This window comes from Oikeobacillus pervagus (genome assembly GCF_030813365.1).
In the GTDB taxonomy this organism is placed as follows: Bacteria; Bacillota; Bacilli; order Bacillales; family DSM-23947; genus Oikeobacillus; species Oikeobacillus pervagus.
The window spans coordinates 1-44,348 of sequence record NZ_JAUSUC010000027.1 but is presented as its reverse complement, the minus strand read 5'-3'; the positions used below and the strand labels follow the sequence as shown (position 1 = coordinate 44,348).

The 44,348-nt window shown below is 37.2% G+C and carries 40 protein-coding genes and 7 pseudogenes; 20 read left to right on the top strand and 27 right to left on the bottom strand.

Translation table 11 applies throughout. The features are described from left to right. Window positions 1-907: 907 nt before the first annotated feature. Complete coding sequence (locus J2S13_RS11085; protein WP_307257824.1) at window positions 908-1,858, bottom strand: DMT family transporter; 951 nt, start codon at window positions 1,856-1,858, stop codon at window positions 908-910. A gap of 491 nt (window positions 1,859-2,349) precedes the next feature. On the opposite strand from J2S13_RS11085, the gene J2S13_RS11080 reads away from it, so the two are divergent. Further along, the gene (locus J2S13_RS11080) at window positions 2,350-2,790 is read left to right on the top strand and encodes an NUDIX domain-containing protein (RefSeq protein WP_307257823.1); all 441 of its coding nucleotides are present in this window, start codon (window positions 2,350-2,352) and stop codon (window positions 2,788-2,790) included. Window positions 2,791-3,090: 300 nt separating this feature from the next. On the opposite strand, the gene J2S13_RS11075 is transcribed toward J2S13_RS11080, so the two are convergent. The 4 genes and pseudogenes from J2S13_RS11075 to J2S13_RS16905 all read right to left on the bottom strand — a co-directional run bounded on the left by J2S13_RS11075 (window position 3,091) and on the right by J2S13_RS16905 (window position 4,909). Then, window positions 3,091-3,612 carry a dihydrofolate reductase family protein gene (locus J2S13_RS11075; protein ID WP_307257822.1) on the bottom strand — a complete coding sequence of 174 codons (522 nt, stop codon included), beginning with the start codon at window positions 3,610-3,612 and terminating at the stop codon, window positions 3,091-3,093. A gap of 502 nt (window positions 3,613-4,114) precedes the next feature. After that, a complete protein-coding gene (locus J2S13_RS11070) occupies window positions 4,115-4,429 on the bottom strand; it encodes a hypothetical protein (RefSeq protein ID WP_307257821.1) in 315 nt (104 codons plus the stop codon). Between the two features lie 29 nt (window positions 4,430-4,458). Further along, window positions 4,459-4,704: pseudogene (locus tag J2S13_RS16910) on the bottom strand (AarF/UbiB family protein); the annotation flags it as partial. Further along, window positions 4,679-4,909, bottom strand: coding sequence for an AarF/UbiB family protein (locus J2S13_RS16905; protein ID WP_370874026.1), 231 nt, complete (start codon window positions 4,907-4,909; stop codon window positions 4,679-4,681). The gene J2S13_RS16905 and the pseudogene J2S13_RS16910, both read right to left, overlap by 26 nt. 265 nt (window positions 4,910-5,174) lie before the next feature. Here J2S13_RS16905 and J2S13_RS11065 point away from each other — a divergent pair, with 265 nt between their 5' ends. Further along, a complete protein-coding gene (locus J2S13_RS11065; RefSeq protein WP_307257820.1) occupies window positions 5,175-6,275 on the top strand; it encodes a GerAB/ArcD/ProY family transporter in 1,101 nt (366 codons plus the stop codon). A 1-nt stretch (window position 6,276) separates the two neighbouring features. On the opposite strand, the gene J2S13_RS11060 is transcribed toward J2S13_RS11065, so the two are convergent. The 3 genes from J2S13_RS11060 to J2S13_RS11050 all read right to left on the bottom strand — a co-directional run bounded on the left by J2S13_RS11060 (window position 6,277) and on the right by J2S13_RS11050 (window position 10,869). After that, on the bottom strand, window positions 6,277-7,383 hold the full coding sequence (locus J2S13_RS11060) for a GerAB/ArcD/ProY family transporter (RefSeq protein ID WP_307257819.1): 1,107 nt from the start codon (window positions 7,381-7,383) through the stop codon (window positions 6,277-6,279). 73 nt (window positions 7,384-7,456) lie between these two features. After that, window positions 7,457-8,662 carry a Ger(x)C family spore germination protein gene (locus J2S13_RS11055; protein WP_307257818.1) on the bottom strand — a complete coding sequence of 402 codons (1,206 nt, stop codon included), beginning with the start codon at window positions 8,660-8,662 and terminating at the stop codon, window positions 7,457-7,459. A gap of 608 nt (window positions 8,663-9,270) precedes the next feature. Beyond that, entirely contained in the window at window positions 9,271-10,869 is a 1,599-nt protein-coding gene (locus J2S13_RS11050) for a spore germination protein (RefSeq protein WP_307257817.1), read from the bottom strand. A 355-nt stretch (window positions 10,870-11,224) separates the two neighbouring features. On the opposite strand from J2S13_RS11050, the pseudogene J2S13_RS11045 reads away from it, so the two are divergent. The 5 genes and pseudogenes from J2S13_RS11045 to J2S13_RS11025 all read left to right on the top strand — a co-directional run. Next, window positions 11,225-11,704: pseudogene (locus tag J2S13_RS11045) on the top strand (adenine deaminase C-terminal domain-containing protein); the annotation flags it as partial. A 110-nt stretch (window positions 11,705-11,814) separates the two neighbouring features. Then, a pseudogene (locus J2S13_RS11040) lies at window positions 11,815-12,168 on the top strand (4-hydroxyphenylacetate 3-hydroxylase C-terminal domain-containing protein); the annotation flags it as partial. 677 nt (window positions 12,169-12,845) lie between these two features. Further along, complete coding sequence (locus tag J2S13_RS11035; RefSeq protein WP_307257816.1) at window positions 12,846-13,733, top strand: TetR/AcrR family transcriptional regulator; 888 nt, start codon at window positions 12,846-12,848, stop codon at window positions 13,731-13,733. Window positions 13,734-13,739: 6 nt separating this feature from the next. Beyond that, window positions 13,740-14,327 (top strand): hypothetical protein, encoded by a 588-nt coding sequence (locus J2S13_RS11030; RefSeq protein WP_307257815.1) that lies wholly within the window; start codon window positions 13,740-13,742, stop codon window positions 14,325-14,327. 131 nt (window positions 14,328-14,458) lie between these two features. Then, window positions 14,459-14,965: pseudogene (locus tag J2S13_RS11025) on the top strand (lantibiotic dehydratase); the annotation flags it as partial. A gap of 617 nt (window positions 14,966-15,582) precedes the next feature. Here J2S13_RS11025 and J2S13_RS11020 read toward each other — a convergent pair. The 4 genes from J2S13_RS11020 to J2S13_RS11005 form a co-directional block, all read right to left on the bottom strand. Next, window positions 15,583-16,545 carry a tRNA dihydrouridine synthase gene (locus J2S13_RS11020; RefSeq protein WP_307257814.1) on the bottom strand — a complete coding sequence of 321 codons (963 nt, stop codon included), beginning with the start codon at window positions 16,543-16,545 and terminating at the stop codon, window positions 15,583-15,585. Between the two features lie 278 nt (window positions 16,546-16,823). Next, entirely contained in the window at window positions 16,824-17,438 is a 615-nt protein-coding gene (gene fic / locus J2S13_RS11015; RefSeq protein ID WP_442417884.1) for a protein adenylyltransferase Fic, read from the bottom strand. Between the two features lie 782 nt (window positions 17,439-18,220). Beyond that, window positions 18,221-18,565: a hypothetical protein gene (locus tag J2S13_RS11010; protein WP_307257812.1), complete on the bottom strand. Its 345-nt coding sequence runs from the start codon at window positions 18,563-18,565 to the stop codon at window positions 18,221-18,223. Window positions 18,566-18,681: 116 nt separating this feature from the next. Beyond that, a complete protein-coding gene (locus tag J2S13_RS11005; RefSeq protein ID WP_307257811.1) occupies window positions 18,682-19,644 on the bottom strand; it encodes a helix-turn-helix transcriptional regulator in 963 nt (320 codons plus the stop codon). A 106-nt stretch (window positions 19,645-19,750) separates the two neighbouring features. Here J2S13_RS11005 and J2S13_RS11000 point away from each other — a divergent pair, with 106 nt between their 5' ends. The 6 genes and pseudogenes from J2S13_RS11000 to J2S13_RS10975 all read left to right on the top strand — a co-directional run bounded on the left by J2S13_RS11000 (window position 19,751) and on the right by J2S13_RS10975 (window position 22,396). After that, on the top strand, window positions 19,751-20,230 hold the full coding sequence (locus J2S13_RS11000; RefSeq protein ID WP_307257810.1) for a GyrI-like domain-containing protein: 480 nt from the start codon (window positions 19,751-19,753) through the stop codon (window positions 20,228-20,230). 202 nt (window positions 20,231-20,432) lie between these two features. Further along, the gene (locus J2S13_RS10995) at window positions 20,433-20,588 is read left to right on the top strand and encodes a hypothetical protein (RefSeq protein ID WP_307257809.1); all 156 of its coding nucleotides are present in this window, start codon (window positions 20,433-20,435) and stop codon (window positions 20,586-20,588) included. 129 nt (window positions 20,589-20,717) lie between these two features. Further along, the gene (locus tag J2S13_RS10990; protein WP_307257808.1) at window positions 20,718-20,879 is read left to right on the top strand and encodes a tyrosine-type recombinase/integrase; all 162 of its coding nucleotides are present in this window, start codon (window positions 20,718-20,720) and stop codon (window positions 20,877-20,879) included. A 150-nt stretch (window positions 20,880-21,029) separates the two neighbouring features. Next, window positions 21,030-21,340: pseudogene (locus J2S13_RS10985) on the top strand (lipid II flippase family protein); the annotation flags it as partial. A 430-nt stretch (window positions 21,341-21,770) separates the two neighbouring features. After that, window positions 21,771-22,016, top strand: coding sequence for a hypothetical protein (locus tag J2S13_RS10980; RefSeq protein WP_307257807.1), 246 nt, complete (start codon window positions 21,771-21,773; stop codon window positions 22,014-22,016). After that, the gene (locus tag J2S13_RS10975) at window positions 22,016-22,396 is read left to right on the top strand and encodes a retropepsin-like aspartic protease (RefSeq protein ID WP_307257806.1); all 381 of its coding nucleotides are present in this window, start codon (window positions 22,016-22,018) and stop codon (window positions 22,394-22,396) included. Before J2S13_RS10980 ends, J2S13_RS10975 begins: the two co-directional genes overlap by 1 nt. 30 nt (window positions 22,397-22,426) lie before the next feature. On the opposite strand, the pseudogene J2S13_RS10970 reads toward J2S13_RS10975, so the two are convergent. The 3 genes and pseudogenes from J2S13_RS10970 to J2S13_RS10960 all read right to left on the bottom strand — a co-directional run. Continuing rightward, window positions 22,427-22,597: pseudogene (locus J2S13_RS10970) on the bottom strand (transposase); the annotation flags it as partial. A gap of 196 nt (window positions 22,598-22,793) precedes the next feature. Beyond that, window positions 22,794-23,072 (bottom strand): antA/AntB antirepressor family protein, encoded by a 279-nt coding sequence (locus tag J2S13_RS10965; protein ID WP_307257805.1) that lies wholly within the window; start codon window positions 23,070-23,072, stop codon window positions 22,794-22,796. Then, window positions 23,069-23,227: an antA/AntB antirepressor family protein gene (locus tag J2S13_RS10960; RefSeq protein WP_307257804.1), complete on the bottom strand. Its 159-nt coding sequence runs from the start codon at window positions 23,225-23,227 to the stop codon at window positions 23,069-23,071. The genes J2S13_RS10965 and J2S13_RS10960 overlap by 4 nt, the downstream gene beginning before the upstream one ends. A 218-nt stretch (window positions 23,228-23,445) precedes the next feature. On the opposite strand from J2S13_RS10960, the gene J2S13_RS10955 reads away from it, so the two are divergent. Next, window positions 23,446-24,120: a VanZ family protein gene (locus J2S13_RS10955; protein WP_307257803.1), complete on the top strand. Its 675-nt coding sequence runs from the start codon at window positions 23,446-23,448 to the stop codon at window positions 24,118-24,120. A gap of 166 nt (window positions 24,121-24,286) precedes the next feature. Here J2S13_RS10955 and J2S13_RS10950 read toward each other — a convergent pair whose 3' ends face one another. The 5 genes and pseudogenes from J2S13_RS10950 to J2S13_RS10930 all read right to left on the bottom strand — a co-directional run bounded on the left by J2S13_RS10950 (window position 24,287) and on the right by J2S13_RS10930 (window position 30,230). Next, on the bottom strand, window positions 24,287-26,221 hold the full coding sequence (locus J2S13_RS10950; RefSeq protein ID WP_307257802.1) for a DNA polymerase: 1,935 nt from the start codon (window positions 26,219-26,221) through the stop codon (window positions 24,287-24,289). A gap of 72 nt (window positions 26,222-26,293) precedes the next feature. After that, window positions 26,294-26,550: pseudogene (locus J2S13_RS10945) on the bottom strand (DUF2815 family protein); the annotation flags it as partial. A 203-nt stretch (window positions 26,551-26,753) separates the two neighbouring features. Beyond that, window positions 26,754-28,124 (bottom strand): 23S rRNA (uracil(1939)-C(5))-methyltransferase RlmD, encoded by a 1,371-nt coding sequence (rlmD, locus tag J2S13_RS10940; protein WP_307257825.1) that lies wholly within the window; start codon window positions 28,122-28,124, stop codon window positions 26,754-26,756. 269 nt (window positions 28,125-28,393) lie between these two features. Then, the gene (locus J2S13_RS10935) at window positions 28,394-29,308 is read right to left on the bottom strand and encodes a diacylglycerol kinase (protein ID WP_307257801.1); all 915 of its coding nucleotides are present in this window, start codon (window positions 29,306-29,308) and stop codon (window positions 28,394-28,396) included. 118 nt (window positions 29,309-29,426) lie between these two features. Further along, a complete protein-coding gene (locus J2S13_RS10930; protein WP_307257800.1) occupies window positions 29,427-30,230 on the bottom strand; it encodes an arylamine N-acetyltransferase in 804 nt (267 codons plus the stop codon). Between the two features lie 328 nt (window positions 30,231-30,558). Here J2S13_RS10930 and J2S13_RS10925 point away from each other — a divergent pair, with 328 nt between their 5' ends. Continuing rightward, a complete protein-coding gene (locus J2S13_RS10925) occupies window positions 30,559-31,041 on the top strand; it encodes a hypothetical protein (RefSeq protein ID WP_307257799.1) in 483 nt (160 codons plus the stop codon). Window positions 31,042-31,146: 105 nt separating this feature from the next. On the opposite strand, the gene J2S13_RS10920 is transcribed toward J2S13_RS10925, so the two are convergent. After that, window positions 31,147-31,716 carry a thioredoxin family protein gene (locus J2S13_RS10920; RefSeq protein WP_307257798.1) on the bottom strand — a complete coding sequence of 190 codons (570 nt, stop codon included), beginning with the start codon at window positions 31,714-31,716 and terminating at the stop codon, window positions 31,147-31,149. A 219-nt stretch (window positions 31,717-31,935) separates the two neighbouring features. On the opposite strand from J2S13_RS10920, the gene argC reads away from it, so the two are divergent. From argC to argD, 4 genes are read left to right on the top strand one after another with little or no spacing between them, the layout of a single operon-like run. Then, on the top strand, window positions 31,936-32,973 hold the full coding sequence (gene argC / locus J2S13_RS10915) for an N-acetyl-gamma-glutamyl-phosphate reductase (RefSeq protein WP_307257797.1): 1,038 nt from the start codon (window positions 31,936-31,938) through the stop codon (window positions 32,971-32,973). Window positions 32,974-32,990: 17 nt separating this feature from the next. Beyond that, window positions 32,991-34,226 carry a bifunctional glutamate N-acetyltransferase/amino-acid acetyltransferase ArgJ gene (argJ, locus tag J2S13_RS10910; RefSeq protein ID WP_307257796.1) on the top strand — a complete coding sequence of 412 codons (1,236 nt, stop codon included), beginning with the start codon at window positions 32,991-32,993 and terminating at the stop codon, window positions 34,224-34,226. 10 nt (window positions 34,227-34,236) lie between these two features. Further along, a complete protein-coding gene (gene argB, locus J2S13_RS10905) occupies window positions 34,237-35,007 on the top strand; it encodes an acetylglutamate kinase (protein ID WP_307257795.1) in 771 nt (256 codons plus the stop codon). Next, the gene (argD, locus tag J2S13_RS10900; RefSeq protein WP_307257794.1) at window positions 35,004-36,158 is read left to right on the top strand and encodes an acetylornithine transaminase; all 1,155 of its coding nucleotides are present in this window, start codon (window positions 35,004-35,006) and stop codon (window positions 36,156-36,158) included. The genes argB and argD overlap by 4 nt, the downstream gene beginning before the upstream one ends. 40 nt (window positions 36,159-36,198) lie before the next feature. On the opposite strand, the gene J2S13_RS10895 is transcribed toward argD, so the two are convergent. The 6 genes from J2S13_RS10895 to gatC all read right to left on the bottom strand — a co-directional run bounded on the left by J2S13_RS10895 (window position 36,199) and on the right by gatC (window position 42,057). Beyond that, on the bottom strand, window positions 36,199-36,990 hold the full coding sequence (locus J2S13_RS10895) for a TPM domain-containing protein (RefSeq protein ID WP_307257793.1): 792 nt from the start codon (window positions 36,988-36,990) through the stop codon (window positions 36,199-36,201). Window positions 36,991-36,993: 3 nt separating this feature from the next. Then, entirely contained in the window at window positions 36,994-37,566 is a 573-nt protein-coding gene (locus J2S13_RS10890; protein ID WP_307257792.1) for a LemA family protein, read from the bottom strand. Between the two features lie 393 nt (window positions 37,567-37,959). Continuing rightward, the gene (locus J2S13_RS10885; RefSeq protein ID WP_370874025.1) at window positions 37,960-38,550 is read right to left on the bottom strand and encodes a hypothetical protein; all 591 of its coding nucleotides are present in this window, start codon (window positions 38,548-38,550) and stop codon (window positions 37,960-37,962) included. A gap of 298 nt (window positions 38,551-38,848) precedes the next feature. Then, a complete protein-coding gene (gene gatB, locus J2S13_RS10880) occupies window positions 38,849-40,279 on the bottom strand; it encodes an Asp-tRNA(Asn)/Glu-tRNA(Gln) amidotransferase subunit GatB (RefSeq protein ID WP_307257790.1) in 1,431 nt (476 codons plus the stop codon). Between the two features lie 14 nt (window positions 40,280-40,293). Continuing rightward, a complete protein-coding gene (gene gatA, locus J2S13_RS10875) occupies window positions 40,294-41,751 on the bottom strand; it encodes an Asp-tRNA(Asn)/Glu-tRNA(Gln) amidotransferase subunit GatA (protein ID WP_307257789.1) in 1,458 nt (485 codons plus the stop codon). A 15-nt stretch (window positions 41,752-41,766) separates the two neighbouring features. Beyond that, on the bottom strand, window positions 41,767-42,057 hold the full coding sequence (gatC, locus tag J2S13_RS10870; protein ID WP_307257788.1) for an Asp-tRNA(Asn)/Glu-tRNA(Gln) amidotransferase subunit GatC: 291 nt from the start codon (window positions 42,055-42,057) through the stop codon (window positions 41,767-41,769). A gap of 492 nt (window positions 42,058-42,549) precedes the next feature. Between gatC and putP the strand changes: the two genes are divergently transcribed. Further along, a complete protein-coding gene (putP, locus tag J2S13_RS10865) occupies window positions 42,550-44,031 on the top strand; it encodes a sodium/proline symporter PutP (protein WP_307257787.1) in 1,482 nt (493 codons plus the stop codon). Window positions 44,032-44,348: the final 317 nt, after the last annotated feature.

The window sequence follows — 44,348 nt, the reverse complement described above, 5'->3', positions numbered from 1 at the left end:
GGGACAATGAATGAAGAATAGTGGAATATTCCATTTCCTTACACCTCTATCATTCTACCAATTGTGGGCTTTGTACCCCTACTTCCTAAATTTACCTCTACCTTATAGTATAAAATTAACAACCTAATTGATTAATAGGTAAAAAACACCTTTTCTACCTTATTCAGGGCAGTATTTTAGACTTAAAATGTCAGTGAAATCACAGTACCTTTCGTAGGAGTTCTACTGCAAATTAATGAAGGGAGAAAATGTATAAGAAGTACCTTCAAATTTATTAGAACGTGAAAATCCCAATTCCTGTATAATGAAGAAAATAGTCAGTCCCCTACATATTGGCTTTCAACTAAATATTAATTGTGCTTCACAGGAAGGTCTTGGGCTAAAAAGCATAAGTACATCTCAAATGTCACGTGAACTTAGAGATGTCCTCAAAAACTTTTGGTAATAAATCAAAGTGATCCGGAACATATTAGTTACCGGATCACTTTCAAACTTTTTTATTGATAATGTTAATGATTTAATCCCGAATAATTAGACCCTATTATGACCTATTTTCCATTTTAGGATTGCGGACGGGAATCCTCTACCTCTTTAGAGTAGAGATGAGAGTACGCTTTTGTCGAAATCCCCTTGTGGGATGGCAAGACAAAACATGATATACTACTTACAAGAACGAGTGTTCTTTGAAAACTGCATTATATGGGGTTGTGGTGAAGAAAGAACAGTCACCACGTAAAATAATGCCTGTCATGTGGGAAAGACCCACTCATTTGAAACCATTGCAAGGTTCGGAATGAACCTTCGTGGAGGGCAGGTCGATAGACCGCCCGATGAAGCGAGAAGCTCAGTCAATACATTGACGGGTAGTTCACTATCGCTTTCGTTCAGTTTAAGGGCACTGATTGCTTCAAAGGACTCCTTTTTTTCTGTTTGAAACGTAACTATGCAAAATCATTCCAAGAATGACAATCAATATACCGCACCAGGAGAAAGGAGAAGGAATCGGGATCGACAAAAGGATGATTTCTCCAATTATTGCAAATAACACTTCCATTGACTGTGTTGCTTCAACAGAAGCTAATTTTTGCATATTTCCTCTTACCATATCTGTTGCTTTGAAAAATAGGACAGTGGCTATAACGCCAGAAAAAAGTGCCACTAATAAGGATTGGAAACCCTGTCCCATACTTGGAAATCCTGTGGTATACAAACCATATATAGAAAGCAAAAACCAGAACGGAAGACTTGCCAATGTCATTCCTAATACTCGTTGATACGCATCTAAACGCCCTTCGCATACTTCCATCATTTTACGATTTCCTAATGGATAGGCAAATGATGCAATTAGAACAGGGATTACTCCTAGTAATAGACTTGCTAAAGAAAGGTGTTTAGCATGTTCAATTTGCATAAAAACAATTCCTAAAAGGATGAGAAGGGACATGTTAAGACCTTTAAAGGGAATTTTCCTCCTTATCTGTAAAGGCCCATCCTTTGTGTCAATCGTTTCAAAAAATAACGGTGTGAGTAAAGTACCGGAAATAATAGTAATTTGCCAAGTTCCAGCGATAAGCCAACCTGGTGAATAAGCAGCTGCAAAACATAAGGGAGCATAGAATAACCCAAATCCCACAGTTCCCCATAAAATCCATGTCCATGGTTGTTTTCTCATTTCATTTAGGAGGGTGCGTAAATTTTGACGAATAAGTACAATACACAAAAGAAATGGGACCATAAAGATAAATCGAAGTGAAGCACTCCAAACCCAACTACCACCAGATAACTCCATAGATGCATTGAGTATAAAAGTAAAAGCAAAAAAGAAGGCAGCGCAAATTCCTATTAAAATGGGTTTCAACTATTCTCACCTCGGTTCCGTTTGTCCTAGTTATTTTCCAAGTCTTAGCCAGTTTTCTTCTACAATACGGCTATATTTTCGCAATCCCGATCTTTACAAACTGAAATAATTTGATTATGTTCTTCCACTTGTGATAAACGTTTAATTGGATTTATAATGTTCTTTTTCATAAAACCAATATATCACATATCAATTTTATGGATAACTATGAAATTTCAGTTAATAGGGAACTTCATTATGGAAAGACAAAGATGAACTTCCCGCTAAATTTAAGTACAAAAAACGGGAAACCATGAAGGTGATGATTCAAGAGAAAACCAATCAGTAGAAATAAAAAAGTCGTTAGTTGACCATATGCTCAAATTAATAATTATAAAGTACAGACCATTTCTTGATAGTACGGTCTTCTTTGTTTATCATTAATGGGAGATCATTATTTTTAAGTAGCAATCGGGTCAGATTGTTGGAAAAGGAAGGTTTGGTTTTATTGTATGAAGAGGATCGATGCTTTAAAAGCTGGTATTGCTGTAATTATTTTGAATGAGGAAAACCAAGTTTTATTACAGAAAAGAGCAGATGTAGGGTTATGGGGGATTCCTTCAGGACATATAGAAATAGGGGAAACCGTTTCAGAAGCAGCTGTCAGGGAAGTGAAAGAGGAAACCAATTTAGACATAAAAATTAAAAAGCTGATTGGAGTCTACTCTGACCCCGATTCACAAGTATTCGCCTATCCAAATGGTTCAGTAGTTCATTTTATAACAACTTGTTTCCTTGCTGAAATTACAGGTGGAGAACTTAGATGCAATTCAGATGAATCACTTGAAATTAAGTTTTTTGGACTACAAAATCTACCTCAAGACTTATTAAAAATGCATCCACGATGGTTAAAGGATGCCCTTGCAAATAAAGAAATGGCATTCATTCGTTAAAGTGAAATTTTTATTGTTTGGTGATCTGGCTAAATTTTTCTACATTTATGGTATTCCTTAAGAGATACTGTTTGTGCACCGCTTTACATGGAGGGCCGGCAGGAAAAGCTTGCCTAGCGATGCCGGATGTTGTAACAGCATGCTTCGGCAAGAAAATCATGACCGCGTAGGCTAGATGTCAAGCACATGGCCTCCCTTGGCTCTCAACAATCAGCACCAGTGGTGGACGCAAATAAAGAAAAATTAGGATTTTTAAAGTTAAATGGCACTGCCAGATATCGAGCAGAAAATCCCATAACCTTAGAACTTTTGTAATTGAGCATAAATTAATTCTGCAAATTGTCCGTGTTTTTTTACTTCTTTCAAATAAAATCGCTTTAATGCTTCCTTCTGTGAAAACAATGGTATACCACTACCTAATAACACGGGAGCAATCTGTATGATCATATTATCTATCATATCGTTTTCTAATAAAGGAGCTACTATTGTGTTCCCCCCAACAATCCAAATGTTTTTATCCTTTTCTATTTGTTTAACAAATTCTACAATATCACAATGAATTGGAATAAATCCTTTAACTGATAAGCGTTCATCATGTGTAAACACATAATTCTTAGTAGTCGGATAAAAACTACCTATATTCTCTATTTTTTCAATTTCATTAAATGTCCTTTTACCCATGATCGTAATATCCATACTTTTATAGAAACTTTCATAATCAGTCTCTTCTATGTCGCCAGTTTGATAAAGCCAGTCCAAGTTATGGTTTTTATCAGCAAGATAGCCATCCATAGTTATACAGCCATAAAAAAATACACTCATTTTTATCCCCCTTTCTAATACGTACACATATTAATCATAATTAACACGGTTTAACACAAACAAACCTCCGTGATTCATATAAATCATAGAGGTTTGTTTTGATATATTGTACCATACGATATTGACTAGCGTTACATAGTCTTTTAAATATCCATTATGTGTATGTTTTATACCTTGAGCTTTAGCTGTTTAATCACTGACATGACAAAGATCATCACACCAACTCCAAAGCCTGACATTGATAAAGGAGCAAGTAAAAACCGCATTACTTCACCTTGCACAAAAAAGCTCGTAAGCATTGCTACCATACATATCATTGTAAATAAACCGACTGTTACAGTCCCGATAAAACATTTAAATGGTGATTCTCCTTATGGGCAATGGTGATTTTATTGTCTTTCAGAATAGGTAACTCTAGTAATTTCAGGATGTAGTCCTCTAACTGTCCCTTGACATTACTTAGATGTTCCTTGACCAATTGCCCTTTATCCAAATGGCTTACCTATGATTTACTCGCTAATGATAAAGAGTAGAATTCATCTATAGATGACAATGTCCCATCAAGAGTAACGATTGCTCTAAATGCACCTGCAACGGTCGGTTTTAATGATAATCCCATCTCGGTAATCATCGACATCAGTCGATTCATCATGATATTCGTAGGGTCATGTGAAAAAGAGGCTTCTGATAAAAGTCTATTTAGCCGTTGTTCTATCATGTCTTCATCAAGTAAATCTCCTTCTTCACAAACCCTTATCAAGCCATTCACCATCACTTTCGTATCATTATGGCTGTAACCAATCAAGAAACGTACCATACCGCTACGTTCTTCATCTGATAAATAACCTACTGAACAAAAAAGTCAATTAGCGCAACTTCTCCATCCGTTGTCAACAAAATGTTTCCCGGATGGGGGTCAGCATGGAAAATACCAATCATCATTATTTGATCTAAAAATGCATGTGTGATCATTTCTGAAACGTCAGTTGACACTTTTTTTGTAAAACGCTTCCCTTCAATATACTCCATAGTTAGTATTTGCTTGGTCGAATACTCAGAGTAGATTTTAGGAACTCTTATATGAATATTGTTCTTTAAATGCTCTTCTTAACATGTTTGTATTCAGCGCTTCAATATCAAAGTCAGTTTCTTCAATAAGATTCTTTTTAAACCCTATTGCGAGTTGTATTAGACCGAGTCTTTCGATTTTAGAAGATCGTTCCGATAGCCATGATACAAATTGAAATAATAAATCCAAATCCACTGTCATCTTTTTCTTAACATCAGGTCTTAAAATCTTAACTCTGAGCGGCTTGGTATAAGTAGTTCATTTTCTCGAAGTGGCACGGTATGTATGAAGGAACGCCTTCTATGTAAAATCTGAATAAGTCGCACATCTGGGAAAGTCATAGAAACTCTGGCTATTATAAGTCATAAAGAAACAAGCGACCTATTAGAGTTCAGTAGGTATACATGGCATCCCTATTTGCAGTTTATATTTATTTTCAAACGGGAATAATAGAATAAATCCAACTATCGAAAAAAGCAAATAGGAGAATCATATGCATAGTCATTTTAATATTTCTGCACATCAATTTTTTATCTTAATCATTTTATATTCAGTCGGTACGGTCATACTACATACCCCTTCACCTTTAGCAGATATAGCGAATCAAGATGCATGGCTTGCGGCAATACTTGGTACATGCATAGGACTAGTTCTTGTGTCGTTGTATATTAAAGTGGGAAGTATATTTCCTAATCTTACATTAGACCGTGTAAATGAGAAGCTATTAGGAAAGTGGGGGGGAAAAATCATCAATTTTACTTTCTTTTTCTGGGCATTACTTTCTGCTGGGGAGACTACTTTTTTTGTTGGTGATTTTTTCAATACTTTCTGGATGCCTGACACTCCACTTGTAGCACTAAATATTTTATATGGGGTGATTGTTATTTTGGCTGTAAGAGTTGGTGTCGAATCATTTGCTCGCTCTGTAGAAATACTATTCATTCCTTTTGTACTATTGCTTATTATTCTAATTATTTCTATTCTTCCTCAAACTAATATACAAAATATACAACCCGTTTTAGGGGAAGGAATGAAGCCAGTTTTACATGCAACATTTTTTTATGTGGGGATGTTTTCGATGTCTCCTGTCATGTTTTTAATGATTTTTCCTTCATTTATCAATCATCGTGAAGCCGCAATTAAGGCGTTTTACAAAGGGACATGGATTGGAGGAATAATCTTGATTATTATTATTATTTTAAATATCCTAGTTCTCGGGCCAGAATCAACAGCAAGACATTTTGCACCAAGCTACACATTGGCGAAAAAGATTAATGTCGCGAACTTCCTAACACGCATCGAAGCAATCATTGCTTTAGTATGGGTGATTACATCATATATCCGAACTGTCATGTATTTTTACGTAGCGGTTGCTGTTTTGGCAAATATATTTGAAATAAAAGATCATCGACCTTTAACTATGCCGCTAGGAATAATCTTTATTTTTCTTTCATTAATTGTTTATCCAGACGTTCAAGCAGTTGGTCAATATAATAAAGAGATTTGGTTTTTCTATGCATCCACCTATGGTTTAATCATGCCTATATTATTGCTCAGTATCGCAAAAATCCAAAAAACAGGTAAAATAAGTTGATTTACTTAATCTTTTGTCTACTCGATTTTTTTTTAAAAACACCGACTACTAGCATGATTAGCGGCAAAAAAAATCCTAAAGTCAATGAATAAGGAATTGTAAAATTAATGTAAAAATCTTGTTGTTTTCCGACGTTCACATACATAATAATTGAAAGGACAGTTATAATTAGCCCAAAAGGTAAAATTAATGGTCGATACTGCTTCATGTTTAAAATTTGTGCCGTCCCAAGAACGGAAGCATAGAAATAAAGAACCGTTTTAAAATAAATGGAAATAAACCACATGATGGCTATTGTCCCCTCTATTCGTTGAATAATATGACCTATGTTTATTTTTCTTGCTAGCATAAAGCTTGGATATGTTTGACGTTCGGTAGTATCGGCCCCCAAAACAAGAATACTCAAAACGGTGATAATAATGATGACGAGGCCTCCAAGGATATTCCCGATGTAAAAGGATTTGCTTGCTTCTTCCGGTTGATTAACCAAGGCAGGAAAAATCATTAATAATACAACAGAACTGAGAGAAGACGTTACGACCAAGCTTATAGATGCATGGAGGACCGTTTTCATATCTGTCTCAAATACAGGCTGAATGTTTTCCAACTTGATTTGCGGGGAAATAAATACGACTAAAATAATAAACAGGATAAAGAAAAAAAGGACAAAAATTTCCGCAGCACGTCCAATTGTTTCAATTCCAAGCCGCACCCCCATTACCACGATTATGACCATCAATATATTGACGGCAAGAATAGGTGTATTAGGCATCATATGTATAAGTAGGAAATTACCATTATAAATTAATACAATAGAAGTATAAAGGAATGGCATAGTAACAAATATAAGAGAAATGATTTTCCCTAACCATATGCCGAAAATTTCTATATTCATTTTAATAAAGGTCATATTGGGAAACATAAGACCGAGCTTATTATATATCCATATTACGAATAATCCGAGGACTGTACCTACTATAGCTACAATCCAAGCATCTTGCCTCGCATCCTCAGCTAAGCCGGAGGGAACAGTTAAGATGGAAGTGCCAATCGTAAAAAAAATTACAATAACTAGGAATTGATATGCATTTATTTTTTCGTTTTTCACACTCGAAACCTTCCTCGTCATTCTCTATTTAAAAATTAGTAGCTTATTTGCTGCTGAAACATGATTGTAGCGATTACTTGATTTTCTCAAGGAACGAATTTCCAACTGTCCCTACTCGCTTAATTTCTGCTTGAACCTTTATATTTACTGGCAAGTCCTCAAACTTTTGATCCCAATCATTCTTAAGTGTTTTCCATGCTTTAGGATCAGCTCGGTGAAGCACTTCACCAAAACCAAAAATATCTACTTTCTTATTTTCCTGTATTTGCTGCACTGCCTTGGTAAACATAGCATCCGATTGTTTTTCAATCATTTTCTCTAATTTGGCAATTGATTCTGACTTTGTCAACTCAACATTACATTCTATTTCACCAACATTGCCCTCAGCTCGAATTTTTATATCGATCTTAGGTTCTCCATTCTTTATCTTCCCCTTCACTTCCGCATGTGATTTTATTATTTGATAAACGAAGTTTCCTCCTTTAGGGCATTTTACATTCACAACTGTGCTTTTGACCTTGTTTGTAATTGCGTTATACGTTCTGCTTTGTTTTTCATCTAACCATCCAATTAGGTGTTCTCCATCAAACACTGCTAAATCTTGATAATACAATCGACCATGGGGATCAATCATTTCTACATTTTGTTTAGCTAAAGAGGTTTTATCTCCTTTTAGTTCAGCACGGACTCCTGTTAACACTGGTTGTTTTCCATCACTAATCATATCCTTAATTAGTTCATCCAATGTATAGCCGCTCGAAGCTGCCCATGCCTTTTCGGATACCTCAAGAGCATCAAACAGTTTATTCGCCGGTATTTTTTCTAATGAGGTAGGTATTTTCAAGATATCCTCAGCATTTCTTCCCTTAGCCACGACGATAAAGAAATCGGATCGCAGCTCCCAATCTCTTGAGAGGAGATCCAATGGTTTTCCAATCCCTTCTTTTGCTAGTGACTCCCCAATGACAAGCATTCTAAGATGTGAAGGATAAATACTCCTTGGTGAGCTATTTGTCATTTTTCGGATTGCCTCGAATATGGTCTTTCCTGTTTCCTGAAAAATGATGACAGGTGAACTTCCTGTAGCTCCGCTGCTTTTACCTGCTACTTCCCCAGGATTAACAACTTGGGCTGTTACAACATATTTACCATCTTTTGTAAGATCAATCCCCAAGGCCATCGTAATTGCAAGTTCATTTAGCTCGCGACGATTCCAGCAGCCAGTGGTGATTAGAAGTATAACAATGAGCAAGATTAGCATAGTACATTTCCGTTTCATACACCCGCTCCCTTTCGATTATTTCCCTTTAATTCTTCTATCCATTCCATGTTCACTTAAATACTTTCTCAACCATGTCAGAAAGAGGCTGAAAAATAGCCGTGATCCAATCTAGTGGATTTGGAATCTTTACATTCAAGGCTTTAGCAATACTTAATGACACTCCGATTAATAGAAGAATGGAAAAAATCCATAGTTCCTTTTTTAATTTTTTTTCAACAGAGGAGGAACATCTATTGCAATGATCACAGCGGTAATAACTAGAATTCCTGCTATCGCCATCTTCCTTATCTTCCCCTTCTCTCAATTTCTATATTATGTAGATTGCGATACGACAATAGACATCTATTTTTTCTAAGGTTTTGTAATAACTGTTACGTTTACTACACTTAGGAATAAAAAGGGGGTTCCTGCATAAATTGGGAAATACCCATATTTTCTTAAAAATAAAGGGGTTTTTTACGGTTATCGTATTCAAATATTTGGATTTTGTCTTATTTTGAGCAATAATACGGAATATCTGCGCTTCTTAAACTTCTTCTCTATAAATAGCCGTAATACTCCGCTTATAAATTCTCATACATACATGAAAATCAACAATAAAAAGATTATTTGTCATTCCGCCCTGGGTTTTGGGATGAATGTTGCTCACGTCGATTGTTTTTCTGGCTGATTAATCGCGGGCGAGAAAACATCTTCCCCCAAGGCACCCGAATAAACGTATCTTTATTGTCATCAAGGATAAAAGGACCTATTGGACTCATATAAGGAACTCCAAAAGAGCGCAAACTGCATAAGTGAAGAATAAGTGCAATGAACCCAACAAGGATGCCGAATAAGCCAAAAGAAGCAGCAAGCGCCATCATAGGAAATCGGATCATCCTCACTGACATAGATGCCGCAGAGGAAGGAAGAATAAAGCTTGAAATAGCCGTTATGGCGACAACGATGACCATTGCAGCCGACACAATACCAGCATCTACTGCTGCTGTACCGATGACCAATGTACCAACAATCGATATGGCTTGCCCAACAGCCTTTGGCATTCGTAAACTGGCTTCCCTTAAGATTTCAAACGCCATTTCCATCATGAGTGCTTCAATGAATGCCGGAAATGGCACTCCTTCCCGTTGAGCGGCTAAACTAATCAGTAGTGAAGTCGGGATCATTTCTTGGTGAAATGTCGTAATAGCAATATATAGAGACGGCCCAAGAAGAGCGATAAGAATACTGAAGAAACGAAGCAAACGAATGAGGGTACTTATATCTGAACGTTGATAATAATCTTCGGCTGCTTGTATGAAGGAGATGAACAGTGCTGGAACAACAAGAACAATTGGCGTCCCGTCTACCAGTATGGCGACCTTCCCTTCCAAAAGCTCAGCAGCAATCACATCAGGCCGCTCTGAATAATAAATAGTCGGAAAAGGACTGTACGTTTTATCCTGGATCAATTCTTCAATATAACCACTTTCTAAAATCCCATCAATATCAATTCTATCCAAACGTCGCCGCACTTCTTCAACCACTTTTCCATTTACAATTCCATCAATATACATGATCGCAACATCGGTTTTGGTTACTCTTCCAATTTGCTTCGGCTCGACCCAAAGCTTGGGAGATTTAATTCTTCTGCGGATTAAAGCCGTATTAGATCGTAAGTTTTCTGTAAATCCTTCTTTAGGTCCCCGAATGACGGTCTCGGTGGTGGATTCCATAACACCACGGGTTTCTCCCCCACGCATACTGATTGTCAAACCTTGGTCATATCCATCCAATAAGAGAATGACATCCCCTGATAATAGAGAAGTAAAAAGGGAGCTGAGTTCTGTTACATCCTTTATGTCTCCAACAGCAAGAATATAATCCTTTAATAATTGAATGACATTCTGATGTGACGATTGCAAATGATTCTGATAAGTATGGATATTTAACATGAGTGATTCCAAAATAAAGTTCTGCACCGATTGAGTATCTACCAAGCCATCTATATAGAATATGCCTGCTTTGAATTGTCCCTCATCCCCAATGCGTATTTCTCTTATCACCATGTCACTGCTATTTCCAAGCATTTGCTTTATATATTGAATATTGTCTTCAAGGCTTGCTTTTAAAAGGGCTTCACTATTTAATATACTTTGATTAATTTGCTCTACTTTGGAGCGTTGTTTGCTTGGTCTCTTTCTCATCTTCTTAAAAAAATCCATAAATATGTCCCCTATATACAAAATCAAGTATTTTTACTTTCTACTTCCGTCAAATATTTTTATAATCCTCGTATAATTAATCTGCACCAATTAAGGACAATTTAAACATAAATGGATTTGGTCTATTTGAATGTTGCTCACTTATTTGAATTCATATTTGCATACATGGGAAGTCCCAAATATTTAGATTTATGAAGATCGCATCGTTTATGTAGGAGATAGCTTACCTGAGAATTTATCAGAAACAGAGTTCATTGATTGTGAAGGGCAATATATTGTGCCAGGCTATATTGAGCCGCATGTACACCCATGCCAAGAATACAATCCGTTAACATTTGCAAAATATGCTGCATAGTTCGGTACAACAACGCTCATTAGCGATAATGTTATTGCGAAACCTTATGAAAGTACGCTGGATCTTAATTTTGCTGAATTATCAGCAGAGCATGATGAATGCTTTTTAATGTTGATCGCAAGGGACGGCTCTTGGCGTATTAATACGGTAGTAAAGGGATTCGTGCAAAATGTAAGTGGCTTTGCAAGTTCTTATTCCGGCCCAGGAGATATATTACTCATAGGGAAAAATAAAAAAGATATGCAGCTTGCTTTCGAACGAATGAAAGAGATTGGTGGTGGCATCATCTTAGTAGAAGATCAACAAATTCTACATGAAATACCGCTACCTTTAATCGGTAGAATGTCCAATTTAGAGATGAACGAATTAATTCATCTTGAGAAAAAGATGATTGCGCTATTAAAAGAACGAGGCTATAAGTATGATGACCCAGCATTCACATTATATTTTTTCTCTGCCACACATTTACCATTTATCGGATAGACTCCAAGTGGGTTATATGATGTGAAAAATCGGGAAGTGTTAGTTCCCCCGTTATTAAGATAAAAAAGAAGTTTTCTCTTATTCAACTAAAATTAGTGGTTTGATCCCAGGTGGCCCACAACGTTTTCCCGAAAGTATACCCCCGCTTCAGCGAAATCATCCAATTAATCGGCGCAAGCGGGATGGTTTCGCTGCCGACGAAAAAAGCTTTCCAGTCTGTTATCCGAACGGACCTTGACCAATATCTTCAGGGAGCAAACAAAACAGCAGAGGACCGGATTAAAATATTCCGCTTAGCCTGGGATCTTACAATGAGCTCATTCGGCACAAGACAAACTCAATATGAACGGTATTTTTTTGGCGATCCCGTCCGGCTCGCCAACGGCTTATACCAAACCTACCCGAAAAATAAATATGTTCAGGCAATCAGCCAGTTCTTAAATTTGAAGAAGGAAAAATAACAGATTTCTTCCCCGCCAGAAACGGACTGCTAACAACGCGGTAAAAGTATAACTGTGCTATTTTAAAATCTAAAACGCTGTGCATCTGAGCAGTAAAACATTCTGCAAACAAGGCTTTTCCACAAGGAAAAGCCCATCTGTTAAGTAGCAATAACATGGTTTACTTATCATACAGTCGTTTAAAAAACAATAAAGTTGTTTGAAAATCCTTATGCCAGTAACGTGAGGGAATCCAAATGAATAAAAAGTTGGGGCTATTAAGGGCAGTGTCAGGAAAATGGGGTTAACATTGTAAATTCGCATTTTCCTGACGCTGCCCCGCTTATAATTGAATAAACTTTTATTAAGAAGTCTGCCATTCAGCCAACCCCGCAACCTAAAACAAGGGAAGGAACTAAAATTCGACAGTTGGTATTTTTAGAGCATTGTCCTTCCAAAAACAAGATTTGACTGCTTGTAAAGCCGGAATAAATGATGGTAGAGCATGCGGAGTCGTCGCTGTGGAGGCATTAAAGTAAAGGGGACCTCCCTTTTTGTCAAGACTCTAAAGACAGGTTATTTAAAATTTTGCAAAAATACATATTGATTATTTATCCATTTAAAAATAAAATTTACATTGACTAGACTGTTCAGTTCAATTATTAGAGAAAAATATATAGATTATTGGAGTGTTGACAATGAGGGAGAGAATTATCCGGGCAGCCTTAAAGCTATTTTCTGAAAAAGGCTACCACTTGACTAATGTTCAAGAAATAGCAAATTGTACAGGAATCGCACGAGGAACTCTTTATACCTACTTTTCCTCAAAGAAGAGCATTCTTGTAGCTATCTATGAACATTATCTGGATTGCCTTTATAAAAGTTTGGATACGGAACCCCCTCATGAGGAAGCATCATTTGATCAGAGAATAGATTATTTGCACGGCGTTTTAAAGAGCTATTTGTCGGTGGCTTTAGAACATGAAGATTTCCTGATCATGCAAATGAAGGAACAGAATATAAATGACGAATCAGTAATCGGGTTTATTCAAGATAAGCGGAATAAAATCTATCAAAGATTTCAAGAGCTAATGAAATATGTTGGTGGAAAAGAATTGAATCACTGTGTATTAGATATGGCTATTATTCTAAATAGTTTGATTGAGGAATACTCTACAGTGGTCATCCTCGATGGCGCCGATATTTCTATTGATGATTTAGCTGGTTTTATATCCGACACGATTGTTTGTATATTTAATGGATTCAAAAACAAAGAGATCGAACCAATTTTAAGCGAAAACTATTTGCAGAGAGTAGAAGCAAATGATAAAAACATTTACATCAGTGAAATCTACGAAAAGCTCAGCTCTATTAATAAAATTATTCAAAGCATTTATCTGTCCCCTGACACCAAACGCGAAGTAGAACCATCGCTTGTTTTAATCAATAGTGAAATGAAGAAAAAAAAACCGGATCTCATCATTGTAAAAGGAATGTTACGAAATATCGCCCAGGTAAATGAAGTGAAATTCATGGCGGAGAATTTAATTGAAATTTTCGACAAACTTGAAACTAATAAGAGGTGAATTTAAATGTTGGGTGAACTAATCGAGGTTGTGAAGTTTTTAATAGAGATTTTTAAAGGAAATATACCTGGAACCCAAATATATGCTATGTCAGGAATTATAATCATTGTGGTTGCTGCGGAAATTCTATACGAAACTAGAAAAAAACAGCATAAAATATTTACTCTGATTGTAGAACGTTTCTTTTTAAATACAATAGGGCTAATTTTTTATTTGAGCTTTTATATGTTTGGCTTAAAGTTGATCATGAAGGTATTCCCCTCCCTGATTCCTGATTACTCCACAGAATTAGGGAGTTGGCTCGCTATTATATCTTATGCAAGTATGATCATATTAGCTCCCCTTGCTATATATGCAACCAAGCATAAAAATCTGCTTGTTAAGGCTATGGGGGCAGCCATTCACACAATTCTAATAGGTCTCTTAATTAATTTGATGAATGTCTATTGGGAACCGAATATCGAATTTCCAGTTCTTCTGTTAATTCTTAACATGCTCGTTAACACTGTATTAAGCTTTGTGATTGTCATATATGGGACGGCAAGCGACAATAAGGAGAAAAATGAACCACAATTCAAAACGACTTTCCCTTAAGGGAGTCGTTTTCTTTTATATGTCACCGAATAGGAAAGTCGAGAAAAAAGTAATAATGAAGGAAACGGCAAAATAAAGTTGCTTTTAAGTCATAATCCTTATGCAGCAGGTGCCGGTATACATTTGGGAGATTTACGCCTTACTTAGAGAGTAAAGAAAAAGCTACTTGGATAGAAATTGCTAAAAAAGAACAGGATCATTTTGCTGATAGCATTTTGGCGGAAGTAATTCCTGCACCAATTAGCGAGAGAAACCTTAATATATGCCAAACCGATGAAAGAAGAGAGTATGCAATTAACATTACTAACAAAATACATACCCAAAACAATATCGATTTAGAAGATATTGCGGTAGGAGCTACTCATGACGGGCTTTATTTAAAATCAATTTCTATGGGGAAGGAACTCATACCTTTAGTAAGTCATATGCTAAACCCCTCCTTGTGTCCAAACATTTATCGATTTCTTTTCGAAATGGGGGAACAAAGAACAGGAAGTAGTTTCCCATATTTTTTTAATAATATCGCCAATTTAGGTCTCCCATTTATCCCGAGGATTGTATACAAAAACTTTATTTTATCACCTACGAAGTGGAATATAAGATCAAATACCTTTCATGGTTGCGACTCAGAAAATTAATTAAAAAGATGCGCTTTGAGAGTCTGCCGGTATCTACTGACATGATTGCATTTATGAATATTCACCACTATATGAAATGTTTTGGCTTTGAACCTTTAGACCAACTGGAATGGTTAAACCAGCGAGTTAATTTCAAAGAGTGGTTGGCTGAATATCGAACAAATAAAGAGGTATATGGTGATTTCTTTGATAGGTTTGTGGCTCGAAATTCAGAGCCATTCTCTTTGGATAATAGCCTGGAAGAATTACTGTCGTTACGTGAGGTGCCGCTACAATTTTATTCAAATTCCATTACAAATTCCTATGCCCCTAACTTCTACTATTTAAAATAAAAGTCCTGCACACTTCCTGCATTTCCCCTATGTTCCTCCCCTTGTTTATTCCATATCTTTATTTTTATGCCAATAGATTTCTGCTATTTCCTCGCTTTTCTTCCCACTTTATTCAGATATTAGAGAAAAGAAAAAGGATAGGATTTTGTTCCCACCCTCTTTGTTCTTTCTTTTGTTCCTGCCTTTGCCGTCTACACAAGAACTAAAATAAATACACAGGAGTTGAGGTGATTCATTTTCCCTCTAACTTTTTGAGAGTTGCATTCTTTCCCTTTCCCTGTTCCATCAACATTCTTTTCCAAAGTTATCAAGCAATGCACGCACTTCATCTGTTGATTTCGTGTTCATCAATTGATTTCTTAATTCACCAGCTCCCCGGAATCCTTTAACATAAATTTTGAAAAAGCGGTGAAGCCCTGTGATTGAACGCGGCAGTACTTCCGCATATTGATCTTGAAGATCAAGCTGCAGTCTTAAAAGATCGAGATATTCTTTACTGCTATGCTCTTTTGGTTCTTTTTCAAAAGCAAAAGGATTTTTAAAAATACCCCGCCCGATCATCACGCCGTCAATACCATATTGTTCAGCGAGCTGCAGCCCGGTTTGACGGTCAGGAATGTCTCCATTAATTGTTAACAGCGTATTTGGTGCGATACGGTCACGTAATGCTTTGATTTCTGGAATTAGCTCCCAATGCGCATCGACCTGGCTCATTTCCTTTCTTGTACGTAAATGAATAGAAAGGTTCGCAATATCCTGTTTTAAAACATGCGTTAGCCACTCCTCCCACTCATTTACCTCATTATAGCCAAGCCGTGTTTTCACGCTGACAGGAAGTCCGCCCGCTTTTGCTGCTTGAACAAGTTCTGCCGCAACGTCTGGACGTAGAATAAGGCCGCTTCCTTTCCCTCTCGATGCCACATTCGGTACAGGGCAGCCCATATTAATATCGATTCCTTTAAACCCCAGCTCCGCCATGCCAACACTCATTTGACGGAAATATTCGGGATGATCCCCCCAAATATGTGCCACCATTGGCTGTTCATCTTCTGTAAAAATCAAACGGCCACGCACACTTTTCATGCCCTCTGGATGACAATAACTATCCGAATTTGTAAACTCTGTGAAAAACACATCCGGCCGACCGGCTTCACTTACTACGTGACGAAAAACAACATCTGTCACATCCTCCATTGGGGCAAGTACAAAAAATGGCCGTGGTAAATCAAGCCAAAAATTATCTATCATTTCATGTTCAAATCCTCTCACTCTGGATACAACTTCAAACTTTCAATTAAAAAATATAAACCCCTTGAATGACACTGACATTAGGACAAAAAGGATCATTTAAATGATTTTAATCGCTCATCTTCTTTTGAAACTTTTAAAGCATCTAAATCATACAATAATATTTCTTCTACTTCTTTTATTTCATAGGCAAAAATATGTCAGCTAAACTTTGTTTTTCTTTCATTTTACCTCCCCATCATTTAAATCAACTACACAATTTGTCAAGTTTAAATAATTTACGATTCATCCTTCAAGTCTTCAATCCTATAAACATAATACCCTTCATAATGATAACTTGCGTCGATTCCTTTCATATAAACATCTCGATCATTGACGTTATCCGTCAAAGCTGTTTTCAAAAGAACTTTGATTTCAACATCTTTTATTGGACTTCTCTCCATCGCTAAAAGATAATCTTCCTTGTCAACCTTACTCCAATCAACAACTTGTTTTAATTCTTTTTTCAATATATTGTCTAGCCATATTCTCATACTTCTACCGTTTCCTTCTCTAAAAGGATGAGCAATATTCATCTCAATATATTTTTCAATAATTTCATCAAAAGTCGCTTGCGGCATCTTCTCAATGTTTTGAAGGGCATCTTCTAGATATATCACAGGCGCGAAACGAAAATTGCCTTTTGCAATATTTACATCACGTATTTTCCCAGCGAATTCAAAAATCTCTCCGAATAGATAATGATGAATTTTCGATAAGGCTTTATAAGTTCCAACTTCCAAAGTATCTAAAAAGTGAGTTTCAAACATTTCCAAAGCATTTTTCTTACTAATCTTTTCCTCCACACGTGCTAGTTCCGTAGCATTCGTAATAGCTAATTTATTTTCAAGCACCATTACTCCACCCTCCTTTTAACATAATTTTTCATTTTATAAGATATCGTTCATGAATATACAACAAAACTATCATAGTATCTTTATTATAACGTAATGATGCAGATTAACGTATTAATTTAAAAGGTCAGCCGTTAAATGGAAGTCAATATCTATTCTATCCACTCTCCTGCTAGTTACTAGGTGATTACTTCTGTCTACTCAATCTAGTTATTTTCCAGGCGCCCTTGATCTGTTTCCACAAACAAAAAACATCTATTTCGTCGTATTGACAAAATAGATGTTTCTTCTTAAAAACGTTGTTATATCAACATTTATACCCGTGATAACAAGGCAACACACTCCACATGGCTCGAGAGGATAGAATGAATGTCATTTTTAGTATGTCCGTTCTCGAAAACATATCTACTGCGTTTTTGTGGCTATCATTAGACGGGAACATTTCCACGACATTCATATAAAATTATAATGAACGATATAAACCTATAACATTCCCCAAAATAAATTGATTTGAGCAGTAAGGAGGTAAAGAAACAATCCTATAGAAATCATCCTAATTGTTTGTTTTGGCGACTGATATAAAACGAAAATCATAGCGATCCAGATTAACAATTCTAATATGTTTCTAATATCAAAATACCAAAACCCAAAAATAAAAGCCTGTCTTGAAATAAACATAAATATTATAGATGAAATAGAAATAGCAAGGATGCCTTTCCCTTTTGCATACCAACATATAAAAGCCAAAAGGGGTGAAATGATCGTCAGTATTATCCAAATCATCATATAGGATTTAGGAAAAAACCTGCTATCATAATCGTATAAAGATAATAACTACCTACCATACCTACAAAAAACAAAAAAACATTTATGGCAGACCTAACAGGTGATTTGTTATATACAGATATTAGCACCCCAAAGAAAAGCCAAACCCCCATACGAGAAAGAAAATTTCTTAGATCCAGCACTTCAAGAAAATACGGTAATAAATTACTGGCAGTACTATCAAGCTTTTTGGAAATCACACCCAAAATAACCCCTATGACAAATAGTAAAGTGGAATATAAGATTTTTCTTGATAGCGATATATTTTTTGGTCTTCGAATTTCATTTAAAAACTCCCCCATTTATTTCCTCCCAAATATTAATACGTATTGTCAAAACTTTTATAATAAATAGTTAACCTATTTATTAACTTTTATAAAATACCTAGAACAAATGATTCGAACATTGCTTACCTTACTTATTGGTAGTAAAAGCGTAACCTCTCTTGCAAACATTCTAAAACTTCTTCTGGCACTTCCTTAAACTTGATATCGTCACCCAAGAAAAGTAGCCAATTTGTTATATCTGTCAATTCATCGGGCATATTAACATTGATAAAAGCCTTTAGAATCGCAGTGGCTTGGTAAGGATTTGTATAGGAAATTGAAAATCCAAAAGGATGGTATTTTTTAAACTGGGCAATTGCCTTTGGACCAAGTTCGATGACAAGGTTGATTACTTTTTCCTGCTTACTTAGTTTTTCTAAAACCTTTTTTTTATTTACTCTTTTTTTCGTGGGGTATGGTTTTACATTGGTGAGGTGGTCGACGGAGAAAATCCTCCTCTTATCTTCCTTTAAGTCAAATCCCTCAATTTGCCATAGGCTTTTTTCACGATAAAGGTGCAAGAGATAAATTGGATAAGACTTTATAATCTCCCCTTCTTTGATGGTAATCAATAAATGACTATCCAATAGAATGAGTTGGATGAGCTTTTCTAACATAGGATGTGGGAGGTCTGACAGATCAAGTAAATCTGGATTATTGGGATTAGTACCTTCGAAAAGCAAGATTTGATTTAATAAAACTAGAGTCTCTTGCTGGTTTTCTGGGATGAGGCCTAGTAATTTTTCAGCTAAAGACTGTCGACTTTTTAAATAGGGAAGTTGTTGATTTCTTGAGGCCATAAAGGCAATAAAAAGTGCTTTAACTTCATTATCGGTAAAGTTAATAGAAGGCAGGACAGAGTTGCTCATGACAGAATACCCCCCATCTCTTCCAACTTCAGCTTCAAGAGGCATCCCCATGGCTTCAATTTCTCTAATATCCCTAATAGCAGTCGAACGAGAGACGTTAAATTCCCGCATAATTTCAGAAATTGTAAAATAGGAGCGATTATTGATATACCGCATGATGGTGTTAATCCGTTCAACTTTTTTCATGAAACCTCTCCTAAACAGTATCATTTTTTGACATGATTCAATGCTATTATAAATCCAGCAAGTAAAAAAACAAATATTTTATTTAATTTGATAGGAGGAATTTGAAGTGGCAAATTATTCTTTAGAAGAAAAGGACAGCTTTACTGTTTTAGGTATTGGAATAGAGCTTAAAAGTGATTACACAGACTATGTTGGTATTAATAAGGAAAAGGCAGACTTTTGGCAAGCTGTCAATCAAGATGGAAGGCTTGATAAACTAAAAACTGTCGCAACAAATGACTACATTTTTGTCGTAAACGAAGCAGTAAATAACAAGATGATGCATTACGCTGGTGTTATGACGGAGGAATCCTTGCCAGAAGCATCTAGACTCATCCAATTTCCTAAAGGGGAATACATCGTTGTTAAAGGGGAAGCGAATACAGACGAAGAGTTGAGTAACAAGCTTACAGGTATTGCTTTTGGTGAAGTCCTGATGGAAGTAACGGATGTATCCTATGTTGGTGGTCCAAATGCAGCGGTTGTGATGGGACAGAAAGACGGCTTAGTATATGGTGAAATGTGGATCCCTGTTGTTAGAAAATAAAAAGAGAAAAGACGGGATAGAAATCATCCTCCTACCTGCTAAATGGATGGTTTAAAAAAGACATTATGAAACAGATCACAAATGGCCACTGTTGCTTAGTAAGTGATCTGTTTTGTCCTTTCGAAATTTATAGAGGACGAAGGAACAGCTCAACTGTCCGTTTATCACAGTTTTCAGAAACCCGGACGAGGTGCCTATCCCTTTGTCCTATCGGTATTGGTTCATTACTCCACATGTAGAATGTGCCATCCACTCATTATCCGAACACATTGTAATTGAGAAAGGAACGATTGAATTCGAGCAAAATGAAATGATTGTTACTGTAGGGAATGAACGATTTTCCTATAATTACGAATGAAAATGAAATGATGGTAAACATTTATGTCAATCATTTTTATAAAAACGAGATTTTAACAGAGGTAGTCATTGAGAAGGATTGGACATTAATTGATTAACGATATAAACAGAACTCCCTTTAGTCAATCAGTTGAAAGTTCCACGGGGTTCCATAGCCACCCATATGTTAAATATTGGAGCATCTCTAGAGGTTATTCAAAGTTTACTTGGTCATGAAAAGAGCGAAACGACCCGGCTTTATGCTCAACTAAGCGGGAAACTGCGTCGTGAATTGTATAGTAAATATTTTTAAATTGGGAGCCAGTTATCTTGCGTTCCCACTTTTTTGTGAAAAAACATGTTATCATAGAGATGAAATTTTCAGTTATTAGAACATATCATTTTATTGTTAAAATACACTTTCAAACAAATTAAATTGGAGTATTTCACAACACAATTAATAATGATTGCATTATTTATCTTAATCATCATTCAATTGAAACATTAGCATATTCAGTACGTTTATCAGGTGCAAGGGTGAAACTATTAGCATCGGCTCTTTCCCTATTTAACGTAATGGTAATGGTTTCAAGGTTAGCTAATATGATGCAACAGCCTTTTACAGGAAGTTTGATAGATAATGCACCAAACGAAAATGCTTTAGAATTCGTTGCTAGTCAATATCGAATTCTAATTGGTTCTGCTACATTAGGAACAATTATCGGTCTACTTTTGTTACCCATCAAAGTCACAGTGACGCCCCGGATTATCTTGTTACACGACATTGTTCCACGTGCATTATTTCTAGATGTGGCTTATTTAAAGATATTCAAAATACGAATCTCTTTTCTACAAATCTTGACAAATACCGGGTTGTCACAGTGACAGATCTTAAAAAAATTAAATATGAAAGTAGTTCGCCTGTAATCGACTTCTATGATAATCTGAAGTTGTCATACTGATGGTTAGGTACCATAAAAACTTGATAGACTTTCTCAACTTAGGGTATCGGGTCGCTGGCAAGCAGAAAAACTTATCATTTTCTAATTACGTTCTAAACGTCACTGGGCAAGCATTGTAACAACCTGATATTCTTGCCAGACTACGGGTGTTGGTTCGTTGGCAAGCAACAGAAAAACCTAATATTTTTTATGTTTTTAGATGGTTGTATTAAAATAATGTTAAAAGAGAAGAGGTGGCTATAATGAAATGGCAAGAGGCTAGGGAGTTATTCCCAAATCAATTTCTTCTGGTTGCAATTCTTGATTACCATGAAGAAGGTGATAAGAAAATTGTTGATGAGGTAGCCCCGATACGACCTGTTTCCGATAAAGATGCAAACAAAGAGTTTTTTCATTCCAAAGAAGGAACGATGGTGTATCACACATCTAATGAGGATTTTGTGATTCGTATTAGAAGGGATCCATTAATGAAAGTGAGAAGAGTTTAATGAAACTTGCATTTGATGGACAACTTATAACAACCACTCTTTCTGTTATATTCCAAGGTAAATCATTAACGATTAATGATGTAATAGTGGATACCGGTTCATCCCATACTGTAATTAGTCCAGATCTTTTAGAGAAAATTGGCGTGAGGTATGAAAATGGTGATACTATTTATGAAGCATACGGAATTGGTGGTTCAGTTCCATTTTATACAAAGATTATGGATGGAATTCAAATTGGCACATCTAATATAAAGGATTTTGAAATAGACGTGGGGATGCTACCTAATAATCACAACGGGTTGTTAGGCTTAGATATATTAAAGGTATATAAATTTACAATCGATTTGGAAAAGCTAGAGTTATTTCCATCGATAAAGTAGGGATTAGAAAATTTTCTAGTCCTTGTTCCCTACGCTTCCCTGCAAGATTGTAATGCCTCTTGCTTCACATCCTTGCCTTATTAATTCTCTCGTTCTTATTGCGATTGGGCCATGCAAGACTTTATATCGGTATTTGGTCACCCATATGACATGATACTTGATGTCGTACACAGTATGACTACTTTTTTTATATCCGTCCATACTCTCACCTCTTACTCAAGTATGGACATCGAATGGGAAGGCTAAAAGCGTATACCGTCTAAACATCAAAGTCACAGTGACGCCCCGGATTATCTTGTTACACGACATTGTTCCACGTGCATTATTTCCAAATATGGACTATTTAGGGGCTGTCCAATAAGTCAATTTTTTGACGATCGGATACCCCTTTTCAAATTTAAGAATGCTTATATTCCAACATTTCCCATTTTTGCATATTAGTACATTTCGGACAGCCCTTTTCTACAAATCTTGACAAATACCGGGTTGTCACAGTGACAGATCTTAATGCCCTTGCCATGATCGCCTCAGGGGAATTCCATCGTCTTTCTATTTCAAGAAAGTACCCGCGGCATTGTTTTCCTTTTGGAATACGCTGTATCATACATAGCTCTTTTGCCATATCAATTGTTAACTGATGGTCTATGCTTGGTCTGCCTCCAGTACTTTCGCTCAAAATGAGCTAAAGTCTGATCCTTCCTCAAATCCGTACTCACACATTCTTGGAAACCAGTCTTTATAAGCTGTCTTTACTTCCAAGGCTTCATGTAAATCACGACCGAGTACGGTTGGTCGTTGATTTTCATAGTTGATTTTTACTAATTCGTCCATACGAATTACCTCCTGCAATATAGTCAGAGGAAAGTTCCTCTACCTAATAGCCACAGGAGGTAATGTTTGTTGAGGATTTTGAAAAAATTAATTTGGAATTCTGATTATCGTATGGAATTTGTGTATGTTAAAATGGAATCAAAGACTGATTCAATAGTGGTCAATTCAACAAACGGGCCATTTTGCTTAAAACATGGAAAGATAAGAGGTAAATGAATATGAGGGTCAACAAGTGGTACAGTTTGATAGCTGCGTCTTTGCTTTATTTTATTTACTGCTACAAAAGGGGAATCTACGCTGGAGCTGGTTTCTTAGATTACTTAGATTTAATAGTGAATGTCGGAATTCTCTTTGCTATAGCTGTCTGGCTTATTAGAAAATCAACAGTTAATAACGCCATAGAACAGATCATTTCATTTGGCTTTGTCCTGTATATGTTCGTTTTGCATCGCTTTGTGACTTATATTTACATCCCTTATTACTTTACTCAAGAATATATAGGGAATCCCTATGTAAATTTGGAACGAATTAATTTAATTCCTTTTAAAACCATATCTAATGATTTACTTGGAACAGTAGTTGACCCAGTAACAGTCATGCAGACTTTCGGGAATTTATTTTTGTTATTACCTCTTGCCTTTTCTTTATTGGCATTACAAATTGTAAAAAAGAAGAGAAAAGTAGCAATGATTATATTCTTCACAACATTGTTTATCGAGACATTTCAACTTGTTGAAAATTTGAGCGTTTCAGGATACCTGTATTCAGAAGGCGGGGTACGTGCCGTAGATATTGATGATCTTATATTAAATACGCTTGGCGGTATAATTGGTATATTCCTATATAGAGTTTATAAAAAAGTTCTTATGAAAAATAGGCCTTTAAGACATTAACGAAGTATGCAAATAAGATTTTATGAATTACAACAAACGGGCGCGATTGTGGAACAAACAAGATAGCACGTACTAATCATAAAATAAGTGCTATCTTGTTTTCGTTGTTTAAAGGTCGACGGTCTTTTAACCTCTTTCCACAAGATAATCCGAATACCCAATGAACTTAATCTTTTTGATAAAACTGACACTCATAGCCATCAGCACTAAGTAACAATCCATTTGCCCAGGCTGGTGTTCTTGCCATCTGTTCGCAAACAGCAGAAAGTGACATCCTCATATCCGCCTCGATGATAATTTCATCGTGTACATGAGCTACAATGTAACAATTCTTTAATGTCTGCATGGCATGACACAAAATGTCACGACTGATGGCCTGAACAATATTCTCCACAAATTTGGGTCCATAGCTTTCGATTCTTTCCCATTTTTTTGTCCCACCGACACCTTCGTAAGTTACCGACTCACCGCCGAACATATTCTCTCCCATACGAGGTTTCACATAGGCAAGACGTCTACCAGAAGGGAGGACAATAAAGAGCATTCCACTTTGATAGATAAATTGAATGCCGTGTGTATCTGTGGGAGTTTTTTGCTTAACACAAGTTTTTACTGATCGGTCTACATCCCACCAAAGTTTTGTGATATTGGGATTGGACTGTCTCCAGGCTGTTACAAGAGGCTGAAGTTCCTCTTCTTCAATTCCCATCTCCAAAGCACCCATTGATTTTAATGCTCCAACAGATCCGCCGTAACCGAGGGCAAGTTCAGCAATTTTTCCTTTCTGACGAAGGTGACCGTTCACACCATGCTTTTCAACAGGTATATTAAACATCTGAGAGGCACTGGTGCAGTAAATATCACCACCATTTTGAAATACATCTATTCTCCATTTTTCGCCTGCAAGCCAGGCAATGACGCGAGCCTCAATCGCTGAAAAATCTGCCACAATGAACTTCATACCTTCTCGTGGTATAAAAGCAGTACGGATAAGTTCCGACAGAACCTCCGGGATTGAATCATATAATAAAGTAAGAGCATTAAAGTTTCCGCTTCGAACTAAAGCACGGGCCTGTTCCAAATCGGACATATGGTTTTGGGGGAGATTTTGTAGTTGAATCAGCCTGCCAGAGAATCTGCCAGTTCTGTTGGCTCCGTAAAACTGAAACATTCCTCTTGCACGACCGTCACTACATACCGCATTCTCCATTGCTGTGTATTTTTTCACCGATGATTTTGCAAGTTGCTGACGTAGCTCCAAAACAGTACCTAGTGGTTCAGGAGCTGTCTTTAACATCTCAGCGACCGCTTTTTTACCAAGGGACTCTGTTTCTAGCCCATTATCATTTAGCCAGTCTTTCATTTGTTGCACAGAGTTTGGATTTTCTAAATTGGTTATATCTTGCATTAAAGCCATTAGCTTTTCTCGGGACTGTTCATCCATCTTGACAGCCTGTTTTACGAAGGTCATGTCAATGGCAATGCCACGATCATTGATTACCTGGTCGAGATGATATTCCTCCCAGATGTTCTCTGGTACTTGAAAATTGGATAATCTCTGTTGTATTGACATCTCGGATTCCACATCGCGAATGTTATAAACTTTAAACCGTTCCCATTTATCCATGTCGTGTTCTGGCAGATTGCGAACTCTACCTCCATTTGATTTTGTAGGGGAGCAAGGGGTACAAAAATATTTGATGAGGTCTTTGCCCTCTGTTAACTTTTGTTTCTCCAAACCTAGAACTGCACCGACTCCCTCCAAAGAAAGAGGTAATCCCATATATGCCGACCATATCATGGAACATTTCCATGATGCAGGATCAAGATAATCTGTAAGGTTAAGCCATTTTGATAGACAAACACGCTCGAACATTGCATTGAAAGCCCACTTGGTAACGGAGTCATCCATAAGAGCGTTTATAATTTCATCTGGGATTTCCTCCCCGCAGGCAAGATCAACCACCTGTACTTCACCGCCATCCACCGAATAACCAAATAGTAGAATTTCAAAATCATCACTCTCTGCATAACGGTAAACGCCGGACTTTTGAAGATTGGCACTGCTAAATGTTTCAATATCAATAGAAATAGAATTCATGTATAACCGCCCTTTCCAATGCAAACGAGGTGGCAGAAGAACAACTTCCACCACCTCGTCTGTATTTATTCTTTATGCTAGAAAATCATCATCTTCAATCGTTGTGAAATCATCAGCAGCATTGGTTCTTCCGCCTAAAGGCTCTCCATCTCTTATCTTCTGGATGTTCCAAGACCACAAGCTACACCCTTATTGCCATTAGAGTTAAAAGCGTAGAAATTTAGGGATACTCTTGCATAACAACCGCTGTAAACCTCGTTGCGATCCAAGATAGGTCTAACTGCTTTATCTACTATTTGAGGTGGAGTCTTGCTGTTGGCATTGCAAAAACTGTACTACTTTAACAATCCTATCTCCACAACCCGACTAATTGATCTAAACTGTCAACTCAACCCTATTACTTTCAGGGTAATAGATATGTTTCCTCAAAGAATAAAAAAAGGGTTTCCCAGCATCATCATCTTCCTAAAAATAGTCAAACGAAAAATGCAATGTCAGGAAATCCTTTATTTATCAGTACTTTGAATGGACCTTATTTCTCCACCCTAGTCATCAAGGCAACACACTCCACATGCATGGTCATTGGAAACATATCGACTGGCTGGATTTCTTTTGTTTTGTATCCACCGTCTTCTAATATTCGCAAATCGCGAGCGAGGGTGGCTGGGTTGCAGGAAACGTAGACGACTTTTTTCGGTTTCATTTGCAAAATCGTTTGTAGTAGAGCTTCATCACAACCTTTTCTAGGTGGATCAACGATGAAGACATCTGCATGTATTCCCTGTTCATACCATTTTGGAATAACCGTTTCAGCTTGTCCGACAGCAAATTCTACATTAGTAATCTGATTCAATTGTGCATTCCGGCGCGCATCTTCAATTGCTTCTGGTACTATTTCTACACCATATACTTTCTTTGCTTGTTGGGCTAAAAATAATGAGATCGTGCCAATCCCACAATAAGCATCAATCACGGTTTCTTCCCCGTTCAACTCTGCATATTCTAGCGCTTTTTCATATAAAACCTTCGTTTGCTTTGGATTCACTTGATAAAAAGATTGCGCAGAAATAGCGAATTTCACATTCCCAATATAATCATAAATAACATCTTGCCCCCAAAGAACTTTCGTTTTCTCTCCTAAGATGACATTGGTTTTCTTCGAATTAATATTTTGTATAATTGAAGTTACACCTTGAATGCGCTCCGTGATCTCTTGAATCATTTTTTTCTTATGAGGTATATCCTCCGTTCTTGTAATGAACACCACCATGATTTCACCTGTTTGATGACCATATCGTGCCATTATATGCCGAAGCGTTCCTTTATTTTTCCCTTCCTCATACGGTTTGACCCCATAGCGGTTACAAATCTCTTTTACCACTTGAATGACTTCATCACTTTTTTCTTGTTGTATTAGGCATGATTCCATATCAATAATTTCATGACTTCTCTTTTGGTAAAAACCAGCGACTAACCCACCTTCTCGTTCACCGACAGGTACTTGTGCTTTATTCCGATATCGCCAAGGATCTTCCATTCCTAAAACAGGATGTATCTTCACATCTTCAATTTTTCCTATACGTTGGATCACGTCATGAACATGTTTTCCCTTCGCTTTTAACTGTCCCTCATAACTTAAATGCTGAAGTTGACAACCACCACATTCATCATAAATGAGACAAGGGGGATCCTCCCGGTTAATACTTTTTTCAATTAATTGGACTAATTGGGCAAACCCATATCCTTTATTTAACTTTGCAACTTTCACTTGCGCTTTTTCACCAGGTAAAACATGGGGAATAAAAAGTGGATAGCCTTTCACCTTTGCGACACCATTCCCATCATGTGTTAAATCCTCAATATGGACATCGAGCATTTCATCCTTCTTTACAGGTGCTTGAATTTTTGCCACGATTACTCACCTATTTCATTCAAAATTCAAAACTGAAACTTATTGTACCATAAAGTGAAACTTCATTCAGTGGAGAGATAAAAAGGGCATCCAATCAGTCGACTTTTCCGACTTTTGGATGCCACTTTTCACGCTTCATCATGGTTATATATCTGTATTGTAAAGGTTCAAATTTCACGTTCTTTACAATCAGAAATCGCCGATTACTTCTAAATCTCCTATACTTCTCATCTCAACGCTGATAAAGAGCCTGTCCCTCATCAGTCAATTTGGTCTTGTGGGCGAATCTTATCTTTAGGTACGAATACTTCAAGATGTCGATAGAGATTTTCAAATTCAGCGGGTAGTACTCCACCTAGTTCTCCATCCAAATTAAGTAATGCACTTTCAGGGGAATTCACCTTTATATGATTCGCTTGTGTATAAATAACATTAGGATGCTGCATATGTTCTCCTCTTAATGCCAAGGTTACTACCCGAATAAATTCGGCTAAGTTTGTTTTCTTTAAAATAAGTAGAGAGAAAAGACCATCATTAATAGAAGAATCAGGAGCTAACTTTTCAAATCCACCAACCGAATTTGTTAGTCCAATTAGAAATAACATCGCATCCCCTTCGAAAATTTTACCGTCATATTCAATCGTTAGCGGAGTCGCTTTAATAGACGGAAGCATTTCGATTCCTTTTAAGTAGTAGGCAAGTTGTCCAATCATTGTTTTTAATTTACTCGGGACTTCATATGTTAATTCTGTGATTCTTCCACCACCAGCTATATTAATGAAGTATTTTTCATTCATCCGGCCAATATCAACGGGAATGGTATCTCCTCTTACAATAATATCCACTGCCTTTGGAATATCACGGGGGATATGTAAAGCGCGTGCAAAATCATTCGTCGTTCCCATTGGAATAACTCCTAACTTCGGACGATAATCTTGCTCAGCCAATCCATTCACAACTTCATTTAACGTGCCATCACCACCTGCAGCGACGACAATATCATATTTCCGTTCAACCGCGATGCGCGCCGCTTCCGTCGCATCTCCTTCAGCTGTCGTAGCATGAGCAGATGTTTCATAACCAGCTTTCTCTAACTTTTGAAGTACATCTGGGAGATGCTTCTTAAATAATTCCCTTCCTGATGTAGGATTATATATTATGCGTGCTCTCTTCATTTTTCTCATCCTAATCTTTATTTAAAAGTAAATAATTCATAGTCGTTCCACCTTTTTACATAATAGCTCAAAAAAACTGATTTATCAATTTAAAACCTTTTATACCCTCTATGGCATTTTAAACATCTTCGAATAGAAAAACCCCTCGATCTTCTAAAAAATGTATGGAGTTTTCAAGAGAAGCTTGGTCAATTTGAAAAACATCATTTACCATTCTCAACCATTGATTTTGATACCGCATATGATATTCTCGAATATTTCTATAAGTCATTACTTTCAGCACATTATTACGCAAATAATAGCAAGAATTCCCTTGAAAACGTACAGCCGTCATCCTTCTCATCGTAATATTTTCATCCTCATCCTTATAAGACGCCTGAATATCCTTTTTTAATCCTTCTTCATCTAACGGAATCCATTCGATTTCTTTCTTTACGAACGATTTCCCATTACTTCGGCGATCTATGATGAAAATATAATCTTTTTTATGAGTAAAAATGATTTCTTCTCCAAAGCCATGCAACACATGCTTCGGTTTATGTGCTAATTCTACCGGTTTCATGATGGGAGATCCATAGCCAACATCAACGTAATATTGGCGACCCTCTATCACCACCATTAAAGCCAAATGCCCAGGATGAACGCGAATATAATGACATACAAAACCAAGAAATCTTAGTAGTCGGGCAAAGCTAATATTTAATGTAAAGCAAGTCCCTCCCCAGCCCTTTTGAGCAAAATTTGAAACAAATGAATCAAACGAAGGAACCCCTTTTGATAGATGCTCAAAGTAATGAAATTTACTGAATGTCTCATAGGGAATACGGAGTAAATGATGTTGCAATATTCTTTGTAAATAGTTTAAACTTGGTATTTCTTTCTCAAGTTTTAACAGTTGTAAGTATTGGTATACTGAATCCATGTTGAACACCCTTTTATAATGGAAATAATTGAGTAATGAGAAATATTTAGCCAAAGTAAAAAAAGAATTTATACTACAAAAAAATGGTTGAAATCAAGTTCTATTATCCCTATTTCTCACAAAATCTTATACTTTCTTGCATTTTCATGGTAATATGGTGCGTATAGTATAATTGAGATGAAAAATTAGATGTAAAAAAACAATCGGGACACCGATAAACGTTTTTTCTATTGATAGCACATGAGATTAACGCCCCATAGGATCAGTTAGATGATGTTTCTGTGGAATCTATTATATAATAAATCAGCTTTAAATCTGTGCGAACTGTATGCTCACCCTTATAACAGGAAAGGAGGCAGCACACGATGACTCTGCAAAAAAATGGGCAATCCTCCCTGTCACTATTGCCATGTTATTTTTTCTATTGCTCATTGGATCAAATAAAGATCAAGCGATAGAAGGAGATGTAGAGGCGCAACTTATTTCCTTAATAGAAAAAAAATCAGCTAACCAAACTGTCTATATAGATTTCAAAAAAGACTTAAACATAGAGTTTGATAACGTATATCTTTTTCCACCTTATACTAAAGAAGAAGACCAAAAGAAAATATTGACATTTGATTGGGTTAGAGTGAAGGACATCGGGATTCAATTCCGAGATGATATTAATTTATTTATTTTCATGAAAGACGAGAAACTCGTTGACACCATTCAACTTCCTAGAAATTATAAAATCAAACTCACAGAGCCACTAAATAATGAATATCGAATTTCCTCAACGATTGGAATCGTAAATACTTATAAAAATTAATTTGCGGATCGTCTCCCAAATTCTATTTGAGCAAAAAAAGTAATCCCCATATCCATTTGATGAAGGATGTGGGGATTACTTCTTTTTCATAGAAATATGTAGGCATTACCCATGATAAATCTTTTCAGCAATGGCTGACTTCATACTTTGGTATACTTCTTTCCAAAGGTTCTTATCTTCCAAATACATTTTTTGTAATGATTGAATGACCTGTTTTTGTTTCTCTTCGAATTTAGGGTGATCTTTAGGAGGTAGACCGGATCGATTTTCGTGAACGATTTGTTGAACGGCTTCTGCACGTGGTCCCCATGCGACTACCTCTTCCCCGTCCTTCTTCATAAAGATGAAGATTGGGATGGATCTGGATGTTCCATTCGTTAAATACTGATCCATTAATTCTAAATTTTCATCGCGGTATAAGAAGCGTACTTCGATATCGCATTGTTCAGCTAGGCGTAAAAGAACCGGTACATTTAACATCGCATCACCGCACCAATCTTCCGTTAGCACGAGCACTTGGAGTTCCTCTCCCTGTAGCTTTTCGATAAATTCCCCTTCTTCTGTCGGCAAGCGAAAATGCCGAAATATATATGCAACATTTTCATGATTTGTTTCCATCCGAGAAAGATATTCTGTCGAACTCAATCCTTTTTCAAACCAATCTAATAATTCCATAATAAATCCTCCATCCATTGGTTTCTCACTGTTATAATTCGATATGAATAGTGGAAATCCTTTTTATTCACAGCTATTCATTTTCACATGTAAATTTTTAAATTTTCATAAATTTTATAAAAAGTGGTTGATTTGAAACGAAATCAATCTTATAATTATAGAAAAATATTTATATTTATGAGTTTTTATAAATAAAAATACAAAAACGGAGGTTTACTAATGAAGGCAGCCGTAATAGGTGCTTCCGGATATGGTGGAGTTGAGCTAATACGTCTTTTATCCCGTCATCCGGAAATATCCTTGCACTCCATCTATTCGTCCAGTAAAGATCAAGTCCCGGTTACAAATGAATATCCACATTTACATTCTATTTGTACGTTAAATCTTGAAAAAATTGATGTGGAAAAAATAATAAATGAAGTTGATATGGTTTTCCTAGCTGTACCATCTGGAGTATCGAAGGAACTTTCACCTCAGCTTTTAAAAAATAATACGAAAGTAATTGATTTATCAGGAGATTTACGACTGAAAAATCCTGAAGATTACAAAACATGGTACAAGAAAGCCCCAATTGAACAAACCTGGTTAGATAAAGCCGTTTATGGTTTAACAGAATGGAATCGTGAAACAATAAAAAATGCTACACTGCTTTCTAATCCTGGCTGTTATCCAACGGCCGCGTTGCTCGGATTAGCACCAGTCGTTCAAGAAAAAATCATTGATGGAAATCATCTTATTATTGATGCTAAATCAGGTGTTTCTGGCGCCGGAAGAGGATTATCAACCAATATTCACTTTGCTGAAATGTACAATAACTTCAATATCTATAAAGTCAATCAGCATCAACATATACCTGAGATCCAGCAGCAGTTAGTTGAGTGGGATCAACATATAGGTCCAATCACTTTTTCAGCTCATTTATTACCCATTACAAGAGGAATTATGACAACCATTTACGCACCATTGGCAAGACCAATGACGACGAAAGAGTTACACGAATTATATCAAAGCATCTATGAGAAAGAATATTTTGTCCGTGTACGTTCATTAGGTGAATTCCCGAGTTTGAAAGATGTAGCGGGAGCAAACTTTTGTGATATCGGAATTGACGTCGATGAACGAACAAATCGCGTAACCATCGTTAGTACAATAGATAATTTAATGAAAGGAGCTGCAGGTCAAGCGATTCAAAATGCGAATCTCATGTTTGGCATCGATGAAACGTGCGGGCTTGATAGCTTTCCTATCTATCCGTAAGAATGGAGGAATTACAGATGCAAGCTGTGAAGGAAGAAAATCAAGAAATATCTGAAGTGAAGAATGGGTCTGTTGTGACACCAAAAGGATTCAGAGCAGCAGGAGCTCATGCTGGATTACGCTATTCAAAAAATGATATTGGGGTCATCTTTAGCGATATTCCTGCAAATAGTGCAGCCGTTTATACGACAAATCGTTTTCAAGCCGCTCCCATAACCGTGACGAAAGATAGTTTGGAAAAGGAGCAAAAGCTTCAAGCGATTTTTGTAAATAGTGCCTGTGCCAATGCATGTACTGGAAAACGCGGTCTCGCTGATGCCTATCAAACCCGTTCATGGGTGGCAGAAAAATTCAACATCCCAGAACATTTCATCGCGGTATCGTCAACAGGTGTCATCGGTGAATATTTGCAAATGGATAAAATTCAAAAGGGGATTTCCTTACTAGATCCGAAAGCAACATCGGAAAGTTCCGAGGAATTTGCAAAAGCAATCCTTACAACAGATTTGGTGACAAAACGTAGTTGCTTTAAAACAGTCATTGATGGAAAAGAGGTTGTTGTAGGTGGCGTTGCCAAAGGATCAGGGATGATTGAACCGAATATGGCGACAATGTTAGCATTCGTAACGACAGATGCCAATATCTCTTCAGAACATCTTCACACTGCATTGAAAGAAGTGACAAATCATACCTTCAACCAAATTACAGTGGATGGAGATACATCAACGAATGACACGGTAGTCGTTATGGCGAACGGGTTAGCAAATAACGCACCCCTTTCCCCTTCTCATCCGGAATGGAAGAAGTTTATTGCTCTACTTCAATCCGTTTGCGCTAATCTTGCAAAGAAAATTGCACGTGACGGAGAAGGCGCTACGAAATTAATTGAAGTGCAAGTGCTCGGAGCTACGAACGATGAAGAAGCCCGTGCGATTGCCAAAACGATCGTTGGATCCAATCTTGTAAAAACAGCGGTATTCGGTGCAGATGCCAACTGGGGAAGAGTGATTTGTGCTGTTGGATATAGTAATGCGAAGATTGACCCAGAAAAAATTGATATCGCAGTCGGACCTTATCCAATCATGATCCATTCTGAAGTAGTCCCCTACTCTGAAAAAGAGGTCACGGATTATTTAAAAAGTGAGTTAACAAAATTCACCGTGAATTTAAATATTGGAGAAGGACATGGAATGGCTTGGGGCTGTGATTTAACATATGATTATGTCAAAATCAATGCTAGTTATCGCACATAAGGAGGAAAAAATGAAAACGGCAGTTGTAAAATGTGGCGGTAGTGTCATTGGCGAACTTTCAGATTCCTTTTTTCAAAGTATGAAAGAAATGATGAAAAATGGTTATCGGATTGTTTTTGTACACGGTGGTGGGCCAGAAATCAACTCGATGCTTGAAAAGCTTCATGTAAAAAGCGAGTTTAAAGACGGATTACGAGTAACGAGTAAAGAGGTTCTTGATATTGCTGAACTTGTTCTTGCAGGAAGTACAAACCGTAAACTCGTGCGAATGCTTCAATCACATGGAATTGAAGCTATTGGCATCAATTCTAGTGACCATCGAATATTGCAAGCAGATTTTATCAATCAAGACGAGTTAGGTTATGTGGGCGATGTTACCTCTGTTCACCAAGAATTTATTCAAAATCTATGTGAGCAAGGTGTTCTCCCCGTGTTAACACCGATCGGGTTAGGCCCAAATCATACAATTTTAAATGTGAATGCAGACCATGCTGCTAGTGCCATTGCCAAGGCATTGCAAGCAGATCGATTCTTAATGGTCACCGATGTAGATGGTGTTCTTCACAAGGGAGAACTCCTTTCAACTTTAACCGAAAAAGAAGCAAATTCCTTCATAAAAGAAGGAGTAATAAATGGTGGCATGATCCCTAAAGTGACATCCGCCTTAAATGCATTTTCTGAATATGTAAATCATGTCCATATTGTTTCTGGAAAAAAATCTTTTTACAATGCTGGAAAATGGTATGGAACAGAATTAACGAAAGAGAAGGTGACAGTATGAGCCATTTATTCCCCACTTACGCACGTTGGAATGTGACCCCTGCAAAAGCAGAAGGGTCTTGGCTAACCGATCAATCAGGGGATGTCTACTTAGATTTTACTTCAGGGATTGGCGTATCCAATCTTGGGCATATTCCGAAGCAAGTAAAAAAAGCAGTCGATAAACAACTCCAAGCATTTTGGCACACATCTAATTTATTCCAGAGTCCTCTTCAAGAAGAAACAGCCAAAATTTTAGCAGAGGCCTCTCATCTTGATCTTGTCTTTTTCTGTAATAGTGGTGCCGAAGCGAATGAAGCAGCGATTAAATTAGCAAGGAAATCGACAGGGAGATCAAAAATCATTACATTTTTGAAATCCTTCCATGGTCGAACATATGCAACAATGGCTGCTACAGGGCAAGAAAAAGTGAAGCTCGGTTTCGGTCCCATGCTTGAAACATTTGAATATGTCCCTTATAACGATATCGAAGCTGTTAAAGAAGCCCTTGATGACAATACAGCTGCCGTCATGTTAGAAGTGATTCAAGGAGAAGGTGGCGTAAATGAAGGGAACGCAGACTTTCTACAAGAGGTTGAAAAGCTTTGCCATGAGAATGGTTCGCTTTTTGTTATTGACGAAATTCAAACTGGAATTGGGCGTACTGGAAAACCATTTGCCTTCCAACATTATGACCTACACCCAGATATCGTTTCAAGTGCCAAAGGAATTGCAAACGGATTTCCTTTAGGTGCCGTTATTGGAAAAAAAGAGTTGGCTGAAACCTTCTCCCCTGGCTCCCATGGTTCTACTTTTGGAGGCAATCCTGTCGCTTTATCCGCAGCAAAAGCGACGCTTAACACTATTTTTGAAGACAGTTTTTTAAACGAGGTCCAACAAAAGGGGGAACTTCTAACCTCTCTTTTAAAAGAGCAGTTATCAGGAGTTGAAATCGTCAAAGGAGTAAAGGGAAAGGGCTTAATGATTGGAATAGAATTAAGTGAAGAAGCCACACCATATGTAACCGCTGCAAGAGAGGAAAAACTACTGATCTTGTCAGCCGGTACAAATGTTATCCGTCTCCTTCCACCTTTGACCGTATCAGAAGAAGAGATTTCACAAGCTGTAAAAATAATAGCCAGTGTCTTAACAGCCAAAGTACAAATATCATAAGAAAAAAGGGCCTATCCAACTATGGAAGGGCCCTTTTTTCTTAGAAGTTCCGCCCAGCTCCACCACCCCCAGCTGAACCGCCTCCCCCTCTACGGTCACTGCCTCCTCCATCTCTTCCACCAGAACGAAGTAAGCTTGAAAGAATTTGAATTAAGATATGTGTAAAGGTACCGCCAAAATATTTCATATCTAAAAAAATCAAAATGGCAAACACGATGATAAGAATGAATACCACCCAAGCTGGAAGTCCTTCTTCTTGATGTTGGGCTACATTAGATCCTTGATTATCCCCTAAATGGTCGAAGGAGATTCCATATTCCTTTGCCACTTCTTTTGCTAATTGTTGATATGTTTCTGTAATGGCCAGTCCATCATTTCCTGCTTCGATATGAGGTTTCATATACTGATCGATGATTCTACCCACTTTTCCATCAGGCAGCGCCCCTTCAAGCCCATATCCAACCTCAACTTGAACAGCTTCTCGATTATTTTCCCAATAGTTTTTTACAAATAAAATTAAAACACCATTATCCTCATCTTTCTTCCCCAATCCGTATTCCCTATAGGCCTTATTAGCAAATTGTGCCTTCTCTACATGACCATCCAGCTTATCCATGGTTAACACAGCTATTTGTGCGGATGTTTCATCATCTAAAACCCTAGCTAAACTGATCAGTTCTTCCCGCTCTTCATTTGTCAAAATATGAGCGGTGTCTTGTACATATAGATCTCCAACCGGTTTTGGAACTTCACTTGCTTGTGTGAATTGGGGAAATAACCCCAAAACAGATATGAATATCAGAGTAAGAAATAAGAGGGGTCTCTTCAGCATCGATTACTCCCCCTCAAAATCAACTTTTGGTGCTTGTTTAGCTCCTTGATCAGCTTTAAAATACTCTTTTTCCTCAAATCCAAACATTCTTGCGACAATCGTACCAGGGAATCGTTTAACATCTTTATTAAAACTAGCCACTTCCGTATTGTAATCCTGTCTGGCTACTGCAATTCTATTTTCTGTTCCTGCGAGTTCATCCATTAATTGAGTAAAGTTTTGATTAGCTTGTAATTGTGGATAATTTTCTACTACAACGAGCAATCGACTTAGGGCACTAGATAATTCAGCATCTGCATTTGCTTGTTCAGCCGGTGTATTTGCCCCTGCTAATCTCGCTCTTGCATCGGAAATACTTTGGATAACTTCCTTTTCATGACTTGCATACCCCTTTACCGTACTAACAAGATTCGGTATTAAGTCCATTCTTCTTTGTAATTGGTTTTCAATTTGTGAATAGGCTTGATCAACATTTTCTTCACTTGAAACAAATTGATTATAGCTAGAAAATAGACCAATGGCGATCAAAACGAGAACAACCCCGATCACTATAAGTGACATAAGTCCTTTTTTCATTGTCTCTTCCCTCCTCATATTTGTATACGTTGATTGATCTTGAAAGTTTCACATCAGTATAAAGTTCATTGCTTTAATTCTGTTTTCGTCCATTTTATCCCACCGTCACGGGCAGTAAAACCTCCACCTCAAAATGATTCCCTAAAGATCCGATAATTCAACTAACATTCAGTGGGGGATGAAGAAAACTAACACTGAATGTTAGTTGAGCTTTATAATTAGGGCAAATAGATTGATAATATGTAATGAACTAGAGCCTATCACAAAATTTTTTGAAGTGGAACCGAGATCTACAATTCCTCCCGGTTCCAAATTATTCACCTATTTCCAGACTTTTATACTTGCCACAAAAGCATAAGAGGGATATTCCCACCTAAAAGAGATAAAAGACTTTTACCCAAATATATCGGGATATAATTTCACCATTGCTTCTGAGATCATATCTGCCATTTCCCTAGCTTGTTCTTCAATTGCATCATATATTTCGATATCTTTCTGATAGTTCATGTTGATCATATTTATAGCTTCCTGTTTGGTTAAATCTAAATGTTGATAGAACATGTCCCTGACTTTTTCCTCGGGCAAATACCGGTTAATACGACTAAGAAATACAGCAATCTCATCTGCATTTGCGTACCATTTTTGCTCTGCCATCATAGCCGCTTGTTGGTCACCGGCTAAAGTTGCTTTTACAAGATCTGCAGCAAATAGAAGATGTTCCTTAATTAAAGTAGCATAGCGATCAGCCGCAGCATCCCCATACAATGGTCGAATCATCTCTCCCATATGTGTTGCATTTTGCAAAAGACGTGCAATAACATATTCTACATCTGGCAACTTAAAGGTTAGGCTTATAATCGCCATTCTCGTCCATGCCACATGCTCCTCCCAAAGACTACGATTATCTCTCATGAGATCCACTGCTGCCTGACTAATACATTGATTTTGTCGCGTCCGTTGGAATACAGATTGTGCAACTGGCATGGAATAATGTGGTCCTACCGAAGAATAATATGGATTCACTCTAGGGTTTGGCACAAAAGCTCCCCCAGCTGTTGGATGATAATGTGGTGCTAACAACCTATAATGATCACCTGATGGAACAATATAGGAAAATCCCCCATTTGAATAACAGTTCATGTTTTTCCCCCACTCCTCTATATCATGATCCAATTAAATGCCCATTATAGTGTATTCTTTTTGAATTGGTTGGGTGAGGGTCTCATAATGGAAAAAGACAAAAAGACTGTCCCTCATACGGAGTAGACAGTCTTTTCCAATATTATCGTTTTTGAATTTCTTCTTGTAAAATTTTGTTGACAATTTGTGGGTTGGCTTGGCCTTTTGTTGCTTTCATAACTTGTCCAACAATAGCCCCAATCGCCTTTGTTTTTCCACCCTTGTATTGTTCTACCACTTTTGGATTATTATCTAATGCTTCCGTTACAAATCCGCGTAATTGATTTTCATCAGAAATTTGCACGAGACCTTTGTCTTTTACAATCTTTTCTGCATCTCCGCCATTTTCAACTAATTCTTTAAAGACTTGTTTAGCAATTTTGGATGAAATCGTTCCATTTTCGATCAATTTAATCATCCCAGCTAATCCATCTGGAGTAAGGGCTATTTCGTGAAGCTCTTTTCCTTCTGAATTTAAATATCCAGATAATTCCCCCATAATCCAGTTAGAAGCTTGTTTCGCATCTCCCCCTGCAACTACTGTTGCCTCGAAGAAATCAGCCATTTCTTTTGTAACAGTTAAAACCTTTGCATCATATGCAGGTAGGCCCAGCTCTTCAATATAGCGCTTTTGACGAGCATCTGGAAGCTCAGGAATTTCAGCACGAATGCGCGCTTTCCAATCATCATCAATATATAATTGGACTAAGTCTGGTTCTGGAAAGTAACGATAATCATCGGATCCTTCTTTTACACGCATTAATAGCGTTTTTCCTGTTGCTTCATCAAAACGGCGTGTTTCTTGTTCAATCACTCCACCGTTAGATAGAACATATTCTTGACGTTCTTGCTCGTATTCTAATCCCTTTCGAACAAAGTTAAAAGAGTTTAAGTTTTTTAGCTCTGTTTTAGTACCAAATTCTTTTTGGCCAACTGGACGTAGGGAAATATTGGCATCACAGCGTAAAGACCCTTCCTCCATCTTACAATCAGAAACACCTGTATATTGAATAATCGATTTAAGTTTTTCTAAATAAGCATAGGCTTCTTCTGGTGTACGAATATCAGGTTCAGATACAATTTCGATTAATGGTGTACCTTGACGGTTAAAGTCTACTAATGAATAACCATTACCTGTATGAGATAACTTTCCTGCATCCTCTTCTAAATGAAGACGAGTAATCCCGATTTTTTTCTTTTCACCGTTCACTTCAATTTCAATCCAGCCATTTTCTCCAATCGGTTGGTCAAATTGAGAAATTTGGTATGCTTTCGGATTGTCCGGATAGAAGTAGTTTTTTCGGTCAAATTTCGTTTCAGTTGCCACTTCACAATTAATCGCCATCGCAGCTTTCATCGCGTATTCAACAGCACGTTTATTTACAACAGGTAATACACCTGGATAACCAAGATCAATGACCGTTGTATTTGTATTTGGTTCTGCCCCGAAATGAGCTGGAGCAGATGAGAAGATTTTAGATTCTGTTTTCAATTCAACGTGAACTTCTAAGCCAATCACTGTTTCATACTTCATATTTTTTTCACCCCTTACAACATTGGTTTTTGTTTATGAAATTCAGTGGCTTGTTCAAAAGCATGAGCCACTCGGTAAACTGTACTTTCGTCAAAGTGTTTTCCAATGATTTGAAGACCTAATGGTAGACCACCAGAGAATCCACATGGAATCGAAATCCCTGGTACACCCGCTAAGTTCACAGTGATTGTTAAAATATCATTCGCATACATCGTTAATGGATCATTGATATTTTCGCCAATTTTAAATGCTGGAGTTGGAGTGGTTGGGCCAACAATCACATCATACTTCTCAAAAATATCTTCAAAATCTTTTTTAATTAATGTACGAACTTGCTGTGCTTTTTTATAATAAGCATCATAATAGCCCGAACTTAACGCAAAAGTACCAAGCATGATTCGACGTTTCACTTCTTCACCAAAGCCTTCAGCTCTCGTTTTCTTATATAGATCGATTAAATTCGTCGCATTTTCAGTACGGTATCCGTAACGAATTCCATCAAAGCGGGCTAAATTGGAAGATGCTTCTGAAGAGGCTAGTAAATAGTAAGTAGCAATTCCATACTTCGAATGTGGTAAAGATACTTCTTCCCAAGTCGCCCCTAATGATTCTAATACTTTTAAGGCAGATAAAACGGACTCCCGAACTTCTTCGTTTACCCCTTCACCTATATATTCTTTTGGAACAGCGATCTTTAAGCCCTTCACATCGCCTGTTAACGCTTGAACATAATTCGGAACATCTAGCTGTGCAGAAGTTCCGTCCATTGGATCGACCCCAGAAATCGCTTGTAAAAGATAGGCATTATCTTCTACATTTCTTGTGATGGGTCCAATTTGATCCAAAGAGGAAGCAAACGCAACTAAACCAAAACGAGATACGCGACCATAAGTTGGTTTTAAACCGACAACTCCGCAAAAAGCCGCTGGTTGACGAATCGATCCACCTGTATCTGACCCTAAAGCAAATGGTACTTCCCCTGCTGCAACCGCCGCAGCTGAACCACCTGATGATCCTCCTGGCACTCGTTCTAAGTCCCACGGGTTTTTCGTTTTTTGGAAACTTGAGTTTTCAGTTGACGATCCCATTGCAAATTCATCCATATTCAATTTTCCAATTGTAACTGCTTCTGCATCATGAAGCTTTGTCATGACAGTCGCATCATAGATAGGATCAAAGTTTTCTAATATTTTACTTGCGCAAGTTGTACGCAATCCTTTTGTGACAATATTATCTTTAATCCCAATTGGCATTCCGAATAAAATCCCTTTATCTTCGTCTGTTCCAAGTTTCTTATCGAGTTCTTTTGCCTTTTGACGAGCATTTTCCTCATCTAATGTGAGAAATGCTTGTACTTTCTCTTCTACTTCACCAATTCGTTGATAAGACTCATTGACTAAATCAGTGACCGTTATTTCTTTCTTATGTAAAGACTGATGGAGATCAGCTAATTTTTGATCAAAAAACGTCATATATAAATCCCTCCCCTATTCAATAATGGATGGCACGCGAACTTGACCATCTAAGTGATCTGGGGCATTTTTCAATACCTCTTCACGTGGTAGCCCTTTCTCTGCCTTATCTTCCCTTAATACATTTTTAATGTCCAAAACATGTGATGTTGGTTTCACATTGGATGTATCTAGCTCGTTCAATTGTTCTGCAAATGTGATGATGGCATCTAAATGATTCGTGAACTTTTCTGCCTCTTCTTCAGTAATCGCTAAACGCGCAAGATTTGCAACATGTTTTACTTGTTCAGTTGAAATACGTGACACTTTCCTTCACCTCCAAAAAAAGTCGAGCATAAGCCATAATATCGATCTTATCAAATCAGAATAGCCAAAAGCAATGATACACTCCCCATTGTATACAACGTATATTTTAACATGTTTGTTAGGCAGGGAGTAACTATGCATGCATAAATATTTAGACTGTTTTCATAAAATAAAACTTCATTCGGAACAAAGGAATCTTTGTCACTTCTTAAGGTAGAAAACTTAATTATATTAAAATATAAAAAAACAGGGAGACCCCCTGTTATCATCATGCTTATGGATACTTTCATTATCAGTAAATAGTGAACATTCCCACTTGTCACCTTTACATTATATCTCACTATGTTAACATAATAAACAAAAAACGTCGGTGTTGTCTCAGACTAAAAATGTTGGATAAGCACCTTTTATGTTTTTTATAAAGTGAAACTTCATTCAGTGGAGGTTTTACTGCCCGTTTAAGGCGGGATAAATGAATACAGGGGGTATTAGATGAATTATCAAGTATTTATTTCATTGGGTATCTACTTTATTGCGATGATGCTCATTGGACTATATGCTTATCGAAAAACAAATAATTTAAAGGATTATATGTTAGGGGGGCGTGATCTTGGGCCCGCCGTCACCGCCTTGTCTGCCGGTGCATCTGATATGAGTGGATGGATTTTGATGGGGCTTCCTGGCGCCATGTATGCCACAGGAATTTCAAAAGCTTGGATTGCCATCGGATTAACGACAGGAGCCTTTTTTAACTATTTATTACTAGCTCCGCGCCTCAGAACATATACAAGTGTTGCCAATGACTCTATTACAATTCCAGATTTTCTAGAAAATCGATTTGGTGACTCCAAAAGGTTATTGCGCTTAGTTTCCGCTATTGTGATTATTATCTTCTTCACATTATATACTTCAGCAGGCGTCGTCTCTGGAGGCCGCTTATTTGAATCCGCTTTTAACCTTAATTATCATGTGGGACTATTTGTAACAGCTGGCGTTGTGATTGCTTACACATTATTTGGAGGATTCCTAGCTGTAAGCTTAACTGATTTTGTCCAGGGCTGTATCATGTTTGTCGCCTTAATATTAGTACCGAGCGTTGCTTTAACCGATCTCGGTGGACCTTCAGTGGCATTAAGTGAAGTACAAAGTGTTGATCCTCAACTTTTAAATCTTTTCAGAGATGTTTCCATTGTGAGTATCCTCTCTTCCCTCGCATGGGGTCTAGGGTATTTTGGTCAACCACATATTATCGTCCGTTTTATGGCGATTAAGTCTGTAAGAGAAATTAAAGTCGCCCGAAGAATCGGAATGAGTTGGATGATTATTTCTCTTATTGGCACTTCATTAGTTGGTTTCGCAGGAATCGCTTATATGTCAATCCATCAGATTCCAATAGATGACCCAGAAACAATTTTTATCGTATTCTCAGAAATACTCTTCCATCCGCTTATTACGGGCTTTTTATTCGCAGCGATTTTAGCAGCGATCATGAGTACCATTTCATCACAATTATTAGTCACTTCAAGTGCCTTAACAAAGGATTTCTATAAAGCCTTTTTAAAAAGAAATGCCTCAGATCGTGAACTAGTATTGGTTGGAAGACTTTCTGTATTACTTGTTTCAGTTGTTGCGGTTCTTCTCTCCTATACACCAAATGATACGATCTTAAATCTAGTAGGGAATGCTTGGGCTGGCTTTGGAGCGGCATTTGGTCCTACGATTCTATTAAGTCTCTACTGGAAACGTATGAATAAGTGGGGGGCTTTATCAGGAATGATGGTCGGGGCATTAACTGTAATCATTTGGATTAGTATCCCAGCCTTAAAGGATTACATGTACGAAATGATTCCGGGATTCTTCCTTAGCTTGATCACTGTCATCACTGTAAGTTTCCTTACAAATAAGCCTAATCAAGAAATTAAACAAACGTTTGATTTGATGAAAACAACATTAGAAAAAGAAATAAAATCTTAACATCTGTTCCCTTAAACAAACGTTTGATGAAAGACCAAATGCGCAAGCGGCTATTCATCAGCGTACGGATTTCGCAAGTTTCGACTGAGATAAAGGAAACACATCGAGCCGGTTTTGCGAACTGATGTTGACTTATCGTAGAGAGAAAACGAAGAAATTCGCTAGCCGATAGGCGCTGGAGTTAGTAGTGACCAAATGTTCAAGCGCTTGTTCACAGGAAAGACAATCGAGTAGAGTGAACGAATCGGAATTTTGATTCGTTCGACCCTCTCACACCACCGTACGTACGGTTCCGTATACGGCGGTTCAATAATTTG

What these genes read in the sequence shown, in the direction of transcription:
- J2S13_RS11080 (WP_307257823.1), top strand. Translation starts at nt 2,350, where the DNA reads ATGAAGAGGATCGATGCTTTAAAAGCTGGTATTGCTGTAATTATTTTG.
- J2S13_RS11075 (WP_307257822.1), bottom strand. Translation starts at nt 3,612, where the DNA reads ATGAGTGTATTTTTTTATGGCTGTATAACTATGGATGGCTATCTTGCT.
- J2S13_RS11070 (WP_307257821.1), bottom strand. Translation starts at nt 4,429, where the DNA reads ATGGTACGTTTCTTGATTGGTTACAGCCATAATGATACGAAAGTGATG.
- J2S13_RS11065 (WP_307257820.1), top strand. Translation starts at nt 5,175, where the DNA reads ATGCATAGTCATTTTAATATTTCTGCACATCAATTTTTTATCTTAATC.
- J2S13_RS11055 (WP_307257818.1), bottom strand. Translation starts at nt 8,662, where the DNA reads ATGAAACGGAAATGTACTATGCTAATCTTGCTCATTGTTATACTTCTA.
- J2S13_RS11050 (WP_307257817.1), bottom strand. Translation starts at nt 10,869, where the DNA reads ATGGATTTTTTTAAGAAGATGAGAAAGAGACCAAGCAAACAACGCTCC.
- J2S13_RS11035 (WP_307257816.1), top strand. Translation starts at nt 12,846, where the DNA reads ATGAGGGAGAGAATTATCCGGGCAGCCTTAAAGCTATTTTCTGAAAAA.
- J2S13_RS11030 (WP_307257815.1), top strand. Translation starts at nt 13,740, where the DNA reads ATGTTGGGTGAACTAATCGAGGTTGTGAAGTTTTTAATAGAGATTTTT.
- J2S13_RS11020 (WP_307257814.1), bottom strand. Translation starts at nt 16,545, where the DNA reads ATGATAGATAATTTTTGGCTTGATTTACCACGGCCATTTTTTGTACTT.
- J2S13_RS11010 (WP_307257812.1), bottom strand. Translation starts at nt 18,565, where the DNA reads ATGGGGGAGTTTTTAAATGAAATTCGAAGACCAAAAAATATATCGCTA.
- J2S13_RS11005 (WP_307257811.1), bottom strand. Translation starts at nt 19,644, where the DNA reads ATGAAAAAAGTTGAACGGATTAACACCATCATGCGGTATATCAATAAT.
- J2S13_RS10980 (WP_307257807.1), top strand. Translation starts at nt 21,771, where the DNA reads ATGAAATGGCAAGAGGCTAGGGAGTTATTCCCAAATCAATTTCTTCTG.
- J2S13_RS10975 (WP_307257806.1), top strand. Translation starts at nt 22,016, where the DNA reads ATGAAACTTGCATTTGATGGACAACTTATAACAACCACTCTTTCTGTT.
- J2S13_RS10960 (WP_307257804.1), bottom strand. Translation starts at nt 23,227, where the DNA reads ATGGACGAATTAGTAAAAATCAACTATGAAAATCAACGACCAACCGTA.
- J2S13_RS10955 (WP_307257803.1), top strand. Translation starts at nt 23,446, where the DNA reads ATGAGGGTCAACAAGTGGTACAGTTTGATAGCTGCGTCTTTGCTTTAT.
- J2S13_RS10950 (WP_307257802.1), bottom strand. Translation starts at nt 26,221, where the DNA reads ATGAATTCTATTTCTATTGATATTGAAACATTTAGCAGTGCCAATCTT.
- J2S13_RS10935 (WP_307257801.1), bottom strand. Translation starts at nt 29,308, where the DNA reads ATGAAGAGAGCACGCATAATATATAATCCTACATCAGGAAGGGAATTA.
- J2S13_RS10930 (WP_307257800.1), bottom strand. Translation starts at nt 30,230, where the DNA reads ATGGATTCAGTATACCAATACTTACAACTGTTAAAACTTGAGAAAGAA.
- J2S13_RS10925 (WP_307257799.1), top strand. Translation starts at nt 30,559, where the DNA reads ATGCTCACCCTTATAACAGGAAAGGAGGCAGCACACGATGACTCTGCA.
- J2S13_RS10920 (WP_307257798.1), bottom strand. Translation starts at nt 31,716, where the DNA reads ATGGAATTATTAGATTGGTTTGAAAAAGGATTGAGTTCGACAGAATAT.
- argC (WP_307257797.1), top strand. Translation starts at nt 31,936, where the DNA reads ATGAAGGCAGCCGTAATAGGTGCTTCCGGATATGGTGGAGTTGAGCTA.
- argJ (WP_307257796.1), top strand. Translation starts at nt 32,991, where the DNA reads ATGCAAGCTGTGAAGGAAGAAAATCAAGAAATATCTGAAGTGAAGAAT.
- argB (WP_307257795.1), top strand. Translation starts at nt 34,237, where the DNA reads ATGAAAACGGCAGTTGTAAAATGTGGCGGTAGTGTCATTGGCGAACTT.
- argD (WP_307257794.1), top strand. Translation starts at nt 35,004, where the DNA reads ATGAGCCATTTATTCCCCACTTACGCACGTTGGAATGTGACCCCTGCA.
- J2S13_RS10895 (WP_307257793.1), bottom strand. Translation starts at nt 36,990, where the DNA reads ATGCTGAAGAGACCCCTCTTATTTCTTACTCTGATATTCATATCTGTT.
- J2S13_RS10890 (WP_307257792.1), bottom strand. Translation starts at nt 37,566, where the DNA reads ATGAAAAAAGGACTTATGTCACTTATAGTGATCGGGGTTGTTCTCGTT.
- J2S13_RS10885 (WP_370874025.1), bottom strand. Translation starts at nt 38,550, where the DNA reads ATGCCAGTTGCACAATCTGTATTCCAACGGACGCGACAAAATCAATGT.
- gatB (WP_307257790.1), bottom strand. Translation starts at nt 40,279, where the DNA reads ATGAAGTATGAAACAGTGATTGGCTTAGAAGTTCACGTTGAATTGAAA.
- gatA (WP_307257789.1), bottom strand. Translation starts at nt 41,751, where the DNA reads ATGACGTTTTTTGATCAAAAATTAGCTGATCTCCATCAGTCTTTACAT.
- putP (WP_307257787.1), top strand. Translation starts at nt 42,550, where the DNA reads ATGAATTATCAAGTATTTATTTCATTGGGTATCTACTTTATTGCGATG.